General features: G+C 67.6%; 52 protein-coding genes, 1 tRNA gene, 2 pseudogenes and 1 riboswitch (1 of these 56 running past the window's edge). Of the genes and pseudogenes, 37 read left to right on the forward strand and 18 right to left on the reverse strand.

Annotated elements, in window-relative coordinates; genetic code table 11:
• Together BM394_RS16805 and BM394_RS16810 are read right to left on the reverse strand one after the other, a co-directional pair.
• A pseudogene (locus BM394_RS16805) lies at positions 1-206 on the reverse strand (hypothetical protein); the annotation flags it as partial.
• Positions 203-451 (reverse strand): hypothetical protein, encoded by a 249-nt coding sequence (locus BM394_RS16810; protein WP_092977188.1) that lies wholly within the window; start codon positions 449-451, stop codon positions 203-205. The pseudogene BM394_RS16805 and the gene BM394_RS16810, both read right to left, overlap by 4 nt.
• Positions 452-794: 343 nt before the next feature.
• Here BM394_RS16810 and BM394_RS16820 point away from each other — a divergent pair, with 343 nt between their 5' ends.
• The 6 genes from BM394_RS16820 (at position 795) to BM394_RS16845 (ending at position 6,101) form a co-directional block, all read left to right on the forward strand.
• A complete protein-coding gene (locus tag BM394_RS16820) occupies positions 795-1,649 on the forward strand; it encodes a helix-turn-helix domain-containing protein (protein WP_092979603.1) in 855 nt (284 codons plus the stop codon).
• Positions 1,646-1,843, forward strand: coding sequence for a DUF397 domain-containing protein (locus BM394_RS16825; RefSeq protein ID WP_092979604.1), 198 nt, complete (start codon positions 1,646-1,648; stop codon positions 1,841-1,843). The genes BM394_RS16820 and BM394_RS16825 overlap by 4 nt, the downstream gene beginning before the upstream one ends.
• 391 nt (positions 1,844-2,234) lie before the next feature.
• Positions 2,235-3,089 carry an ESX secretion-associated protein EspG gene (locus tag BM394_RS16830; RefSeq protein WP_092979605.1) on the forward strand — a complete coding sequence of 285 codons (855 nt, stop codon included), beginning with the start codon at positions 2,235-2,237 and terminating at the stop codon, positions 3,087-3,089.
• A gap of 87 nt (positions 3,090-3,176) precedes the next feature.
• Entirely contained in the window at positions 3,177-4,124 is a 948-nt protein-coding gene (locus tag BM394_RS16835; RefSeq protein WP_092979606.1) for a SurA N-terminal domain-containing protein, read from the forward strand.
• Between the two features lie 61 nt (positions 4,125-4,185).
• Entirely contained in the window at positions 4,186-5,220 is a 1,035-nt protein-coding gene (locus tag BM394_RS16840; protein WP_092979607.1) for a nucleoside triphosphate pyrophosphohydrolase, read from the forward strand.
• Positions 5,221-5,357: 137 nt separating this feature from the next.
• Positions 5,358-6,101, forward strand: a complete 744-nt coding sequence (locus tag BM394_RS16845; protein ID WP_139235254.1) for a lysozyme family protein — start codon at positions 5,358-5,360, stop codon at positions 6,099-6,101.
• Between the two features lie 69 nt (positions 6,102-6,170).
• Here the strand turns inward: BM394_RS16845 and BM394_RS16850 are convergent, their stop codons facing one another.
• Positions 6,171-7,061 (reverse strand): RIO1 family regulatory kinase/ATPase domain-containing protein, encoded by an 891-nt coding sequence (locus BM394_RS16850; protein WP_092979608.1) that lies wholly within the window; start codon positions 7,059-7,061, stop codon positions 6,171-6,173.
• Between the two features lie 240 nt (positions 7,062-7,301).
• Positions 7,302-7,595 (reverse strand): hypothetical protein, encoded by a 294-nt coding sequence (locus BM394_RS16855; RefSeq protein ID WP_139235250.1) that lies wholly within the window; start codon positions 7,593-7,595, stop codon positions 7,302-7,304.
• A 169-nt stretch (positions 7,596-7,764) separates the two neighbouring features.
• On the opposite strand from BM394_RS16855, the gene BM394_RS16860 reads away from it, so the two are divergent.
• Positions 7,765-8,604 carry a lytic transglycosylase domain-containing protein gene (locus tag BM394_RS16860; RefSeq protein ID WP_092979610.1) on the forward strand — a complete coding sequence of 280 codons (840 nt, stop codon included), beginning with the start codon at positions 7,765-7,767 and terminating at the stop codon, positions 8,602-8,604.
• 295 nt (positions 8,605-8,899) lie between these two features.
• On the opposite strand, the gene BM394_RS16865 is transcribed toward BM394_RS16860, so the two are convergent.
• Positions 8,900-9,283, reverse strand: coding sequence for a tetratricopeptide repeat protein (locus tag BM394_RS16865; RefSeq protein WP_092922616.1), 384 nt, complete (start codon positions 9,281-9,283; stop codon positions 8,900-8,902).
• Between the two features lie 267 nt (positions 9,284-9,550).
• Here BM394_RS16865 and eno point away from each other — a divergent pair, with 267 nt between their 5' ends.
• The 3 genes from eno to BM394_RS16880 are packed head-to-tail and all read left to right on the forward strand — an operon-like array spanning position 9,551 to position 11,904.
• Positions 9,551-10,837: a phosphopyruvate hydratase gene (eno, locus tag BM394_RS16870; RefSeq protein WP_092979611.1), complete on the forward strand. Its 1,287-nt coding sequence runs from the start codon at positions 9,551-9,553 to the stop codon at positions 10,835-10,837.
• A 3-nt stretch (positions 10,838-10,840) separates the two neighbouring features.
• On the forward strand, positions 10,841-11,380 hold the full coding sequence (locus BM394_RS16875) for an FtsB family cell division protein (protein WP_092979612.1): 540 nt from the start codon (positions 10,841-10,843) through the stop codon (positions 11,378-11,380).
• Complete coding sequence (locus BM394_RS16880; RefSeq protein ID WP_175530139.1) at positions 11,377-11,904, forward strand: DUF501 domain-containing protein; 528 nt, start codon at positions 11,377-11,379, stop codon at positions 11,902-11,904. The genes BM394_RS16875 and BM394_RS16880 overlap by 4 nt, the downstream gene beginning before the upstream one ends.
• Positions 11,905-12,243: 339 nt before the next feature.
• Here the strand turns inward: BM394_RS16880 and BM394_RS16885 are convergent, their stop codons facing one another.
• The gene (locus BM394_RS16885) at positions 12,244-13,905 is read right to left on the reverse strand and encodes an isovaleryl-CoA dehydrogenase (RefSeq protein WP_245780257.1); all 1,662 of its coding nucleotides are present in this window, start codon (positions 13,903-13,905) and stop codon (positions 12,244-12,246) included.
• Between the two features lie 537 nt (positions 13,906-14,442).
• On the opposite strand from BM394_RS16885, the gene BM394_RS16890 reads away from it, so the two are divergent.
• Complete coding sequence (locus BM394_RS16890) at positions 14,443-15,534, forward strand: lytic transglycosylase domain-containing protein (protein WP_092979615.1); 1,092 nt, start codon at positions 14,443-14,445, stop codon at positions 15,532-15,534.
• Between the two features lie 48 nt (positions 15,535-15,582).
• On the opposite strand, the gene BM394_RS16895 is transcribed toward BM394_RS16890, so the two are convergent.
• Positions 15,583-15,936, reverse strand: coding sequence for a DUF4199 family protein (locus BM394_RS16895; RefSeq protein ID WP_175530140.1), 354 nt, complete (start codon positions 15,934-15,936; stop codon positions 15,583-15,585).
• A gap of 664 nt (positions 15,937-16,600) precedes the next feature.
• On the opposite strand from BM394_RS16895, the gene BM394_RS16900 reads away from it, so the two are divergent.
• From BM394_RS16900 to BM394_RS16925, 6 genes are all read left to right on the forward strand, one after another.
• Positions 16,601-17,554 (forward strand): Ppx/GppA phosphatase family protein, encoded by a 954-nt coding sequence (locus tag BM394_RS16900; RefSeq protein ID WP_092979617.1) that lies wholly within the window; start codon positions 16,601-16,603, stop codon positions 17,552-17,554.
• Between the two features lie 207 nt (positions 17,555-17,761).
• The gene (locus BM394_RS16905; protein ID WP_175530141.1) at positions 17,762-19,420 is read left to right on the forward strand and encodes a peptide ABC transporter substrate-binding protein; all 1,659 of its coding nucleotides are present in this window, start codon (positions 17,762-17,764) and stop codon (positions 19,418-19,420) included.
• A gap of 83 nt (positions 19,421-19,503) precedes the next feature.
• The gene (locus BM394_RS16910; RefSeq protein ID WP_092979619.1) at positions 19,504-20,430 is read left to right on the forward strand and encodes an ABC transporter permease; all 927 of its coding nucleotides are present in this window, start codon (positions 19,504-19,506) and stop codon (positions 20,428-20,430) included.
• Entirely contained in the window at positions 20,423-21,382 is a 960-nt protein-coding gene (locus BM394_RS16915) for an ABC transporter permease (protein ID WP_092979620.1), read from the forward strand. The genes BM394_RS16910 and BM394_RS16915 overlap by 8 nt, the downstream gene beginning before the upstream one ends.
• Positions 21,383-21,396: 14 nt before the next feature.
• Positions 21,397-22,416 (forward strand): ABC transporter ATP-binding protein, encoded by a 1,020-nt coding sequence (locus BM394_RS16920; RefSeq protein WP_092625482.1) that lies wholly within the window; start codon positions 21,397-21,399, stop codon positions 22,414-22,416.
• Positions 22,409-23,443, forward strand: a complete 1,035-nt coding sequence (locus BM394_RS16925) for an ABC transporter ATP-binding protein (protein ID WP_092979621.1) — start codon at positions 22,409-22,411, stop codon at positions 23,441-23,443. Before BM394_RS16920 ends, BM394_RS16925 begins: the two co-directional genes overlap by 8 nt.
• 359 nt (positions 23,444-23,802) lie before the next feature.
• On the opposite strand, the gene BM394_RS16930 is transcribed toward BM394_RS16925, so the two are convergent.
• On the reverse strand, positions 23,803-25,281 hold the full coding sequence (locus BM394_RS16930; RefSeq protein ID WP_092979622.1) for a S10 family peptidase: 1,479 nt from the start codon (positions 25,279-25,281) through the stop codon (positions 23,803-23,805).
• A gap of 80 nt (positions 25,282-25,361) precedes the next feature.
• Between BM394_RS16930 and BM394_RS16935 the strand changes: the two genes are divergently transcribed.
• From BM394_RS16935 to BM394_RS16955, 6 genes and pseudogenes are all read left to right on the forward strand, one after another.
• The gene (locus BM394_RS16935) at positions 25,362-26,129 is read left to right on the forward strand and encodes a uracil-DNA glycosylase (protein WP_092979803.1); all 768 of its coding nucleotides are present in this window, start codon (positions 25,362-25,364) and stop codon (positions 26,127-26,129) included.
• Positions 26,130-26,183: 54 nt separating this feature from the next.
• Complete coding sequence (locus BM394_RS16940) at positions 26,184-26,465, forward strand: type II toxin-antitoxin system RelE/ParE family toxin (protein ID WP_092979623.1); 282 nt, start codon at positions 26,184-26,186, stop codon at positions 26,463-26,465.
• Between the two features lie 12 nt (positions 26,466-26,477).
• Complete coding sequence (locus tag BM394_RS16945) at positions 26,478-26,777, forward strand: HigA family addiction module antitoxin (protein ID WP_092979624.1); 300 nt, start codon at positions 26,478-26,480, stop codon at positions 26,775-26,777.
• 37 nt (positions 26,778-26,814) lie between these two features.
• A pseudogene (locus tag BM394_RS23760) lies at positions 26,815-26,910 on the forward strand (uracil-DNA glycosylase); the annotation flags it as partial.
• Positions 26,911-27,444: 534 nt separating this feature from the next.
• Positions 27,445-28,767, forward strand: coding sequence for an NAD(P)/FAD-dependent oxidoreductase (locus BM394_RS16950; RefSeq protein ID WP_092979625.1), 1,323 nt, complete (start codon positions 27,445-27,447; stop codon positions 28,765-28,767).
• Positions 28,768-29,096: 329 nt separating this feature from the next.
• A tRNA-Leu gene (locus BM394_RS16955) sits at positions 29,097-29,170 on the forward strand.
• Positions 29,171-29,372: 202 nt separating this feature from the next.
• Here the strand turns inward: BM394_RS16955 and BM394_RS16960 are convergent.
• Positions 29,373-30,047 carry an endonuclease V gene (locus BM394_RS16960; protein ID WP_245780258.1) on the reverse strand — a complete coding sequence of 225 codons (675 nt, stop codon included), beginning with the start codon at positions 30,045-30,047 and terminating at the stop codon, positions 29,373-29,375.
• A 257-nt stretch (positions 30,048-30,304) separates the two neighbouring features.
• Here BM394_RS16960 and BM394_RS16965 point away from each other — a divergent pair, with 257 nt between their 5' ends.
• From BM394_RS16965 to BM394_RS16980, 4 genes are all read left to right on the forward strand, one after another.
• A complete protein-coding gene (locus BM394_RS16965) occupies positions 30,305-31,066 on the forward strand; it encodes a DUF3800 domain-containing protein (protein WP_175530142.1) in 762 nt (253 codons plus the stop codon).
• A gap of 505 nt (positions 31,067-31,571) precedes the next feature.
• Positions 31,572-31,765: riboswitch (cobalamin riboswitch) on the forward strand.
• A gap of 62 nt (positions 31,766-31,827) precedes the next feature.
• Positions 31,828-32,856: an ABC transporter substrate-binding protein gene (locus BM394_RS16970; RefSeq protein ID WP_092979628.1), complete on the forward strand. Its 1,029-nt coding sequence runs from the start codon at positions 31,828-31,830 to the stop codon at positions 32,854-32,856.
• A complete protein-coding gene (locus tag BM394_RS16975) occupies positions 32,853-33,890 on the forward strand; it encodes a FecCD family ABC transporter permease (protein ID WP_092979629.1) in 1,038 nt (345 codons plus the stop codon). Before BM394_RS16970 ends, BM394_RS16975 begins: the two co-directional genes overlap by 4 nt.
• A gap of 321 nt (positions 33,891-34,211) precedes the next feature.
• Positions 34,212-34,976, forward strand: a complete 765-nt coding sequence (locus BM394_RS16980) for an ABC transporter ATP-binding protein (protein ID WP_092979630.1) — start codon at positions 34,212-34,214, stop codon at positions 34,974-34,976.
• Between the two features lie 78 nt (positions 34,977-35,054).
• Here BM394_RS16980 and BM394_RS16985 read toward each other — a convergent pair whose 3' ends face one another.
• The gene (locus tag BM394_RS16985; protein WP_092979805.1) at positions 35,055-35,654 is read right to left on the reverse strand and encodes an NADPH-dependent FMN reductase; all 600 of its coding nucleotides are present in this window, start codon (positions 35,652-35,654) and stop codon (positions 35,055-35,057) included.
• 497 nt (positions 35,655-36,151) lie between these two features.
• Here BM394_RS16985 and yidC point away from each other — a divergent pair, with 497 nt between their 5' ends.
• A complete protein-coding gene (yidC, locus tag BM394_RS16990; protein ID WP_245780259.1) occupies positions 36,152-37,426 on the forward strand; it encodes a membrane protein insertase YidC in 1,275 nt (424 codons plus the stop codon).
• Between the two features lie 141 nt (positions 37,427-37,567).
• Entirely contained in the window at positions 37,568-38,371 is an 804-nt protein-coding gene (locus tag BM394_RS16995; RefSeq protein ID WP_092979632.1) for a Bax inhibitor-1/YccA family protein, read from the forward strand.
• A 314-nt stretch (positions 38,372-38,685) separates the two neighbouring features.
• Here BM394_RS16995 and BM394_RS17000 read toward each other — a convergent pair whose 3' ends face one another.
• Positions 38,686-39,906, reverse strand: a complete 1,221-nt coding sequence (locus BM394_RS17000) for an acetyl-CoA C-acetyltransferase (protein WP_092979633.1) — start codon at positions 39,904-39,906, stop codon at positions 38,686-38,688.
• A gap of 507 nt (positions 39,907-40,413) precedes the next feature.
• Positions 40,414-41,328 carry an SGNH/GDSL hydrolase family protein gene (locus BM394_RS17005; protein ID WP_092979634.1) on the reverse strand — a complete coding sequence of 305 codons (915 nt, stop codon included), beginning with the start codon at positions 41,326-41,328 and terminating at the stop codon, positions 40,414-40,416.
• Positions 41,329-41,689: 361 nt separating this feature from the next.
• On the opposite strand from BM394_RS17005, the gene BM394_RS17010 reads away from it, so the two are divergent.
• The 3 genes from BM394_RS17010 (at position 41,690) to BM394_RS17020 (ending at position 46,071) form a co-directional block, all read left to right on the forward strand.
• Entirely contained in the window at positions 41,690-43,057 is a 1,368-nt protein-coding gene (locus BM394_RS17010; protein ID WP_092979635.1) for a cystathionine beta-synthase, read from the forward strand.
• Between the two features lie 213 nt (positions 43,058-43,270).
• Positions 43,271-44,734, forward strand: a complete 1,464-nt coding sequence (locus tag BM394_RS17015; protein ID WP_092979636.1) for an RDD family protein — start codon at positions 43,271-43,273, stop codon at positions 44,732-44,734.
• Between the two features lie 197 nt (positions 44,735-44,931).
• Positions 44,932-46,071 (forward strand): cystathionine gamma-synthase, encoded by a 1,140-nt coding sequence (locus BM394_RS17020; RefSeq protein ID WP_092979637.1) that lies wholly within the window; start codon positions 44,932-44,934, stop codon positions 46,069-46,071.
• Between the two features lie 122 nt (positions 46,072-46,193).
• Here the strand turns inward: BM394_RS17020 and BM394_RS17025 are convergent, their stop codons facing one another.
• Positions 46,194-46,451 (reverse strand): hypothetical protein, encoded by a 258-nt coding sequence (locus BM394_RS17025; protein ID WP_175530143.1) that lies wholly within the window; start codon positions 46,449-46,451, stop codon positions 46,194-46,196.
• Positions 46,452-47,056: 605 nt separating this feature from the next.
• On the reverse strand, positions 47,057-48,202 hold the full coding sequence (gene hppD, locus BM394_RS17030; RefSeq protein ID WP_207227682.1) for a 4-hydroxyphenylpyruvate dioxygenase: 1,146 nt from the start codon (positions 48,200-48,202) through the stop codon (positions 47,057-47,059).
• A gap of 228 nt (positions 48,203-48,430) precedes the next feature.
• Here hppD and BM394_RS17035 point away from each other — a divergent pair, with 228 nt between their 5' ends.
• A complete protein-coding gene (locus BM394_RS17035) occupies positions 48,431-48,922 on the forward strand; it encodes an Lrp/AsnC family transcriptional regulator (RefSeq protein ID WP_092979639.1) in 492 nt (163 codons plus the stop codon).
• A 259-nt stretch (positions 48,923-49,181) separates the two neighbouring features.
• Here BM394_RS17035 and greA read toward each other — a convergent pair whose 3' ends face one another.
• Positions 49,182-49,670, reverse strand: a complete 489-nt coding sequence (gene greA, locus BM394_RS17040; protein WP_175496626.1) for a transcription elongation factor GreA — start codon at positions 49,668-49,670, stop codon at positions 49,182-49,184.
• A gap of 177 nt (positions 49,671-49,847) precedes the next feature.
• Positions 49,848-50,315, reverse strand: coding sequence for a DUF4307 domain-containing protein (locus tag BM394_RS17045; protein ID WP_092979640.1), 468 nt, complete (start codon positions 50,313-50,315; stop codon positions 49,848-49,850).
• Between the two features lie 197 nt (positions 50,316-50,512).
• Between BM394_RS17045 and mca the strand changes: the two genes are divergently transcribed.
• Entirely contained in the window at positions 50,513-51,394 is an 882-nt protein-coding gene (gene mca / locus BM394_RS17050; protein WP_092979641.1) for a mycothiol conjugate amidase Mca, read from the forward strand.
• Positions 51,391-51,879, forward strand: coding sequence for a hypothetical protein (locus BM394_RS22875; protein WP_175530144.1), 489 nt, complete (start codon positions 51,391-51,393; stop codon positions 51,877-51,879). Before mca ends, BM394_RS22875 begins: the two co-directional genes overlap by 4 nt.
• Before the next feature lie 89 nt (positions 51,880-51,968).
• On the opposite strand, the gene BM394_RS17060 is transcribed toward BM394_RS22875, so the two are convergent.
• Positions 51,969-54,599: a polynucleotide kinase-phosphatase gene (locus tag BM394_RS17060; RefSeq protein WP_092979642.1), complete on the reverse strand. Its 2,631-nt coding sequence runs from the start codon at positions 54,597-54,599 to the stop codon at positions 51,969-51,971.
• Positions 54,596-55,993 (reverse strand): 3' terminal RNA ribose 2'-O-methyltransferase Hen1, encoded by a 1,398-nt coding sequence (locus BM394_RS17065; RefSeq protein WP_217643561.1) that lies wholly within the window; start codon positions 55,991-55,993, stop codon positions 54,596-54,598. Before BM394_RS17065 ends, BM394_RS17060 begins: the two co-directional genes overlap by 4 nt.
• 159 nt (positions 55,994-56,152) lie before the next feature.
• Here BM394_RS17065 and BM394_RS17070 point away from each other — a divergent pair, with 159 nt between their 5' ends.
• Positions 56,153-57,202: an endonuclease/exonuclease/phosphatase family protein gene (locus BM394_RS17070; RefSeq protein WP_092979643.1), complete on the forward strand. Its 1,050-nt coding sequence runs from the start codon at positions 56,153-56,155 to the stop codon at positions 57,200-57,202.
• Positions 57,203-57,401: 199 nt separating this feature from the next.
• Positions 57,402-57,671 carry the beginning of a thioredoxin domain-containing protein gene (locus tag BM394_RS17075; protein ID WP_092979644.1) on the forward strand. It continues 1,776 nt past the right edge of the window, so 270 of the gene's 2,046 nt are visible here — the first part of the coding sequence; the start codon lies at positions 57,402-57,404; the stop codon falls past the right edge of the window.

The raw sequence follows: 57,671 nt of genomic DNA on the forward strand, positions 1-57,671 counted from the left end.
AGCGGCCAGCCGATCAACTCCGTGGTGGGTTGTTCGTCGCGGAAGTAGGACTCCAGCCGCAGTGCGGCCAGCCTGCGGGCGGCCGGGCCGCTGCCGCCCGCGTGGCGGGGCCGGTAGCTGACCCGGTTGCCCCAGCCGCCCAGCACGATCGCCGTCCCGGCTAGCACGACGGCGGTGGTCAGCAGCATCGCCGGATGCGTGCTCACTCCGCCTCACCCCGCCTGCGGAACTCGTCCGGGTCGATCGAGCCGGACTCCGGGGGATTGCCGCCGCCGAAGGCCAGCGCGGCGGCGTAGTCACGCAGCTCGTCGGAGAGCCGCTGCAATATTCCGGCGAGTTCGGCGCACTGCCTCGGGGTGGCCTGCCGGGCCGGAATGTCGTAGGAAGCCTGCTCCAGTTCCCACTGCTCATGGGCCAGCCACATGCCCAACCTGCCCGCATAACTGGTCACCGCGACTCACCCCCAACCCGCACCGCCGTAGTGAGCACATCCCGAAGCTCGACGGCCTGATCCACCGTCCACACCGTCCGGTGAAACACCGTCGGCGTCTCGATCCGAATCAACCCCGGCGACCACCACGAGATCCACACCAGCAACGACGACGACCACCCCCACTCGTTGCCACACCACACCCGAACACCCGGATGACGCACGTTGTATTTGGTCGGCATGCCACAGATTCCCTTCTGTTGTTTGGTCCCGGTACCAAATAATCCATGTACCGGGACCACGAGATCAATCGCTCGTTCGAGTGATCTGTTTGCGCAGCCTGGATGCACTAGAGTTTGGTGACATGGCCGAGACCACGAACCCGGCGCCGCGTGCTTACTTGCTCGGTTCCGAGCTGCGCTACGCGCGCACGCAAGCGCGTATGACCATGCGTGATCTGGCCGAGCGACTGGATTTGTCCCACTCGGTGCTTGTCAGGTGGGAGAACGGGGCGCGGGTCCCCTCCTCGGATTCGGTCTCGGCGATCTGTGCTGTGCTCGGGCTCTCCAGTTCGGAGCGGGACCGGTTGGCAGAGATGGCACGTGAAGCAGCCGCCGAACCACCGAACTCGGTATCTGTGGGATCGACCGGTGAGCAAGATCAACTCGCCGCACTGTTGGAGTACGAACGCAATGCGGCCACGATCACCAACGTGTCGCCTGTGTTGATGCCCGGACTCACACAAACTTCCGCCTACGTGCGGTCCATCGTCGGGAGCGAGACAGAAAACGTGGACAAATGGGTCAGCATGCGACTGGGGCGCAAGGACATCATCACTCGTCGACGTTCACCTTCCAACTACGTCGCGTTCATCCTCGAATCCGTACTTCATCAACGGATCGGCGATCTCGAAACCCAGGTAGATCAGCTTTTTCATCTCGCTGAACTGGGCAAACTCGCGAACGTCGAGATCCGTTTGATTCCGGTTGAAGCAGGCTGGACTCCGGCGCACACCGGGCCGTTCGTGTTGTTGGAGTTCACCAAGGCCGATGCTGTGGTTCATCTGGAACACCACAGGTCAAGTGCCACACTGCGAGACAAGGAAGACGTAGCGGCGTTCCGCGACGCGAGAGATCATCTCGACCGGGTGGCAATGAGCCCGGCGGACTCAGTCGAACACATCACCACGGTGGCCAACCGATTGGAGAGTACAGCGTGACTTTACCGCAGATTCCGCACAGTTGGCGAAAGTCCAGCCGTTCCAGTAACCAAACTGATTGCGTCGAAGTCGGTTGTCTCGATGGTGGCGCGGCGGTGCGCGACACCAAGGACCGCTCGGCCGGGTACTTCGCCACCACCAGCCAGCAGTGGAGCACGTTCCTCAACGCGGTCAAGACCGACCGCTTCAGCTGAACCCCAGCGAAAAGCACAGCGTCCCCGGAGCGATCCGGGGACGCTTTTTGTGTCTCTCCCCGCGTGCGGGGCCTACGACCGGGAGAAGTTCGAGCACTGGGAACAGGTGGGTCCATCCCCGCGCGTGCGGGGCCTACACTCACTGCGCTGGGATGTTAGCAGTGCGAGCGCGTCGTGAGAACCACTTCGTCACACCTCGTCGGACAGACCGTGCTCCGGACCGCGCCGAACTCCTGAATCCCACCGTCAACCACCGTCCCGGGAAGTGCGGCGCGCGAATCTCGCGGGAAAACCACGGACAACTCACCTCGGAGTGTGATCCGAACCTCCCCCGGGCAACCGCCTCGGATGTAATACTCGTGCTGTGGGGGCGGCATCGAGAGGTCGAGAGGTGAGTGTGTCCAGTCCCCGCTTCGAGCGCGTCATCACCGAACCGGTCATGCTCAGCTACGCCGCCTACGACGTGCTGCACCACGACGAGTTCGGCGCGGGCACCGCCAAACCGGCCGGGCTGGAGGGCGTTTCCCCGGGCGCCACGCACCGCGAACGCGCGGCGATCGTCGAGGCGGCCAACGCCGAACTGCGCCAGGCGGGTTTGACCAGGAATAATACTCCGATCGGCGCGCTGCGGGACACGATCCGCCTGCTGCGCACACCGCAGCGCCGCATCTACGGCTGGTACTCCATCCGCACCGACGCCGGGGCCACACGCGGCGGCTTCCAAGTGGTCGAGGCCGACGACTTCGCCGTGCTCGCCGCCGTGGAGCAGGAACGCGTGCTGCTCGAACCGGTCGAGCCCGACGCCCTGCCGTCCACAGTGGCCGGACTGCTGCCGGACGCGCCACCGGTGGACGAAGCAGCGACCACCATGCCGCCCCCGCCCGCCCGACACACCGTGCCGGACCGCGACCGCCCTTCCCGGTCCGACCAGAACGAATCGAACGACCCGGACGCCCCGGACGACGAGCGGCCAACCCGGACGCGATCGACCTCGCCGGGACACCGGCTGCTGGAACGGCTGACCGCGCCGCCGCTGGACTTCGCGCTGCGCGCCGTGCGCTCGCAGTACGTCTCGCGCGGCACCGAGCGGGAGTGCGAGTATCCGCTGAACTACTACGCGGGCCCCGAGGGGGCGCTGCTCACGATCATCAAGCGCGACGAGGACGACGAGCCGGTGCTGCACCTCCACCCGGCGACCACCGACGTCTTCCTGCGGGAGCTGCGTGAGCTGGGCCGGTTCCGCTGAATCCCCGGTGATTGTACGGAGGGTGAGCGAGCATGATCACAGCGGGCTTACGGACAGCACCCGGGTGCTCGTGAGAAAGTGACCCTTGTGAGATCAGTCATCGCCCGCCCACGGTTGATTATCGCGCTGCTCGCGGCCTGCCTGCTGGCCGGTTGTGGTTCCCAGCCTTCCAAGATCGGCTCGGCAGCGCTCGTCGGTGACCAGGCCATCCCGGTGAGCACGGTGCAGCAGCGGTTCGAGGCGGTTGTCGGTGAGCGCCCGCAACTGCGCGAACAGCTCGACGAGCAGGGACGCAAGGACGAGCTGGCACGCCAGATAGCCGCGTTCACCGTGCGGCAGAAGCTCGCCGAAGTGGCCGCTCGCCGCCAGAACCTGCGGGTCTCCGAGCAGGAGATAACCCAGTGGGCGCAGCAGCGGGGCGGTGCGCGGGCCGCCACCGAGGGAACCATCTTCACGGCCGACGAGGTCCGCTCCGTGGCGCGTTCACTGGTGCTGATGCGCAAGCTCGGCAGCAAGCACCTGACGAGCACCTCGGTGGTCTTCGACTACACCAGCGCCACCAGCCGCGCCGAGGCCGAGCGCAAGGCGAACCGCATGGCTCGTGGCCCGGAACAGGCCGCCGAACTGATCCGGCAGGAGAGGTCCGAAGGGGTTCCCGCGGGCTCGGGGCGTGAGCTCAGCGCGTCACGAGCGCTCAGCTTCGCCGCCCAGACGCCGCTGTTCGCGGCCGACGAGGGCACGGTGCTCGCTTTCCCCGGACCCGGTAGGCAGAGTGCCGGTCAATGGCTCGTCGCGCGGATCACCGAACGAACCACCGGAAACGGTGACGGCCAGTCGAGCACACCCTCGCTGGGCAGTCAGGGCGAGCAGCTCACGCAGGCCTTCGGATCGCGGTTGCTGGGCCTGACCGCGCAACGCGTCGGGGTCGAGCTCAGCCCGCGCTACGGGGTCTGGGACTCGCTGGAACTCACAGTCGCACCGGACGAGGGCCAGACCAGCGGTTTCCGCATCCCCGAGCGGGAGAGCCGGGCCTGATTGAGCTTTCCGGTCGATCGAGGGCACACCATGATCGAGTAATGGCTGGAACAATCGGGGTATGAGTGCCGTCGGTGAATCCCGCCCCTCCGTCGTCGACGGCTGCGCGGTGGTGCTGGTGGACGACCGCCTCGGGGACGTGGTGCCCGCCGAGGCGGTTCCCTGGCTGCGTGGTGCGGGGGAGGTCTACGCCGATCCCGGACTGGCCGAATCCACCCGTGACTCGTTGGGAGCCGCCGCGCCGCCGGAGCACGCCGAGCTGCTGCGTCGGGCCGCCCGCGAGCCGGTTGTGCTGGTCGCACCCGACGATCACTCGGCAGCGGTGCGGGAACTGCTGGCGGCGGGAGCCCGCGAGGTGCGGGCGGCGCCCCCGCCGGGAGTCGAGCTGCTGGACGCGGTGACGGTCATGGACCGGCTGCGTTCCCCCGGGGGCTGCCCGTGGGACGCGCGGCAGACGCACGAGTCGCTGCGCACCTATCTGGTCGAGGAGACCTACGAACTGCTGGAGGCCCTGGAGGGTTCCGACCGCGGTGCCATGCGGGAGGAGCTCGGTGACGTGCTGCTGCAGGTGCTGTTCCACGCTCGCGTGGCGGCCGAGGACGCGGCCGATCCGTTCGACGTCGACACCGTGGCGGCCGAGCTGGTGAGCAAGCTCGTCTCGCGCCACCCGCACGTGTTCGCCACCGATGATTCGGTGCACGACGCGGAGTCGCAGCACGCGCGGTGGGAGGAGCTCAAGCAGCGCGAGAAGCAACGCGAGTCCGCTGTGGACGGTGTGGCGCACGGGCAACCGGCCGCGGCGCTGGCGGCCAAGCTCGTGCAGCGCGCCGAGCGGGCCGGGATACCGGCCGAGCTGATCGGCGACGACTCCCATCCGGGAGCCGAGCTGTTCGACGCCGTGGCACGCGCGAAACGTGACGGCGGTGACCCGGAGGACACGCTGCGCGCGGCCTCGCTGGCCTTCGACCGACGCATCCGGACCGCAGAGGCACGCGCGCGCACCTCGGGAGCCGATCCCGCGCGGCTGTCCGAATCCGATTGGCGCGAGTACTGGCCAAAAGCCGACGAAACCGGTGAAATCGACGAACCGGGCTGAGATCTTTCACCCGTGACCGGCGACTCCACCGGATCCGGTGGGTCGGGTAACAGTTCAGTGACCTAGGGAGGTCCGCCACCGTGCCGCGACGACGGAAAGCATCCGACTCGCCGCTCGTGCTGTTGAGCGGACTGGCGATGCTCGCAGTGCTCGTGCTGCTGGCCGGATTGCTGGACAACGGCGGGCAGCAGAATCGGTCCCGGCTGCCCAGCGCCACGGCACCACCGCGTGCCGGGGCGCAGCCACCCCAGGTGAGCCCGTTACCCGGCGGCGCCGATCCCGCCGCGACTTCCCGCCCGCAGCGGCAGCTCTCCGACTGGGCCGAGAACTTCTCCGACGAGCTCAACATCCCGATGGCCGCGCTGGAGGCATACGGCTACGCCGAACTGGCCCTGGAACGCACCAGACCGGACTGCGGGCTGAGCTGGTCGGTGCTCGCCGGGGTCGGCGCCGTCGAGTCCGGTCACGGCCGCTACGGCGGCTCGGATCTGGACAGCACCGCCCGCCCCGAGCCACCCATCAGGGGGATCCCGCTGGACGGCAGCGAGGGCGTGCGGCTCATCCGCGACACCGACGATGGGGAGCTGGACGGCGACACGGTCTACGACCGCGCCGTCGGCCCGCTGCAGTTCATCCCGAGCACCTGGCGTGATTGGGGACGCGACGGTGATGCCGACGGGGTGGCGGACCCCGACGATCTCGACGACGCGGCGCTCGCCGCGGGCTACTACCTCTGCGACTCGGGCAGCGACCTGCGCCGTGCCGAGCAGTTCCGCGACGCCGTGCTGCGGTACAACGCCAGCGGCGAGTACGTGCAGCAGGTGCTCGACCACGCCGACGACTACGGCAAGCGCAGCCGCGAACTCCTGCGGAAGCAGTAGGGCGTAAGTTCGGGATTCGTGACTGGTCACCCGCCGCCCGCCGGGTCTTGAGCGGTCCCGGTGAAACCGTTACCGGGGCAACAGTCGAGCCGCTTGTGACAGCGACCGCGAGACCTCCGGCAAGTCGATGCGGTCCTCGGGCAGTCCGCGTGATCGGAACCAGTCGGTGATGTTGCGAACGTCGCGTTCCAGATAACGCGTTCCCGACGGATTCGCGACCACGTCCACGGCCTGGGGCAGGTCGATGAGAACTATCTCCCCGTTATGGACCAGCACGTTGTAACAGGACAGATCACCGTGCGTCAGACCCTGCTCGGCCAGTCCGAACAACGCGGAGAGCGTCTGTATCCACAAGTCCTCGAGCACGTCCGGTGTGGGGCGTAGTTCGGCCAGCCGGGGTGCGGGAGAGCCGTCGGCATCGCCGACGAACTCCAGCAGTACCTCCGTGCCCACGCGTTGGACGGGATAAGGTACGGGTATTCCGGCCGAGCGCAGCTCGCCCAGGACGCGGAATTCCGCCACGGCCCACTGCTCGGCGAGTAGACCGCGCCCGAACGAACTGCTGACCGACATCGCACGGTTCTCCCGTGATTTGCGCATCCGGCGGCCCTCCAGATACTCGGCATCGCGGTGGAACCGCCGGTGATCCGGAGCACGGTAGCGCTTGGCCGCCAGCAGGCACTCGCGTGCCGTTCCGGGGACCGAGCGGCGTATCAGTTCGACGTCGGCTTCCTTGCCGGTCTTGAGCACGCCGAGCTCCTGATCCACGGCCGCGAGCTCGGTGACCAACCAAGAGGGGTGGGGTAGCGGGCCGCGTTCACCGGTGTCCCAGGTGGACCACCGGTCGGCATCCTCGGGAAGTCCGGAGGCGGGCGGTTCCTCGCGCAGTGCGGTGAGCAGGTCGCGCTCTTCCTCCGTCAGCCTGCCGCCACGAGCACCCTGTGTGGTCCGGGGTGTCAGCTACCGGTCAGAAGAGCTGCGGGCAGGAGGAAACGGATGGTTGCCTGCGTGACACGAATGAGAACGGTCATGGCACACCTCCTTCAGTCGTCGCCCCCGTCGGCCCTCGGACCGATGCGGTGAAGCGAATCCTGCCTCATCGGTCGACTAGGTACAACCGAATTCGTGCTCGACCGGCCGCAGGAATCCGGTTCCGCTCGTTTCTCCGGGGCGCGCTCGGACGATCGTTACTGTCGCCGGTCAGAGCGTCATCCGCTGCAGCAGGTCGGGGGCGGCGACGAGAACGAAACCGGCCACCAGCAACGGCAGCGTCAGCACACCGATTCGCCGCAGCCCGCCGTCCCGCGTGTCGGCGAGGTGGAGCGTGAGCAGGACGGCGCAGCCGCAGCAGAGCAGCAGCGGGAGATCGCTGTCCGCCAACCCGAATCCCGTTTCCTCGATCGTGGCGGCCAGCAGCAGTGCCGCGCCGCTCCACAGCGCACCGTTGACGCGGTTTCGCGCCGCCGCGTTCGCGACGGACAGGTCGTCCGACACTTCGACTCCTCGGGCGCGCGATCGAGCGGTTTTCGCGCTCCGCGTGCCGGACGCGGAGGACATTTCAGTCTCCCACAGCAAGATCGCGTTCCGGGCCGATGCGAACAAGGATCCGGACCGCCGCGAACGGAGGTCGGGTACGGCTGGACAAGTCGCCTAACCTGTTGCAGTGACCGAATCCGCTTCGTCGAAGCACCCGCGTTCCCGCTCGGTGTCGCGCGCGGTGCTGGCCGTCGCCGGACGCGGCGTCCTCGCGGTGGGCACGGTGGCGAGCACCGTGCTCGGTGTGGGTGCGGTGGCGGTGTTCGGGGAACCGTCCGCCGCGCCGCAGGCGCCCCCGCTGGCGCGGCAGAGCGTCGAACCCGCCCCGGTGGAACCGGGATCGAGCGCCCCCGGCCGGTCCGGGACCGCCTCCGAACCCGGCGACGAATCGGGCGAGGACCCGGTGCGCGACTGGGCCAACGAGGTGGCCGCCGTCGTCGATGTCCCGTCCCGGGCGTTGGTGTCCTATGTGAACGCCGATCTGGCCATGCGCAGCCGCTCCCCGGAGTGTGGCGTGGACTGGGCGACCCTGGCGGGTATCGGGCGGGTCGAGTCGGACCACGGCCGTTACAACGGACGCAGGCTCGGCGCCGACGCGGTTCCCTCCAGCCCCATCATCGGAGTGCCGCTGGACGGCGGCGAGGACGTGCGTGCCATCACCGACACCGACGACGGCGTACTCGACGGTGACACCGTCCACGACCGCGCCGTCGGGCCGATGCAGTTCATCCCCTCCACCTGGGCGAAGTGGAGCACCGACGGCAGCGGCGACGGGGTCGGCGACCCGCACAACCTCGACGACGCGGCGATGGCCGCCGCGCGCTACCTGTGCGCCGGCGGGCGCGACATGCGCAGCGGCGACGGCTGGTGGTCCGGCGTGATGTCCTACAACAACTCGGTTTCCTACGCCAGGAAGGTGTTCAGCCTGGCCGAGCGATACGCCCAAGCGGGTAGCCGCGACGAATGACGTCGTGTCGGGAGTGCGGCTCGGTCTGCTTGGCGGTGCGGTTGGCGGAACCTCACGGGCCGTCTCGCTGCGGGATCCTCGACATCGAGTAGTTACTACGCCACGTCGAGGCTGTCCTCGCGAGACGACCCGTGAGAACCCGCGGCGGTGTCGATTGCGTAAGTGGTTGGGGTTCGGCTCGGACGCGTCCGAGAGGGCCCCACGTTCGACGGGCACAGCGGGATTCCCGGAGCACTGCTCGATGCGGTGTGGAGCGCTACTCGACGCGGGACTGTCGTGTTGGCGGTGGGATACGTCACTCGGTCGCGTTGACCCGAGCGATGTGCGCTCGGATCTCTCCAAGTACTTCCTGGTACGCGGGATCGGGGTACATGGTCGTGGCCAACCGCACCTGGGTGTGCGCCTCGTTCAGTCTGCCCTGCCGTTGCAGGGTTCTTCCCAGTACTAGTCGGGCATAGTGGTCGGACGGGTCCAGTTCGATGACTCGCAGGAACGCCAGTTCGGCACGCTGGAACTGCGCCGAGAACAGATACGCGCGTCCTGCCAGCAGCTGCACGCTCGGCTTGTCCGGATCCTCTTCGAGCACCGGACCGAGCGCGCGTAACGCCTCCAGCGGGCGTCGCTGCGACACAAGGGTTTCCGCTTTGCGGAAAGCTTCTACGGTACCTTCAGCCCTCATTACCACACCAACGGTACGACTCGATCGACGGTTCCGCCATAGTGCTCGGTCGGATGTTGCCAACTCGGTTCCCGTGATCACCCGTCGGATCGGCGCGTTCGTCGCATATGCCGGGAGCCTGACCGCGAGCCTGCGGCGGACGATCAGAGCGCCCGGTTAGGCTCGGAGGCAGTCGTCGGGCGCCCGGCCCGCACCGGCGGGACCGCCGGTGGAAGCATCGCGGCGGGCCGTGGCGTCTCGGATTCACAAAGCTTGTTAGGAGCACACGTGGCGATCATCGAGCAGGTCGGCGCTCGCGAGATCCTGGACTCGCGGGGCAACCCCACCGTCGAGGTCGAGGTGGCCCTGGATGACGGCACGCTGACCCGCGCTGCCGTTCCCTCCGGAGCATCGACCGGCGAACACGAGGCCGTCGAGCTGCGCGACGGTGCCGCCGAGCGCTACGGCGGCAAGGGCGTGGAGAAGGCAGTGGCCGGCGTGCTGGACGAGGTGGGGCCGGAGCTGGTCGGCGTGGAGGCCATCGAACAGCGCGTGGTCGACCAGAAGCTCGTCGACCTGGACGGCACTCCGACCAAGTCCAGGCTGGGGGCCAACGCGATGCTCGGTGCCTCACTGGCGACCGCCAAGGCGGCAGCCGAGTCGACCGGGCTCGAACTCTTCCGGTACGTGGGTGGCCCCAACGCGCACGTGCTGCCGGTGCCGATGATGAACATCCTCAACGGCGGCGCACACGCCGACACCGGTGTGGACATGCAGGAGTTCATGATCGCGCCCATCGGGGCCGACTCGTTCTCGGAGGCACTGCGCTGGGGCGCCGAGACCTACCAGGCGCTGAAGTCGGTGCTCAAGAGCAAGGGCATGGCCACCGGACTCGGTGACGAAGGCGGCTTCGCACCCGACCTGCCCAACAACCGCGAGGCGCTCGACCTGATCGCCACCGCCGTGGACAAGGCGGGCTACAAGCTGGGCAGGGACGTCGCGCTGGCGCTCGACGTCGCCGCGACCGAGTTCTACTCGGACGGCGTCTACCAGTTCGAGGGGGCCAAGCGCAGTGCCGAGCAGATGATCGGCTACTACACCGAGCTGCTCAACTCCTACCCGCTGGTCTCGATCGAGGACCCGCTCTCGGAGGACGACTGGGACGGCTGGACCCGGATGACCTCCGAGATCGGTGAGAAGGTCCAGATCGTCGGTGACGACCTGTTCGTGACCAACCCGGAGCGGCTGGAGGAGGGCATCAACCGGCGCGCGGCCAACGCGCTGCTGGTCAAGGTCAACCAGATCGGCACGCTGTCCGAGACCCTCGACGCGGTGAACCTGGCGAACTCCTGCGGCTACCGCAGCATGATGAGTCACCGCTCCGGCGAGACCGAGGACACCACCATCGCCGATCTCGCGGTGGCCACCGGCTGCGGCCAGATCAAGACCGGTGCTCCCGCCCGCAGCGAGCGGGTGGCCAAGTACAACCAGTTGCTGCGCATCGAGGAGAACCTCGGCGACGCCGCCCGTTACGCGGGTGAATTGGCCTTCCCCAGGTTCAGCGCGGAGGTGTGATCCATGCCGACCGGGCGACCGGCACAACGCGATCGACGGAACGAGGCGGACGGCACGAGCCGTACCCGGCAGTCGACGCGTGCGCGGCGCCCGCGCGGTGACTCGGACGGCAGGACCGCGCCGCGTCGGAGGTCCGGGCCCCGAGGGGCCCGGACCCCGGCGGGCACCGGTGGTGCGTTCAAGCTCTCCTCCACCAGACGGGCCGCCGTGCTGGCCACCCTCGTGTGCGCCATGGCGCTGAGCGTCTCGGTCCCGCTGCGCACGTATCTCGGGCAGCTCGACGAGCTGTCCGACATGGAGCAGCGGGAGCAGCAGCTGAGCGAGGAGGTGCAGCGGCTGTCGGAGCGGAAGGCGGAACTGTCGGACCCGAGTCGGTTGGAGGCCGAGGCGCGGGAGCGCCTCGGCTACGTCCGGCCGGGCGAAACGCCCTACATCGTCGAGTTGCCCTCCGAGGAGAAGCAGCAGTCCGAGGAGAAGGCCGCTCCGGAGTCGAAACCGTGGTACCAGCGGATGTGGAACACCTTCACGGGAGAGGGGAAGTGACAGTGTCGGGCGTGGACCCGAGCGGTGAGCCCACCGCGACCGAGGACGACCGGCTGATCGTGCGGCGCCAACTGGGTCGTCCGCCGAGGGGAATGCGTGACGTGGTCACCCGCGACTCCTCGGGCGAACCCACCGTGGTGCGCACCAGCCCCCGGCTGCCGGACGGGACTCCGTTCCCCACGCTGTACTATCTCACCGCGCCCCGGCTGGTGACCCTGGTGTCCACGCTGGAGTCCGAGGGGCTGATGCGCGAGATGACCGAGCGGTTGGCCACCGACACCGAGCTGGCCGAGCGGTATCGCCGTGCGCACCGGGAGTACCTCGCCGAGCGCGACGCGCTCGAACCGCTCGGCACCGAGGTCAGCGCGGGCGGGATGCCCGGCAGAGTGAAGTGCCTGCACGTGCACGTGGCCCACTCGTTGGCCAAGGGGCGCGGGGTTAACCCGTTCGGGGACGAGGCGCTCGACGTGATCGCCCAACGGTGGCCCACTGAAGCACCGGAGCTCTTTCCTTCCTTCGGGTGAGGGGTGCGGCTCGGTTGTCATGCGTGGTCGCTTGGCGGAACCTCTCGCACGGCTCTCGCTGCGGGTCCGGCGACCTCGGGTAGCGGCCTACACAACGTATCCGGCGTCCTCGCGAGAGCCGCAGGGGAGAACCCGCGGCGGTGCCGACTTCGGGCGTGGCCGGAGTTCGACCTGCGGGAGTGGTGGGGGTTCGGCTCCGCGTCGTAGCGGCGCGGCGATTTCGTGGGAAATTGACGCCGCCCCGAAGTCGGGTGGCGGGGCCTACCGCGCGGCTCTCGTCGTGGTCGGCTCCGGTATCGAGGCGGCGACGACCGCGTGAGTGGTGGTAGTTCGGCGGCTTCAGTCCTTGCGGGGAGTGACCCGGTCCAGCAGGACATCGGATCGGGTGCCGGTGGCGCCGAGGGTGTGGCCGTCACCGTCCAGCCGGGTCGCCAGGAAGGTTTCGGCGACCTCCGTAGGGGCGGTGCGCAGCAGCAGGCTCGCCTGCAACGTCAGCACGAGCCGTTCCGCCAGGGCACGAGCCCGTTCCTCGCGCGGTTCGCCCAGTTCCTCCCGCAGCTTTCGCAACGAGCGGTCGTAGCGCTCGTCCCGTCCGGCCGCGCGGTCCAGCTCGGCCAGCAGCGTCTCGGCCGTGTCGGGCTGCTTGTGCAGCGCTCGTAGGGTATCCAGCGCGGTCACGTTGCCCGAGCCCTCCCAGATGGACAGCAGCGGCGCCTCCCGGTAGAGCCTGGGCATGCCGGACTCCTCGACGTAGCCGTTGCCTCCCAGGCATTCCAGCGCCTCGCCGATCACCGTGGGGGCGCGCTTGCAGACGTAGTACTTCGTGGCGGGCAGCGCCAACCGCAGCAGGTCCAGTTCTGCCCGGTCACCGCGCTGCCCCCGGTCGATCGCGCTCGCCAGTCGCATCGCCAGGCCGACGGCCGCCTCCGACTCCACCGCCAGATCCGAGAGGACCGCGCGCATCAGCGGGGTTCGGTTCAGCGTGCTGCCGAAGGCGTCGCGGTGCGCGGCGTGGTGCGCCGCCTCCGAGAGCGCGACGCGCATGTTGGCCGCGGAACCGAGCACGCAGTCCATCCTGGTCATCGACACCATGTCGATGATGCTGCGCACTCCGCGTCCCGCTTCGCCGATCAGCCAGCCGATCGCGCCCTCGTACTCCAGTTCGGCCGAGGCGTTGGACTTGTTGCCCAGCTTGTCCTTGAGCCGTCGCAGCCGTACCGCGTTGCGCGTGCCGTCCGGCAGCACCCGGGGAACCAGCAGGCAGCTCAGCCCGGCAGGGGTCTGCGCCAGCGTGAGGAACAGGTCGTTCATCGGTGCGGAGGTGAACCACTTGTGCCCGACGATCCGGTAGCTGCCGTCGGCCAGCGGCTCGGCCGTGGTGGTGTTGGCGCGGACGTCCGAGCCGCCCTGCTTCTCGGTCATCGACATCCCGGCCAGCAGACCGCGCTTGTTCGCGGCGGGACGGAGACCGAAGTCGTAGTTCGTGGCGCGCAGTCCCGGTTCGTAGATCTCGGCGAGTTCGGGACTGTGCCGCAGGGCGGGGACCGAGGCGAAGGTCATCGAGATCGGACAGCCGTGGCCCGCCTCGGCCTGCGACCAGAGGTAGAACCCGGCGGCGCGGTGCAGGTGCGCCCCTTCCGGCGCGTCCGGTGCCCACGGTGCCGCGTGCAGCCCCTCGGATACCGCGCGTTCCATCAGCCAGTGCCAGGAGGGGTGGAACTCCACCTCGTCGATGCGGTGGCCGTAGCGGTCGTGGCTGTGCAACACCGGCGGGTGCTCGTTGGCGAGCCTGCCGTGCTCACGTGCCGTGGCGGAGCCCGCCTGCCGCGCCAGCGGACGCAGTTCCTCGATCCGTTCCGACTGGCCGTGCTCGGCCAGCGCCTCCCGCAGCGCCGGGTCGCAGTCCAGCGGATCGAAGTCGTCCAGCGGGGGCGGCTGGTTGCTGACCTGGTGGATCGCCGGGATGGCGAAGTCGGCTGCGGACTCTCCGGGCTGCGTCATGCCCGCAGCGTAGGACATATCGGTTACCGAACAGTAGTAGTCGCCACTCCCGATCCGATCCTTTTCGATTCGGGTTCTTCGTATTTTGACGCGGTATCGGTCCAGCCTCGTACTTTTCCGCCTCGGTTACGGAGCCGAATATCTCGACCAAGCCGGTCCTCGCAATCGGCACCGCCGCGGGTTCTCGCGTGCGGCTCTCGCGAGGACGGTCCCGACGTGGCGTAGGTGGCTACTCGATGTCGGGGCACCCGCAGCGAGAGCCGTGCGGGAGGTTCCGCCACAGCACCACCCGCTCCAACCGAGCCGCCGATCCCACATCCGTCATCGGGCGATCTTCACGCCGATGGTGTGCAATCCGGGAGGAGTCGGCGATGCCGCGAGGACCAACTGGGGAGGGCGATCGTGCCGCGTCGGAGCAGAACGTCGCCGTGGCGGCGACGTGACCAACCTTCGTGGTGGCCCCGGCATTCCGAATCCGAAACACTTCCGAAACCGACCGCCCGTCGCGGTCCGCGCAGACCACCGGTCGGTTCGCTGTTGGCGCTGTTGGCGTTGCTGTTGCCGTTCGTGCTGGTCGGTGGGGCCAACGCGCTCACGACCGCGATGTTCGGCGATCCGGGTGTCGGTGACCGCCCCGGAACGCCGCCGAGACAACTGGGGGTCACCGGAGAGCTGCCCGAACAGCGGGAACCCGGCGTGCGACTGATCCGGGACAGTCGTTCGATGCGGGGGCCTTCCGAACCGGACACCGGAGCGGGTTCCGCCATCCGGGTGCCGGACGGGCCCGCCGGGATTCCGGAGCCGATGCTGCGGGCCTACCGCGACGCCGCGGATCGGATCTCGGAGACCGAGCCGTCCTGCGGGCTGCACTGGTCGGTGCTCGCGGCGATCGGACGTGTCGAGTCCGACCACGGCGACTCCGGTCGGGTGGACGATTCCGGAACGACCGTGACCGCGATCCTCGGGCCACGGCTCAACGGTGGTGCGGGATTCGCCGCCGTGCCGGACACGGATGCCGGTGAGCTGGACGGGGACCCGGTCTGGGACCGCGCGGTGGGCGCGATGCAGTTCCTGCCCGCCACCTGGGACCGCTACGGCGTGGACGGCAACGACGACGGTGTCGCCAGCCCGCACAACGCGCACGACGCGGCGCTGGCTGCCGGGAAGTACCTGTGCGCGGCGGGCGGGGATCTGAACCGCGACGGGGAGCTGGCCCGCGCGGTGTTCGAGTACAACCACTCGGAACGCTACGTGCGTGACGTGCTCGGCTGGGCCACCGCCTACCGCACCGGCGGGCACCCCACGCCCGCGCCGGACATTCCCGAGCTCGGACCGGCCACACCCGAACGAAGTGGCGAGGTGGTCCACCCACCGGCCCCGAGCAACGGGCCGGAACCGAGTGGTCAGCGACCTCCTGGCGAGTTCCCGCCGTTGTCCCCGGCCTCGCCCCCGGAAACCTCGCCTTCGGGGACCGGTCCCTCGGAGACCGCGCCCTCCTTCGAACCGATCGTGCCCGAAACGGCGCAGCGCCCGACCGGGCAATCCGCCCCCACCGGAAGTGAATCGGGGAGTGACGCCTCGTCGAGCACCGAGCCCGACGCCGAGCCGTCGGGCGGTTCAGGCGACTGACCGGCGCGTTCCGCACGCGTCGCGGAACGCGCCCCCGCGAGGAGGCCGTCAGTTCGGCTGCTGCATCTCCTGGCTCATCTGCTCCTGGAACTCGTTCTGGAACTCGGGCGACTGGAAGACCGAGATCGTGAGGATGGCCCAGATGATGCAGATGACCAGGCCGACACCGGACAGGATCGTCCCCGTGATCGCGGCCTTCTTGTTGGTGGCCCTGCCCTGGGAGACCTTCCGGATGCCGATGATGCCGAGGATGATGCCGACGATGACGACCGGCCAGGCGATGATCCCGATCCCGGGGATCAGCGACAGCACCACCCCGATGATGCCGAGCACGAGCGCGGCGGTTCCGAGGCCGTTGCTCGGCTGCTGTTCGGGGTACTGTTGGTAGTCCTGATAGGACACTTTCGATCCTTCCGTGACGTCGTTGGCCGGTGCGCTTTCCGGTTCCCGCGAAACTTCGGTTTCCGCGTGCTGCGAACCCGGCACCGAACGGGAAACCCTATAACGCGATTGTCCGGTTGCGGCTCCAGTTGCCCGATCTGGTCCAGCTGTTCACCGTTTCGTTGTACGAGTCGTGATTTCCCCTACACCGACACGCCGAAACCCACCGATAGCTCCCTTGCCCGATCCCGCGCGATGCCGCTCGCGCCGCTCACCGAGCCGCTATGCGGGCGAGCATCGACGACACTTCCGCGTACTGCTGACCGAATCGGTTCGGGTCGCCCGTGCCGCCCACTCTGCGCTGCAATAGCCTGGACCCGACAAGGTGCTCGGGACGAACGACGAATCGACAGGGTTCACCGACTTTCGTTCCGTCATTCCTCCGAGACTTTCCGGCCGGGTTGCTGCTAACCGTGGGATGTCCTTCGGCACGCCAGTGCCGAAACACCCACCTATGCGGTCGGCACCGCCGCGGGTTCTCCCGTGCGGCTCTCGCGAGGAAGGCCCGACGTTGTGTAGGTCGCTACCCGATGTCGGGCCTCCCGCAGCGAGAGCCGTGCGAGAGGTTCCGCCAAGTGAGTGCTAAGGCACGGGTGACACCGATTTTCAACATCCAGGAGGAAGCATGGTGCGCGTGGCTGCGATCGACTGCGGGACGAACTCGATCCGGCTGTTGATCGCCGAGGTGACCGTGCACGACGACGGCACGCGCGAACTGCGCGACCTGCACCGCGAGATGCGGATCGTGCGGCTGGGGCAGGGGGTCGACGCCACCGGCAGGTTGGCCGAGGATGCGCTCGACCGCACCAGGCAGGCGCTGCACGACTACGACGAGCGCATCCGGGAGGAGGCCGTCGAGCGCACCAGGATGGTGGCCACCTCGGCGACCAGGGACGCGGCCAACCGCGAGGACTTCTTCGGGATGGTCCGCGAGACACTGGGAGTGGATGCCGAGATCATCACCGGCGAGGAGGAGGCCAGGCTCTCCTTCGTCGGCGCGGTGGGCGATCTGGATCCCGCGGACGGCCCATTCCTGGTGGCCGATGTGGGGGGCGGTTCGACCGAGTTGGTGCTCGGCCACTGGGACGGCAAGGAGGCCGAGATCGTCGGATCCCACTCAGCGGACATCGGATGCGTGCGTCTCACGGAGCGTTGCTTGCACACCGATCCGGCTACCCCCGATGAGGTGAAGATCGCGGGTGAGCTCACGCGGGAGGTGCTGGACGAGGCGTTCGCCGCCGTGGACGTCTCCGCCGCGCGTCGCTGGGTGGGGGTGGCGGGCACCGTCACCACGCTCTCGGCGCTCGCGCACGGTCTGTCCGAGTACGATCCCGCGGCGATCCATCTCTCCCGCGTGTCCCGGGGCAGTGTCGACGAGACCGCGCGCGAGCTGCTGGCGATGGATCACGACCAGCGCGCCGCGCTGGGGCCGATGCATCCGGGGCGGGTGGACGTAATCGGGGGAGGTGCGTTGGTCGTCAGCGTCCTCGCGGCCGAGCTGGCGGAGCGCGCCGGGATCACGGATATCACTGTCAGTGAGCACGACATCCTCGACGGTATCGCCCTTTCGATCGGTTGAATCCCACAATGTGAGACACTTCATTCCGGCAATTGGGTGATTATCTTGCTGAATCGAGAAAGAAAGTGACGGCTTTGTGACAGCTCATTGCCGTGAACTGTGTCTCGCTTATGTTTACGCTCGCACTCATCCGACGACCCGAGGTCGTCGGCGTGGCGACCCTCGCCCTGATCGGCGAGGAGTCACGTAGACAGCGGGAGGAATTTGATGCGCAAGCGACGCATGGTCGCGCCGGTCGCGGCATCGCTGTCGGCGGCCCTGCTGGCAGCCGGCTGCGGCGGTGGTGGCGGCAGCGCCGTCACCGAGGAAACCGGGACCCTGGAGGACCCGATCACGGTGGACTGGGGTGAGCCGGAGAATCCGCTCGTTCCCGGCAACACCACCGAAGTCAACGGTGGAAACGTCCTCGACGCCATGTTCACCGGGCTCGTCGAGTACGACCCGAAGACCTTCGAGCCGTACAACGCCATGGCGAAGTCGATCAAGGCTTCCGACGACAAGAAGACCTACACGGTCAAGCTCAAGCAGGGCTGGAAGTTCCACGACGGTGAGGAAGTCACCGCGGACAACTTCGTCCGGGCCTGGAACTACACTTCTTACGCGCCCAACGGGCAGAAGACCGCCAGCTTCTTCGACAAGATCAAGGGCTTCGACGACGTCAACCCGCCGGATCCGGACGGGGAAACCGGCCCGAAGGAAGCTCCGGAGCCGAGCGCGAAGAAGATGTCCGGGCTGAAGGTCGTGGACGACCACACCTTCGAGATCACCCTCAAGCAGCCGTTCACCATCTTCCCGACCACCCTGGGCTACACGGCGTTCTCGCCGTTGCCGGAGAAGTTCTTCGAGGACAAGGAAGCCTTCGAGAACGAACCGGTCGGCAACGGTCCGTACAAGTACGAGGGGCGCGAACCCAACCGCAGTCTCACGCTGACGCGTTACGACGACTACAAGGGCGAGCGCAAGGGCGAGGTCGAGGCCTTCAAGTTCAAGGTCTACCAGAAGCAGGCGACTGCCTACCGCGACCTGAAGTCCGGCAACCTCGACTTCCAGCGGCAGGTGCCCACCTCCGCACTGGTCGACAACCGCTGGAAGGAAGAGCTCGGCGACAACGCGCTCACCCGCGAGGGTGCGCTCGTCACGCCGCTGAGCTTCCCGCTCTACGACGAGAAGTTCCAGGACCCGAACCTGCGCAAGGCCATCTCGATGGCTATCGACCGCGAGAGCATCGTCAAGAACGTCTTCTCCGGCACGCGTCAGGCACTCCGAGGGTGGTCCGCACCCGGTACTCCCGGCCGTGACGGCGAGGCCTGCGGGCAGTGGTGCCAGTACGATCCCGCCAAGGCCAAGGAGCTCCTGAAGAAGGCGGGTGGTTTCGACGGTACGTTGACCATCTCCAGCAACGCTGACGGCGGTCACGAGGAGTGGATCAAGGCCGTTGCTGGCAGCATCCGCGACACCCTGGGGATCGAGGTCTCCTACAACCCGGTTCCCACGTTCAGCGAGTTCCGTTCCTCGATCGCCGCGAACCAGATGACCGGAATGTTCCGCAGCGGATGGATCGCCGACTACCCGAGCATCCAGAGTTACCTGGCCCCCATCTACACCAAGGGCGGTTCCTCGAACGACAGTGGCTACCACAATCCCGAGTTCGAGGATCTGATGAGCCGGGCGAACCAGGCTCCTACGGTCGAGAAGGCCAACGAACTCTACGCCGAGGCGGAGAAACTGCTGGCCAAGGACATGCCGACCGTGCCGGTCTATTCGCAGAACGTGCAGTCGGCCAAGTCGGATCGTATCGCCGAGGGACAGGTGACCAAGCGCCGTTCGTTGTCGCTGACATCGGTGAAGATCGCCCAGCCGGAGTGAGTGTGAGTCAGTAGGGCAGTCGCCCGGCTCGTCACCGCCAAAAGCGGTGGCGAGCCGGGCCTGTCCGTGTCGAAGGAGGTTCGGTGGGCCGATACATACTGCGGCGACTGCTGCAGTTGATTCCGGTTTTCATCGGAACGACGTTCATCATCTATTCCCTCGTGTGGGCCCTGCCGGGAGATCCCTTCGCGGGCAAGTGCGGATCCCGTGCTTGTCCGGAGGCCTACGTCCAGATGATGACCGAGAAGTACAATCTCGACGAGCCCCTGCCGATGCAGTACATCCTGTATCTGGGGCAGCTGTTCCAGGGGAACTTCGGGGAGACCTTCTCGGGGATCGAGGTCAGTACGCTGATCCAGGACGCGTATCCGGTCACCATCAAGCTCGCGGCGATCGCACTGGTCTTCGAGGCCGTGATCGGCATCGTCGCCGGGATCCTGACCGCACTGCGCGGCAAGGGCTTCGTGGACAATCTGGTGCTCGCGGCCACGCTCTTCCTGATCGCCGTGCCGGTCTTCGTCAGCGGTTTCGTGGTACAGATCGTTTTCGGTGTCCAGCTGGGCTGGATGGACCCCTCGGTCAGTACCGATCCGACCATCGGCGAGTTGATGGTTCCGGGCTTGATTCTCGGCAGCCTGTCCATGGCCTACATCGCCAGGCTCACCCGCACGGCGATGTTCGAGAACAAGCGCGCGGACTACATCCGTACCGCCAACGCCAAGGGGCTCAAGCCGCGCCGGGTCGTCTCGGTGCACATGCTGCGCAACTCGTTGATCCCGGTGATCACCTTCATCGGCACCGACTTCGGTGCGCTGATGGGTGGTGCCATCGTCACCGAGGGCATCTTCAACATCCCCGGAATCGGCAACCTCGTCTTCCAAGCGATCGGCGGGCAGGAAGGAACAACCGTTACGGGCGTCGTCACCCTGCTAGTGATCGTCTACCTGCTGATGAACCTGCTGGTTGACATTCTCTACGCGGCTTTGGACCCGAGGATCCGATATGACTGAATCAATCCGAGAGCAGACGGATTCGACGGACACCGGCGACCGGGATGTCTCGCGTTCCGGCGAGCAGAAGCCCAAGCTCGAAAAGCAAGTGGGACTCTGGGGCGACGCCTGGCGTGACCTGCGCAAGCGCCCGCTGTTCATCGCGGCGAGTGCCATCATTCTGCTGCTGCTGGTGATGTCGGCCTTCCCATGGCTGTTCACCTCCGTCGATCCCAACGAACAATTGCTCAGTAAAGCGCGCCAAGGCCCTTCGGCCGAAGCGTGGTTCGGCTACGATCACCTCGGTAGGGATGTCTACTCCAGGGTGATCTACGGGACCAGGTCCTCGATCCTCGTCGGGGTGCTCGCGACTTCCCTGACCGTGGTGCTCGGCTCCATCTTCGGGTTGATCTCCGGTTACTTCGGGCGGAAGACGGACGTTTTGGTCTCCCGGTTCGCCGAGATCTTCCTGGGGCTGCCGTTCGTGCTCGGCGCGATCGTCATCCTGTCGGTGTTCAACGCTGGGATCGTCAGTCCAGGGGAAATCCGCGTCATGAGCCAGGTGATCCTGACCATCGGCGTGCTGGCCTGGCCGATCTCGATGCGCATCATGCGTTCGGCCGCGATCGCGGCCAAGCAGCAGGACTACGTCAACGCCGCCAAGGCGCTGGGTGCCAGCCACAGCAGGATCATCTTCAAGCACGTGCTGCCGAACTGCATCGCTCCGGTGATGGTCTATGCGACCATCGCGTTGGGGCAGATGATCGGACTCGAGGCGACGCTGTCCTACCTGGGGCTCGGACTCAAGGCGCCGGTCGTCTCCTGGGGAATGATGATCTCGGTGTCCCAGCAGTACATCATCAGCACGCCGCACATGCTGCTGTTCCCGGCAGGATTCCTGGTGATCACGGTTCTGGCGTTCGTGATGCTGGGTGACGCGGTGCGCGACGCGCTGGATCCGAAACAACGGTAGTAAGGAGGGCCGCTTTGTCGGCTACCGACGACAGCACGGGCGGCTCCTCGGAGTCGCGCCTGCTCGAAGTGGAAGACCTGCACGTCGAGTTCCGCACCCGCGAGGCGACGGCGAACGTGCTCAACGGGGTGGGGTATCACGTCGACGCGGGGGAGACCCTCGCCGTGCTCGGCGAGTCGGGCTCCGGCAAGAGCGTCACGGCGCAGACCGTGATGGGCATTCTGGACACTCCGCCGGGCTTCGTGACCAAGGGAGCCATCCGTTATCGCGGGGAGGAGCTCCTCTCCGCGACGGAGGACCGTCGCCGTGGCCTGCGGGGCGAGAACATGGCGATGATTTTCCAGGACGCCCTCTCCGCGCTCAACCCGGTTTACACCGTGGGATTCCAGATCGCCGAGCAGTTCCGCTTCCGGCGCGGGATGTCGCGCAAGGACGCGATGGCCAAGGCCGCCGAGATGCTGGACCTGGTCAAGATCCCCAACGCCAAGCAGCGCGTGAAGGAGTTCCCGCACCAGTTCTCCGGCGGCATGCGGCAGCGCGCCATGATCGCGATGTCGCTGGCGCTGGACCCGGACCTGCTCATCGCCGACGAGCCGACCACGGCGCTGGACGTGACGGTGCAGGCCCAGATCATGGATCTGCTGGACGAGCTGCGCCGCGAACGCGGGATGGGACTGATCCTGATCACCCACGACCTCGGCGTGGTCGCCGAGGTCGCCGACCGCATCGCGGTGATGTACGCCGGTCGGGTGGTGGAGGAGTCCGACGCGGAGTCGCTGTACAAGCGCCCCGCGCACCCCTACACCGAGGGGCTGATGGAGTCCATTCCCCGGCTGGACCAGAAGGGCGAACAGCTGGCCAGCATCAAGGGGCTCCCGCCCAACCTCGCGAACATCCCCGAGGGCTGCCCGTTCCACCCGCGTTGCCACCGCGCCACGGACGAGTGCCGCCGGAAGGTTCCGGAGTTGCTCGAACTCCGCCCCGGGCGCTACAGCGCCTGCCACTTCGCCGAGGAGTTGATCAGCAGTGAGTGAGCCGATTCTGCAAGTTCGCGACCTGGTCAAGCACTTCCCGGTGCAGCAGGGGATCGTGTTCAAGAAGACCATCGGTCACGTGCGGGCGGTGGACGGCGTCTCCTTCGACCTCAACCGGGGCGAGACGCTGGGCATCGTGGGCGAGTCCGGCTGCGGCAAGTCCACGCTGGCCCAGGTGCTGATGCGGCTGGAACAGCCCACCAGCGGCAGCGCGCTGTTCGAGGGCGTGGACATGTTCGGCAAGAAGAGCGCGTCCCAGCTTCGGCAGCTGCGCAGGGACATGCAGATCGTGCTGCAGGACCCCTACACCTCGCTGAACCCGCGCAAGACGGTGGGCGACATCGTCGGCGAGCCGTTCGAGATCCACCCCGAGGTGGCGCCGAAGGGCGACCGACAGCGGCGGGTGCAGGAGCTGCTCGACACCGTCGGGCTCAACCCGGAGCACGTGCGGCGCTATCCGCACCAGTTCTCCGGTGGACAGCGGCAGCGGATCGGCATCGCCCGTGCGCTGGCGCTCAAGCCCAAGGTGATCGTCTGCGACGAGCCGGTGTCCGCACTGGACGTCTCCATCCAGGCACAGGTGATGAACCTGCTGAGTGATCTGCAGTCCGAGTTCGGCCTGTCCTACATCTTCATCGCCCACGACCTCGGCGTGGTGCGGCACCTCTCCGACCGGGTGGGCGTGATGTACCTGGGCAAGATGGTCGAGAACGGCACCGAGGACCAGATCTACGAGCACCCGCAGCACCCCTACACCCAGGCGCTGCTGTCCTCGGTGCCCGTGCCCGATCCCTCGGTGCGCGACCGCAGGGAGGCCATCCGGCTCACCGGCGACGTGCCCAGCCCGGCGAACCCGCCGTCCGGTTGCCGGTTCCGCACCAGGTGCTGGAAGGCGCAGGACATCTGTGCCGAGCAGGAGCCCGAGTTGGCCGTGCGGCACGACGGCGGCCGCATCGACCTCGAACTGGCCGACGGTCACCCCAGTGCCTGTCACTTCGCCGAACGGAACGACCACGTCGTTTCGTGAGGGGAACGCTGCCTTTCGAAGGGGAACGCTGCCTCTCCGAGGGGCACCTCTTCGCGGTGGTGGGGGCGTCGATTTCGCGAGAAATCGACGCCCCGGTGCGGCGGTGCGGTCCCGGTCGGCGTCAATTTCTCGCGAAATCGCGGCGCCGCTACGATGCAGGGCTGAGCTTCCACCACTCCCGCAGGCCGAACTCCGACCACCCTCGCAATCGGCACCGCCGCGGGTTCTCTCGTGCGACTCTCGCGAGGAAGGCCCGACGTTGGGTAGGTCGCTACCCGATGTCGGGCCTCCCCGGAGCGAGAGTCGTGCGCGAGGTTCCGCCACTGGACCGACCGAGCAAACCGAGCGGACGAACCGCTTCACCGGGAGACGAACTCGGCGAGATCTGCGGACTGCTTGATCCGCGAGGGCTCGTGCACGTACATCATGTGCCCGGCGGGGTAGTAGCGGACCTCGATGTTGTCGCGCAGTTCCCGCGGGATCTCCAGCTGCGCCAGGGTGTGCTCGGCCGCGAAGTACGGCGTCGCCCCGTCGGTGTGCCCGCAGCCCACGTGCACCCGCAGGTGCGGGTTGCTGCGCATCGCCTTGGCCAGTTTGTCCGTCGCGGTCACCGCCATCCCCTCGAAGTCCTCGTAGGACCACGGATGGACCCGTGGGGACAGCACCTCGTAGGGCAGGTCGTTGGAGTACTCCAGCTCCTGCCGCAGGTAGTGGTTGACCCCGGCCGAGTAGGCTCCGATGATCCCCGAGACGCTCGGGTCGTCCGAGAGGTGCTCGCCGCCCGCGTCGGGCTCCCAACCGGTGAAGCGTCCGTCCATACGACCGACGGTCAGCCGCTTCTCGCGCAACAGCTCGGTGAAGAACCGCAGGTGCTCGATCCGCAGATTCACCCGGTCCACGTAGTCCGGACTCAGCCCGGTCAACTCGGCGGTGCGCCGCACCACCTCGGCGCGGTCCTCGTCCGACAGCCGGGCACCCTGCCGCAGCGCCCACGGATGATCCCGCGCCGCGAACTCCTCGGCCTCGTCCAGCACCTCGCGCAGCGGCCGGTCCCCGTGCTTGCCGTGGTGGTGCGCGATGGCCGCGTAGGTCGGCAGGAAGAGACTGTAGGGCAGGTCGTTGCCCTCGGTGAAGCGGATGGTGCCCATGTCCAGCACCGTCGAGATCAGCAGCAACCCGTTCGGGTAGAGCCCGTGCTTGCTCTGCAGGTGTTCGGCCAGTGACGCGGCCCGCAGCGTGCCGTAGGACTCGCCCGCCAGGTACTTGGGCGACAGCCAGCGGCCGTTGCGCGTGGTCCATAGCCGGATCAGCTCCGCCACCGACTCGATGTCGCGCCGGTAACCGTGGAAGTCGCCCGCCTTGCCACCGCGAACCGCCCGGGAGAAACCGGTGGATACCGGGTCGATGAACACCAGGTCGCTGTGTGCCAGCAGCGTTTCCGGATTGTCGGTGAGCCCGTACGGCGGGGCCGCGAGCTGGCCCGCGTCGCCGGAGACCACCTTGCGCGGCCCCAGCAGCCCCATGTGCAGGAACGCGCTGGCCGCTCCGGGGCCGCCGTTGAAGGCGAACGTGACCGGACGGTCGGACGACTCCGGCGAATCGGCCACGTACGAGGTCACGAACACCTCGGCGCCGGCGACGTGCCCGTCGAACTTGCCGTCGGTGTAGCTCTCCTCCCGCAGCACGTACCGGCCCGCCGTGGCCGTGTAGGAGAGTTGCTTGCCGTTGGCCGTGATCGTGTGATGTGTGCTGACCAGGTCGTCGGTCGGTTCGGCCGAAGGCGTGCTCGACTGCCGGTTCGACTCGCCGGTGTTGTCGGTTTCCTCACTGGCTGTCATGTGCCGTAGCCTAATCGCCTCGATCGGAGGATTCGGTGGCCCGCGCAGGGGTGTTCGAGCGATGTGCCACTGTGACCGTGGTGAACGAGACACACTCCCGAACACCCGTCCCGGGGCCGGTCGAGCCGACCACCTCGACGGGCGAGGCGAGCACGCTGGCCGAGCTGGACGAGGCGGTCACCGGTTGTCGCGCCTGCCCCAGACTGGTGAGCTGGCGGGAACGGGTGGCCGAGGAGAAACGCGCCGCCTTTCGTACGCAGGAGTACTGGGGCAGACCCGTACCGGGGTTCGGGCCCTCCGACGCCTCGCTGGCACTGGTGGGACTGGCACCCGCCGCGCACGGGGCGAATCGGACGGGACGCATGTTCACCGGGGACCGCTCCGGCGAGGTGCTCTACCGGGCGCTGTTCGACGTGGGCCTGGCCTCGGCGCCGCGCTCCGAGTCGGCCGACGACGGGCTGCGGCTGTACGGCACGCGGATCACAGCGCCGGTGCGGTGCGCCCCTCCCGCGAACAAGCCGACCCCCGCGGAGCGCGACACCTGCTCGCCCTGGCTCGCACGCGAGTTCGAGCTGCTCCGACCCACCCTGCGAGTCGTCGTGGTGCTGGGTGGTTACGGCTGGCAGGCCCTGTTGCCGGTGCTGGCGGCCGGTGATTGGGAAGTGCCCCGGCCGAAGCCGAGGTTCGGGCACGGAGCGCGCGCGACGCTGCGCGACCCGTGGGGGGCCGAACTGCTGCTACTGGGCTGCTACCACGTCAGCCAGCAGAACACCTTCACCGGAAGGCTCACCCCGGAGATGCTGCGCGACGTGCTGGGACGCGCCAAGGAAGCGGCGGGGTTGGCGTGAGGCCGCACACCTGGCGCATAACGCTTGCCGTTATTAACGTGCTACGTTAAGATTATGCTGCGATCGTTCGCCGAGAAGGAGACCGAGCGTGTATGGCAACGACGCCGTTCGCGGATGCTCGATCCGAAGGTTCAGCGGGCGGCTCTGCGGAAACTTGCCATCCTGGACGCGGCTGAGACGCTGGAAGACTTGCGCGTCCCTCCCGGTAATCGGCTGGAGAAGCTACATGGAGATCGAGCCGGGCAGTACAGCATTCGGATCAACCAGCAGTGGCGGATCTGCTTTGAGTGGACATCAGCCGGGCCCGAGAACGTCGAGATCGTGGACTACCACTGAAGGGAGCTGAGGATGTCCGACGAGTGCGTCATGCCTCCGGTTCATCCCGGGGAAGTCCTGGCCGAGGAGTACTTGGAGCCGCTCGGCGTTACCCAACACCGAGTGGCCGTCGCGATCGGTGTTCCGCCGCGTCGTATCAACGAGATCGTACACGGCGCGCGCGGGATCTCCGCTGACACCGCACTACGGCTGGCGCGGTTTTTCGGGACGTCCGAGCGGTTCTGGCTGAACCTGCAGTCTCGCTACGACCTCGAACGAGAGAAGGACAACCTGGCCGATTCGTTGGATCGGATCCACCCGTTGGGAGCCTGACGCCACGCCGAGTCCTGATGGCTGCCCGATGCCCGAACTCAGCCGGCAGAACACCTTCACCGGCAGGCTGACGCCGGAGATGCTGCGTGCGGTGCTCACCGAGGCCAAGGACTCCGCAGGCCTGGGGGAGTGAGGTTTTCCGGCCGGGGCGGTGCCTGCGAGGCGGCGATCTCGGAGCGGCGTCGATTTCTCACGAAATCGCCGCGTCCGTGGCGGGGCGGCGGATCCGAGGCGTCGGTCGCGCTTTGCCGATCGCGCCGTGATCGGTGCGCCCGTGATCGGTGCGCTGCGCTCGCTGCCCCGTGACTGGTGCGATGGGGAGTGTGTGACGGGAACCTCGATTCCGTGGTTCCGCACTCGTGGATCCGAATCTCCGGTATGGTGGGCGGGGATGATTCGAGATCGTTTTCACTCGGTGCTCGCGGTGTCGTAGGCGAGCGTCGAACACGCCGCTCGTGCTCGTTCCCTCCCGGTGATCCCGGTTTTCTCCAGAGGGCGCGCATCGTGCGCGAGCGGAGCACACAACGATTGCGTACCGTGATTTCGGTGGACGCAACGTTCACACCCGCACACGGGCTGTTTTTGTGATCATAAACACCCGCGAGCGGTGTCACATTTGAGGGGGCCGCCGGGGCGGCCCATCGCGTATTGGTGTGACCATAGAGCCATGGCTGGTAAATCCGATCCCACCCGGATTCTCATCCTCGGCGGCGGCTACGTCGGTATGTACACCGCGTTGCGCCTGCAGTCCAAGCTCGGCCGCCGTGAGGCTTCGGTGACGGTCGTCGACCCTCAGCCGCATATGACCTACCAGCCCTTCCTCCCGGAAGCGGCGGCGGGCAACGTTGAGCCCCGTCACGTGGTAGCGCCGTTGCGACGAGTGTTGAAGCGGTGTCACGTTCTCACCGCGCGTGTCACGGAGGTCAACCACGAGAAGCGATCGGTCACGGTGGAAGATGCCGAGGGCATCGCCAGTGACCTGGGCTACGACGTGCTCGTTGTCGCACTCGGGTCCGTCTCGCGCCTGCTGCCGATCCCGGGGCTGCCCGAACAAGGTATTGGTCTCAAGACCGTGGGCGAAGCGATCTATCTGCGCAACCACGTGCTCGCGAAGATGGACGCCGCCGCCAACACCACCGACCCGGAGCTGCGCAAGCGCCTGCTGAACTTCACCTTCGTCGGTGGGGGTTACGCGGGTACCGAGGCGCTGGCCGAGTTGGAGGACATGGCCAGGTACGCCACCCGCTACTACGAGTCCATCTCACGCGACGACATGAGCTGGTCGCTGATCGAGGCCGCCGGGCGGATCATGCCCGAGGTCAGCGAGAAGATGGGCGTCTACACCGTCAAGGCCCTCGAGGAACGCGACATCAAGGTCTACCTGAACACCTTCCTCAAGTCGGTGGAGAACGGCCACGCCGTGCTCTCGGACGGTACCGAGTTCGACACCGACACCCTGGTATGGAACGCCGGGGTGAAGGCCAACCCGGTGCTGAAGAACACCGACCTCCCGCTGGACGAGCGCGGCAGGATCAAGGCCACCTCGCATTTGCGCGTCGAGGGACATCCCGACGTCTGGGTCGCGGGCGACTGCTCGGCCGTGCCGGACCTGTCCAAGGCGGAGGAGGACCCCAACGCCACCTGCGCCCCCTCGGCGCAGCACGCCGTTCGGCAGGCCAACCAGCTGGCGAAGAACCTCATCTCCTCGCTGCGTGGCCGCAAGACCGCGGCGTACTTCCACCGCAACGCGGGGTCCGTCGCGGGGTTGGGGCTCTACAAGGGTGTGGCCGACGTCTACGGCTTCAAGGCCAAGGGCTTCGTGGCCTGGTTCATGCACCGCACCTACCACGTGAGCAAGATGCCGACCTTCAACCGCAAGGCGCGGATCGTCATCGACTGGACGCTGGCGTTCCTGTTCCGTCGCGAGGTCGTCTCGATGGGCCAGATCCAGAACCCCCGTTCCGATTTCAAGCGTGCGGCTTCCAGCTGAGCCCGTGTCGGGCTCCTCGGTCGGTGATCACACGATCGGCAACGGGCCGTGCGTCGGGAAACCGGCGCACGGCCCGTTGTGTGTGATCCCCCGCTCTCTTGACTTTCTGTGACCTGTTAACAAGCATTACCCGAAAAGTGTCACCTGTATGGGTGGCTATGATGGTGCGCGTGGCGCGTCAGTGTTGATGTTTTTTACACGCTGTGATCGGGTTTGCTCCAGATGGCGGTTTCGTTTCTTCTGGAACCAACGGCAGCATTGGCACGTCTTAACAAGGGGCCCACTGTGGGTCGGTTACCGAAGGCGTGTCGGTGACGAGCCGAGGACGCGCCCCCGTAGCCCAATCGGCAGAGGCGGACGACTTAAAATCGTCGTAGTGTCGGTTCGAGTCCGACCGGGGGCACCGAAAACCGCTGGTCAAGGGATGTGTGGTTCACTGCGGTCAGGGGGATGCGACGGGGTTCCCATGTTTTGGACTCGATGCACCCCGCCCGATTTTTCCGCGCACCTCTCCGGAGTGGATGGTCGAGGATCCGACGTTCCTCCTCGTCGGAGGTGGTTGTCGTGTTGCCACGAGTTCCGATCCGATCAGCGCGAGTGAGTACCTACTCCTCATTCGGCATCGAACGCCCCAGCCGATCCGCGCTTCGAGTCGTCTCGGGCAGGCGGTAGCGCGGCGCCAGCCGCAGCACCAGCTCGCACGCCGCGTCGAGGGTGAAGCGGTGGCCGAGCGAGACGAACACCGGCTTCACGCCCCGTTGCGTCCGCAGTGCCCGACCGACGATCTCCTCATCGTATCGGATCGGTGACCAGTCGCCGCGCTGCTCGTTCGGCGGCTCGTAACGGCCCATCGCGGTCTTGGCGACGCCGATGCTGGGCAGCTCAGTCAGCACGCCGAGGTGGCAGGCCAGTCCGAAGCGGCGGGGATGGGCCAGCCCCTGGCCGTCGCAGACGAGCACATCCGGCTCGACCGACAGCCGTGTCAGCGCCTCCAGCAGCGGCGGCGCCTCGCGGAAGGCGAACAACCCGGACACGTAGGGAAACTCCGGCTCGCCGCGCACCACCACGTTGTCGATCACGGACAGCGAGGCCACGTCGAGAACCGTCACCGCAGCCACGAGCTCGTCGACTTCCTCGCGGTAGGCCACGTCCAACCCCGCCGCCGTCCGGATGACCTCGGGTTCACCGTCGAAGCGAACCAGGGGCCGCAGCCGCTGCTGCACGGCGACGGCTTCCTGCTCAGTCGTGGGCCACGGGTGCGGGTCACGGACGTGAATCACCGCCCCATTGTCCGACGCCCCAGGAACATTGCGAGAGGCCGCATCGTCCAAGGCGACCGCATCAGCGGCCGCTACGACCGATCTTGCACAAAACTCGCTGTCCGTATCCTCTCGTGCTCGAAGCGATATCATCGTGCGCCGTGTCAGTGATGATCACGCTTCGGTGATCCGCGGATCGCCGGAAGTTGGAGCGGAGGTCGATGTTGTCTCCTGGTTCGAGAGCACCTATGCCTCGTACGCCCAGCTGGGCGGGCAAGTTGCCCAAGGTCGAGGTGTATGTCGACGAAACCGGGGACCGTGGATTCGGTAAAAATTCTTCCTCGTTCTTCGCGATGACCGCTCTGATGATTCCGGCGGAGAGCGTCTCCTACGCGAGGGCAGTAGCTGCCGGACTGCGATATGAGATCGGAACTTCACGCCCTCTGCACTGGGTCGAGCACTTTAAGCCCAAGCGGGCGGACCGTCGCCGGCTTGCTACGCGTATGCTCGCCAGCATCCCAAATGTGAAAACTATTCACGTCATTACTCACAAGGCTACGGTCCAGTTCAATGAAGCTCTGCGGAGCGACAATGAGAAGTTCTACAACTACACGACACGCTTGTTGCTGGAACGTATCGCGCTAGCAGCTCATGGGTGGCACGGCGGAGCGCGACTGGCGATCCTGCGGTTGGGGTCGGTCAGGCATATGGATCACGACGGAACGGTTAGTTATCTGAATCTGGTTCAAAACATTCCCTCTCCGGTGCATACGCCCTGGGAACACATTCGATGGCCACCGAGCTGGCACGGAACGAGTGAGTATGACGGCCTCCAGCTGGCCGATTTGCACGCGGGCATCCTCTCAGTGGCACTTCGTGGAGCTCCCGACGATGTCCGATCCGCCCAGCTGCTGATCGAGTGCGGTCACCAGTTGCACCGAGCAAACGGCAAGCTGCTCAATTGCGGAGTGAAAATCATCGGCGAGAACGACTTCGTCACCAATCGGTCCTGGTGGCCGAGCCTGCTCGCGAGCATATGACGCGTCAGGGACGAAACGGAGCCCCTCAGTGGGCTCGAGGGGCCACAACCGCCCGTGGCGGAGGGATCCGGTTTCCCGGTTCCGGCTCATCCTCGCAGCCCCTGAAGGGCTCCGGTTCATTGTCTCACTCGCCAACAACGTTGGCTCATCCATTATGTCTCACTGTGCGTCAGAGTCAACACTCTTCGCTTTCGGTGGGTGAACTACACCTGGCAGGGGGAGATCCGGTTGGCTCCGCTCGAAGCGAGCGTCGTTCATCCGCAGCGGCACACTGCGTCTGATTCGGATAATCCGGTTGTGCCCGGGCGGCCGGGAACATCGGTAGCAGAGCGCGCCGGGCATACGATCCTCGACGCCCGCCGACACGCGCCCGGCTGTCACCAGTAGAGCCCCGCCTCGGATCTCCGGGCGTCGAACCGGCTGTGAGCAGCGTCTCCGATTGCCGCTGTGTTCGTCCGACGACGCTGCGCCGCCCACACCGAGCGGAGTCGCGCTCACCGGAATTGTTAGGTTCTTCCTCGCCAGTCAACCCGTCCGGGCAGTGTCGCCGGGCGGCGCAGGGAATCCGGTGTGAATCCGGAGCTGACGCGCAGCGGTGAGAGGGACGCGCGGAGTATCGGCCACTGAGGCGAGCTCTCGGGAAGGCGCTCCGGGCGGAGGATCTCGAGCCCGAAAACCTGCTGGCTGTGGCGTCGCCCCCGCGACGCACGGAAACCGCCCGCAGGGCTTCGCGTACCAAAGCCCCCGACGGAGAAGGACTCATGAAGAGATCGTCCCGTGTCTTATCCCTGACCTGCCTGCTTCCGCTCGGCCTCGGCGTGCTGACCGCCTGCGGCGGCAGCGGTTCGGAAACATCCGGCCAGGACAGCGCCGCCGGCTACCCCAGGACAATCGAGAACTGCGGCAGGGAGATCACCGTCGAGGCCCCGCCGGAACGCACGGTCTCGCTGAACCAGGGTTCGACCGAGATCCTGCTCTCGCTCGGTCTCGCCGATCGCATGGTCGGCACCGCCACCTGGACCGACCCGGTGCTGGAGGACCTGCGGGAAGCCAACTCGAAGGTTCCCAGGCTCGCCGACAACGCCCCCTCCTACGAACGGGTGCTGGCCGAGGAACCGGACTTCGTCTCCGCGTCCTTCGAGAGCACCTTCCAGGAGATCTCCTCCCGGGACGACTTCGCGAAGATGGGCGTGCCCACCTATCTCTCCCCGGCCGATTGCGTCAAGAACAACGAGGGCGACGGCGACGGCGCGCGCAGCGAGCCGCTGGAGATGAGCACCATCTACCGGGAGATCGAGGAGCTCGCGCGGGTCTTCGACGTCGAAAAGCGCGGTGACGAGCTCGTCGAGGAGCTGCGCGGCAGGCTGGACGAGGCCTCCTCCGACATCGACGCCTCCGGTGTGAGCATGCTCTACTGGTTCGCCAACAAGGAGTCGCCCTACATGGCGGGCTGCTGCGGCGCCCCCGGCATCATCACCGAGGAGATCGGCGCGAAGAACGTCTTCGACGACACGAAGAAGGAATGGCCGCAGATCAACTGGGAGACCGTGGCCCAGCGCGATCCCGACGTGCTGGTCATCGGTGACCTGACCCGCGAGAGCCAGACCGCCGAGGAAGCCGCGCAGAAGATCGAGTTCCTGGAGAACAACCCGGTCACCAAGCACATGGACGCCGTGCGCAACGGCCGCTACATCCGGCTCAGCGGAGCCGCCATGAACCCCTCGATCCGGACCGTCAACGGCGTGGAACGGGTCGCGGCCAAGCTGCGTGAGTTCGGGCTCGTCGAGTGAGCGCCCTACTGGCCCGGTCCCGCGGGGGTGCCGCCGCCGCTCTCTGGCTGGCCGGTCTGCTGCTGCTCGCGCTCTCCATCGCCGTCACCATCACGTTCGGTCCGGCCGACATCGCGGTGACCAACGTGTGGGCGGTGGTGGGCGAGCACCTCGGTCTCGGCGACGCCGGACTCTCGCTGATCCGCGAGGGGATCATCTGGGATCTCCGGCTGCCCCGCACCATGCTGGCGGCGGTCTGCGGCGCCGGGCTCGGACTGTGCGGTGTGGTCATGCAGTCCCTGCTGCGCAACCCGCTGGCCGACCCCTATGTGCTGGGGATCTCCTCCGGGGCCTCCACCGGGGCCGTGCTGGTCGTGGTGCTGGGAATCGGCAGCGGGGTGCTCTCGCTATCGCTCGGCGCGTTCCTCGGATCACTGGTCTCGTTCACGCTGGTGATGGTGCTGAGTCACATCGTCGGCGGCACCGCCGACCGCGTGATCCTCTCCGGCGTCGCGGCCATGCAGCTGTTCTCGGCGCTGACCTCGTTCATCGTGATGTCGGTCGCCGACTCCCGGCAGACGCGCAGCGTGCTGTTCTGGCTGCTCGGCTCGTTGAGCGGTACCGGCTGGTTCGAGGTCTGGTTGTGCCTGGGCGCGCTGCTCGCGGTGCTGGTGGTGTGCACCGCCAAGTCGAGTTCGCTGGACGCGTTCACCTTCGGGCAGGACGCGGCCGCCTCGCTCGGTGTTCCGGTGGCGCGCACCCGGTTGCTGCTGCTCGTCGTGACCGCGTTGCTCACGGCCACGCTGGTCAGCGCCTCCGGAGCCATCGGCTTCGTGGGGCTGGTGCTGCCGCACGCGGCGCGGGCCATCGTCGGCCCCGGCCACCGCAGGCTGTTGCCGACCACCGCGTTGGCCGGGGCGATCTTCCTGGTGTGGATCGACACGATCGCGCGCACGCTGCTCGACCCGCAGGAGATCCCGGTCGGCGTGATGACCTCGCTGGTCGGGGTGCCCGCGTTCGTGGTCATCCTCTACCGCAGCCGCAAGGTGCACTAGCAGGAATTCGTCGGCTCTGCTTCCGGGCCGGTCGCTCGGCGGAACCTCTCGCACGGCTCTCGCTGCGGGTGCCCCGACATCGGGTAGTTACTACACAACGTCGGGGCCGTCCTCGCGAGAGCCGCACGGGAGAACCCGCGGCGGTGCCGGTTGGCGGGCGTGGTGTTCGGTGCTGTCACCTCGGGGGTACCGGTGAGACGGACAAAACTCGATGAATGGCAAAACGTGGCTGGGAAACCGACCGCGAACGCGGCACCCGACCGGACAAGGCACCCCACCTGACAAGGCAAGTTCCGTTACGAATCGCAGGGAGCGACGTTCATGAGTCTGCTGGCCGAGGAGGTTTCCTGGCGTGCCGGAGGGAAGCTGATAGTCGACGGCGTCAGCATCGCTCCGGAGGAGGGAGCCACCGTCGGGCTGCTCGGACCCAACGGTTCGGGCAAGTCGACGCTGCTCCGGCTGCTGTCCGGGGTTCGCCCGGCGTCGGAGGGTGTGATCCGACTCGACGGCTCCCCGATCGAACGGGTCGGGCGCAAGAACGTCGCCCGCAGGCTGGCCGTGGTCGAACAGCACGCGGGCACCGAGGTCGACATGAGCGTGCTCGACGTCGTCCGCCTCGGCCGCATTCCGCACCGGCGTGCCTGGGCGGGGGCCACGGCCGACGACGAGGCAGCGGTGCGCTCGGCCGTGGAGTACACCCGGCTGGAGGACAAGGTCGAGCGGTCCTGGCACACCCTCTCGGGCGGGGAGCGCCAGCGGGTCCAGATCGCGCGGGCACTCGCACAGCAGCCGAAGGAGCTGCTGCTCGACGAGCCCACCAACCACCTGGACATCCAGCACCAGCTGGAGCTGTTGGCGCTGGTGGTCCGGATCCCGGTGACCAGCGTCATCGCCCTGCACGACCTCAACCTGGCGGCCATGTTCTGCGATCACCTGCTGGTGCTGGCGGAGGGGCGTGCCGTGGCGGCGGGCTCCCCGGAGCGGGTGTTGACCGAGGAGCTGATCGCCGAGGTGTACAACGTTCGTGCCCGGGTGGACGCCGAGGGCCCGGGCGGGCGCCCCGCCATCCGCTTCTTCCCGGACTGATCGGAGTTTCCCCGCCACCCCGCTGGGGTTTCCCTACGCGTGGTGCCGGGGGAGAGCTCCCCAGCGACGCCCACCCGGTCAACGCCGGTAGGGGCGCTTCTCCTTCGCGTCCCGGAGCGCGGTGGCCCACCAGGACAGGTCGTCGAGCATCATCTTGGCCGCGGCGGTGCTGCCCGCCCTGTCCTTCGGAAAGCCCTCCTCGTCGAAGGCCTGCCCGGCCCACTGGAAGCTCACCGTGTCCCGAACGGTCATGGCGCGGACCTCGGCGAACACCTGCCTGAGGTTCTCCAGGGCGTGCAGTCCGCCGGCGATCCCGCCGTAGGAGACCAGCCCGACTGGCTTCGCGTACCACTCGGACTTGTGGTGGTCGATCGCGTTCTTCAACGATGCCGGGAAACTGCGGTTGTACTCGGCCGAGACCACCACGAAGGCGTCGGCCGCGTCGAGCCGTTCGTGCAGTGACGTCTTCGAGCTCCCCGCGTCGGAGGCTGAGCTCACGCTCATGTCGATCGGCAGTTCCACCTCGGCCAGATCCACCAGGTCGACCTCGAAGTCACCGTGGCGTTCGGCCTCGGCGGCTATCCAGTCGCCCACCGTCGGCCCGAAGCGGCCCTCCCGGACGCTGCCGATGATCACTGCCACGCGCAGGTTGTCGCCGGTCGTGGTGTCGTTGGTCATCTCGTTTCCTTCCCGTGCTCCGGAAGCGGCGGTCGTGCCGTTCCGGGTGTCGTTGTCGAGATCGAAACTAGGAGTTCGATCAAACTCGAAGTCAAGTTCCCGATCGGACACTTTCGAATTCGGTTGCGGGGGAACCGGAATCGGGGGACTGGCGGCCGTCCGTTTCGCGTACAATCCGGAACCGGAACGTGACACGGTTCGTGCCGTGTTCGAACGTGTTCGCCGAGTGGGTGTGTGGCGCGAGTGATCGAGTAACCGAGCGGTGGCCGGTTAGGGATCCCGGATTCGCATCGCCCTCGAAGCTCGGCATCCGTGCCGGTCGGCCGGTTACGGGCCGTCCCGCCCACCTTGATCGAATGCGCTCGTGGCACCCTGGCGGGGTTGAACCCTCCGGTTCGTGTCGGAGTGCGGCTGTGCAGGTAGAGCCCGGATGAGCGCGCCGGGCGACGACCAGGAGTGAACGAGTGGAGCAATTCTTCGGCTTTATCCTCTACCCGGTGTCGTGGCTCCTCTGGGTCTGGCATCAGCTCTTCGGCGCCGTGTTCGGCCCGGATCAGGGCATCAGTTGGATACTCTCCGTCTTCTTCCTGGTGTTCACCCTGCGTGTGCTGCTGCTCAAGCCCGCGCTGAGCCAGATCCGCGCGGGGCGCAAGATGCAGAAGTTCGCCCCGCAGATGCAGAAGATCCGGGAGAAGTACAAGAACGACCGCCAGAAGATGGCGCAGGAGATGCAGAAGATGCAGTCCGAGCAGGGGGTCAACCCGCTCGGTGGTTGCCTTCCGGCGCTCGTGCAGATTCCGGTCTTTCTGAGCCTGTTCCACGTGCTGCGCGGGTTCGACCCCACTGAGGACAGCAACTTCGCCTTCGGCAGGGAGGGCGTCCAGTCCTTCGTCAACGCCGACATCTTCGGTGCCAAGCTCTCCAACTGGATCACCCAGTCCGAGCAGCAGTTGGAGCAGTTCGACACCACCCGCCCCGATATGATCATCGTGGGCATCCCGTTGATGATCGTCGCTTCGGTGGCCACCTACTTCACGATGCGAATGTCGATGAAGCGCCAGTCCGACGCGGCGATGGCCAATCCGCAGAGCGCGATGATGGGCAAGGTCATGATGTACCTCGCCCCGATCGGCGCCCTGGTCTCCGGCTGGTTCCTGCCGCTGGCGGTGCTGTTCTACTGGCTCGCCAACAACGTCTGGACCCTGGGGCAGCAGCACTTCCTCACCAACAAGGTGGACCGGGAGGAAGCGCGCCAGAAGGAGCAGGAGATCGCGGCCAAGAAGGAGGCCCCGCGCCCCAAGCCGGGACAGAAGCCGGATCGCGGCGGCAAGAAGGCTGTCGCGGAGCTCGACGAGGACGAGTCGGAGGAGGAGTCGGAGGAGGAGTCGCCCGACACCACGTCCGAGAACGGCACCAAGTCCGGTGATGGCTCCAAGACCGGCAGCGGCTCCAAATCCGGCGGTGGCTCCGCTGCCAAGAAGACGTCACAACGGACCAATGGTTCCAAGGCGGGGTCCAGTGCCAAGACCGGCTCCGGCTCCAAGACGGGCTCTGGTTCCAAATCCGGCTCCAAGTCCGGCTCCGGGAACGCGAAGTCGGCCGCGGGCGCCAAATCCGGTGGTGGTTCGGGCGGTGGCTCGGAGAACGGCGGCAAGTCCTCCGGCGGTTCCGGTGGTGGTTCGGGCAACAAGAAGGGCCAGCAGTCCAAGAGTCGTTCGGGTGGCTCTGGTAAGCAGTCGCCGGCGCAGCGGAGCCAGAAGAAGCGTCGCTGAAACCGTGACGTTCCCGAAACAGGTGAGGCACTGGGATCGGTGCCGCGATTGCGGGTAAAGTGCGTTTTACGTGGCCGGGAACCGATCACGGTTTCCGGCCGTTAATACGGGTGACGGCGCACGCACGCCCGGGAGGATGACTTGCGCACAAGCAGCAACCCTGCGTTCAAGAACCTGCCCAAGGGTGGGGGGTACGCGAACTTCAACTACGGCCAGCCCGCCGGTGCCTTCGGGACCGAGGGGCAGGCCCCCACCGCTCCGCAGCAGACCGGACGGCCGCTGTCGATCGACGACATCGTGACCAAGACGGCCACCACGCTGGCGATCACGATCGGTACCGGTGCGGCCACCTACATCATCGGTGGTGCCGCTTCCTGGGGACTGGCGCTCCCGGCGGCGATCGTCGGGTTCGTACTGGCGTTGGTCAACATCTTCAAGAAGAAGGTGAGCCCGGCGCTGGTCATCGCCTACGCCGCCGTCGAGGGTGTGTTCCTCGGCGCGGTGAGCCATCTGTTCGCCACGATGGTGAACAACCCGGCCATCATCATGCAGGCCATCGCGGGCACCATGGGTGTGTTCGGGGCCATGCTGGTGGTCTACAAGACCGGTGCGATCCGGGTTACCCCGAAGCTGACCAAGTGGGTCATCGGCGCGGCGGCGGGTGCCTTCACGCTGATGCTGGTCAACCTGGTCGCCGGTTTCTTCGTCGAGGGCGGCCTCGGCATCCGCAGCAGCGACGGCGGTCTGCTCGCCATCGGCTTCAGCCTGCTGTGCATCGGCATCGCCGCGTTCGTGTTCCTGCTGGACTTCGACGAGGCGGACCGCGCCATCAAGAGCGGTGTGGACGCCAGGTTCTCCTGGTACATCGCGTTCAGCCTGATGGTCACGCTGGTGTGGCTGTACCTGGAGATTCTGCGGTTGCTGTCCTACCTGCAGAACGACTAGCGGGACTTCGCCGGTCCGGTCCTCGTGGGTGCCCGTTCGATGCGATCGGCACGGTGCCCGCGAGTCCCGCCCGGCAGGAGTTCCGGCGACCACGCGGGAGCTCAGCAGAACTGGAGCGGCGCCCGTCCCTTCCGCATCGGCGGAGGACGGGCGCCGCTTTTCGTGACCGCGAACGGCACCGGTCGTGACCGCGAACGGCACCGGTCGTGACCGCGAACGGCACCGGTCGTGACCGCGAACGGCACCGGTAGCCGTTTCCGCGGCACGGCCCGGCGGCCGCGGCTCGCCCCGTGACGAGCCGCGCCCGTCAGTTGTCAGCTGAGCCGTTCCAGCACCATGGCCATTCCCTGACCACCGCCGACGCACATCGTCTCCAGCCCGAACTGCTTGTCGTGGTACCGCAGCGAGTTCAGCAGCGTGGTCGTGATCCGCGCGCCGGTCATGCCGAACGGGTGACCCACGGCGATGGCACCACCGTTGACGTTGAGCTTGTCCAACGGGATTCCCAGCTCCTGGTAGGACGGAATCACCTGGGCCGCGAACGCCTCGTTGATCTCGACGAGATCCATGTCACCGATGCCCATGCCCGCCCGGCCGAGCGCCTGCCGGGAGGCCTCCACCGGGCCCAGCCCCATGATCTCCGGGGAGAGCGCCGTCACGCCGGTGGAAACGATCCGGGCCAGCGGGGTCAGGCCGAGCTGTTCCGCCTTGCGGTCACTCATGATCACCAGCGCGGCCGCGCCGTCGTTGAGCGGGCAGGCGTTGCCCGCCGTGATCCGCCCGTCGGGACGGAACACCGGCTTGAGACCCGACACCGCGTCCTTGGTCACCCCGGCACGCGGGCTGTCGTCGGTGTCCACGACCGCTCCGGAGGGTGTGGTGACCGGAGTGATCTCCCGGGACCAGAACCCGTTCGCGGTGGCCTTCTCCGCGAGGTTCTGCGAACGCACCCCGAACTCGTCCATCTCGTCCCTGCCGATGCCCTTGGCGAGCGCCAGGTTCTCCGCCGTCTGACCCATCGGGATGTAGACGTCGGGGAGTTCGCCGAACTCCCGCGGGTCCACCCATTCGGCGGCGCCGTTCTCGGCGGTCTGCTGGGTGCGCTGCTGCGCCCGGTCGAACACCGGGTTGGCGGTGTCCGGCAGTGAATCCGAGTTCCCCTTCGCGAAGCGGGAAACCGCCTCCACACCCCCGCTGATGAACACGTCGCCCTCGCCCGCCTTGATGGCGTGCATGGCCATTCGGGTCGTCTGCAGGCTGGACGAGCAGTAGCGGGTGACCGTCGTTCCGGGCAGGTGGTCGTGGCCGAGCAGCGTGGCGACCACGCGTCCCATGTTGTAGCCCTGCTCGCCGCCGGGCAGTCCGCAGCCGAGCATCAGGTCGTCGATCTCGCCTGGATCGAGTTCGGGGACCTTGTCCAGCGCGGCCCGCACGATCTGTGCCGAGAGATCGTCCGGACGCATGTCCAGTAGTGATCCCTTGCCCGCGCGTCCGATGGGGGAGCGGGCGGTCGCGACGATGACTGCTTCGGTCATGGTGGGAACTCCTTCGCGGTCGCTGTGTTTGTTTCGGAACGATTCCCGTGACGTGTTCGAGCCACGCACGGTGGAATGTGCTCACCCTAGGGGCCTACCCGCTGTTCTCGCGGTGATAGCGCTCACAACAACGCCATACCGACTGGATGGTACGCCTGCACATCACCCGAAAACAGCTGACGAGGTCATGTCGGCGCGGTTTGCCGGGGTGGTGCTGTGGCGGAACCTCACGGGCCGTCTCGCTGCGGGATCCTCGACATCGAGTAGTTACTACGCCACGTCGAGGCTGTCCTCGCGAGACGACCCGTGAGAACCCGCTGCGGTGCCGACTGCGTGGGTGGTCGGGGTTCGGCCCGCGGGAGTGGTGGGAGTTCGGTTCGGGGCTCAGCGGCGCGGCGATTTCGTGGGAAATTTACGCCGCCCGAACGGGAACCGACCACGTTCCTGGACACCCCGCGTGCGCCGCTCCGGGGACCGGGGCGGTTCATGAGCGGGTGAGTTCCCGGCTCAGTTCTCGGCGCGGTGGCCCCATCGCAGGTTCAACCGGGCCACGAACCGGCGGGTCGGTCTGCGGGCCTCGACCGCCGCCGAACGGGCCGGAGCCTTGGGCACCGGCACACCGGCCCAGGCGCCGATCGCGTCGCACAGTGTCGGCAGCAGCAGTTCGGCGGCCATCTCGTACCCGGCGGCGGAGGGGTGGAACCGGTCCGGTCCGAACAGCTCCACCGGCCGGGTCAGGAACTCGGGGGAGAGCAGGTCGGCCAGCGGTACGGCATGACCTCCGGAACGTTCCACCGCCCGCCGCTGTTCGGTCGCCAGGGTGAGGCTCCTCCTGCGGACGACCGAACGCAGCGGCTGCGGGATGGGGCGGACCACTCCGAGGTCCGGACAGGTTCCCACGACCACCGCCACCCCCTCCTCGGTCAACCGGGCCACCCCCTGCTCCAGCAGTCCCGTGCTCGCGCTCACCGGTATGCGGGTAGTCACGTCGTTGGCGCCGATCAGCACCAGCGCCAACCGGGGCGGTCGCCGGAGCACCTCGTCGATCTGCGCCTCCAGCCCCCTCGTGGTCGAGCCCACGACCGCGTGCGTGCGCAACAGCACCGGGCGTTCCAGTTCCTCGGACAGCCCGCTCGCCAGCCGTACCCCGGGCAGCTCCGTCGCCACCTCGACGCCGAGCCCGGCGGCCGAGGAATCACCCAGCACGGCGAACTCCAGCGGCGGTATCGCGGCCCCCGCTCCGCCACCGAAATGTTCGGGACAGTACGTCCCGTCCGCGTTCAGGGGGCCGTTGCCGGGCGGGCCGATGACCCGCCTGGCGTATCTCGACTGTTCGTTGAGCAGGCCGTATGCCGCGCCGGACAGTCCGCCCACGGAAGCGGTGCCGACGGCGGCCAACCGCAGCAGTCGCGCAGCGATCATCGTTGCCTCCCCGACTCTCGCGGACGCCTCGGACACCGCTCTGCCGAATGGTCACTCCGTTCGGGCGAAGTCGCATGTCCGGGGAGCCCGGTTCCCGTCCGGTTGGGCTTGCCGAACCCGGAGAAGGTTCCGTAACCCGAATATCGTTCGTCACGAGCGAATGGTTAATGAGCGTCGAGCGGGCGAACGGGTGAAAATCGCCTGAACAACGGGTCCGCGCGGCTCGCGAATCACCTACCCCGCCGAGAGCGCGGTGCGGCCGATGGGGAGACTGCGGGTGGGCAGTTTTGGCCCCGGGAGAATTCGTGCGGATCCGCGGCGCGGCCGCACGGCACACGGTTGATACGAGGAAGGAACCGCCGTGGACTACGTGGAGCACGTGGCCGATCTTGTTGGTGACACACCGTTGGTGCGGCTGAACTCACTGACAAAGCCCGGGAACGCCCGGGTGCTGGTCAAAGTCGAATACTTCAATCCCGGCGGCAGCGTCAAGGACCGGATCGCCGAGCGCATGATCGAGGCCGCCGAGGAGTCGGGGGAACTCCCGCCGGGAGGCACCATCGTGGAGCCCACCTCGGGCAACACCGGTGTCGGGCTGGCTATGATCGCACAGCGCAAGGGCTACCGCTGCGTGTTCGTCTGCCCGGACAAGGTCAGCGAGGACAAGCGCAACGTCCTGGAGGCCTACGGTGCCGAGGTCGTCGTGTGCCCGACCGCGGTGCCACCCGAGCACGAGGACTCCTACTACAGCGTCTCCGACCGGCTGGCGGCGCAGGACGGCTACTGGAAACCCAACCAGTACGACAATCCCGCCAATCCCGAGTCGCACTACCACTCGACCGGTCCGGAGATCTGGAACCAGACCGAGGGGGGCGTGACGCACTTCGTCGCGGGGATCGGTACCGGTGGCACGATCTCCGGTATCGGGCGCTACCTCAAGGAGGTCTCGGAGGGGCGGGTCCGCATCGTCGGCGCCGATCCCGAGGGCTCGGTCTACTCCGGCGGACACGGGCGTCCCTACCTGGTCGAGGGCGTCGGCGAGGACTTCTGGCCGAACACCTACGACCGCGAGATCTGCGACGAGATCATCTCCGTCTCCGACGGGGACTCCTTCCGGATGACCAGGGAACTGGCTCGGCAGGAGGCGCTGCTGGTCGGGGGGTCCTGCGGCATGGCCGTGGTGGCGGCGCTGCGACTGGCGGAACGCGTCGATCCCGAGGACGTGATCGTGGTGATGCTGCCCGACAGCGGGCGCGGTTACCTCACCAAGGTCTTCAACGACTCCTGGATGGCCTCCTACGGATTCCTCCCCCCGGGGCACAGTGGCGGTTCGATCGGGGACGTCCTCCGGCGCAAGGACGGCACCATACCCGAACTGGTGCACGTACATCCGAACGAGACGGTCGCCGAGGCTGTGGCGATCCTTCGCGAGTTCAGCGTGTCCCAGATGCCGGTGGTAAAGGCCGAGCCCCCGGTCATGGCGGCCGAGGTCGCGGGCGCGATCAACGAGCGCGACCTGCTGGACGAGCTGTTCGCGGGCAGGGCCAACCTGGCCGACCGGGTCGAGACCCACATGTCGCCGCGGCTGCCCACGATCGGAGCCGGTGAGGACATCAACTCGGCCATGCGGGCGCTCAAGAACGCCGACGGTGCGATGGTGCTGGTCGACGGCAAACCGGCCGGAGTCGTCACCAGGCAGGACGTGCTCGCCTTCATCGCGGGGCGCTGACCGGAGTGCTTCCCGGCGGGTTGTTCGGATCGGGAACGACCGGTCACACGGCTCGGAGCGCCTCGTTCTCCCGGGCAACCCGCTTTCGGTGGATACGTGCTGTGCTGGGAATATCGAAGTGCTGTTACACGGTGACCCCTGCGTCCGAGTGTTGTCGGATACCGTAGGTCCCGTACACGCCCAGGTTCACGCCCAAGGGGGTAGGAAAACCCGATGAGCTCTCCGCAATCACCCGAAGGTGGTAACCAGGAGGAGCGGCAGCCGGATTCGTCCTTCGAACAGCAGTCCGGCAACGCCGAGGCCGACGCGTCCACCCCGGACTCGACACAGAAGATCTCCTCGCGGATGAATCCGCAGGAGACGGAGCAGCCGGAGAGCGGGCAACAGGGCGATCGGAGTTCCGGCGCGGATTCGACGCAGGTCGTCAATCCCGCGCAGGCCATGCAGCAGATGGAACAGTCCCCGCAGCCACAGCCACAGCAGGAGGGCGGGACCACCCAGGTCGTTCCGCCGTCCATGCAGCAGCCGCAGCCGATGTACGAACAACCCGGCCTGGGGGGACAGCCGTCCGGTGGTTTCGCGACGCAGCCGCCGAGTGCGCAACCACCCCAGATGCCGGGACAACCCGGTATGCCCGGGCAACCTCCCGGACAGCAGGCCATGCCGGGGCAGGTCCCCGGTCAGCCGCCGCAGATGCCCGGGCAGCAACCCGGTGGTCACCCGGGGATGCCCGGCACACCCAGCGGTGGGTTCCCGGCACAGCAGCCACCGCCGCCGGGACAGCCCGGGCCGTTCGGCGCGCCGCCGCAGCAGCCGGGGCAGCCGTCCGGTGGCACCCAGTCCGGGGCGGTCGTCCCGGTAGGACCTCCGGTGGAGTGGGGCGACCGCGCGAAGAGCTACCTCGTCGACGGCATCGCCCCCGGCGTGGTTTACGGCATCATCTACGCGATCGCCATGGCCATGGTGCTCGGTGGCACTGCCAGCAGCGTTTCCAGTGGCGGGACGAGCGGCGGTGGTGCCGCCGCGTTCGGCGGAATACTGATGTTCCTCGCCTCGCTCGGGCTGCTCGGCTTCATGATCTGGAACTCCGGTTACAAGCAGGGCACCACCGGGCAGTCCCTCGGCCGCGGCTACGCCAAGACCATGCTGATCAGCGAGGCCACCGGCAGGCCGGTCGGCTTCGGCTACGCCTTCCTGCGCCAGCTCTGCCACATCGTCGACGGCCTTCCGCTCGGCATCGGTTTCCTGGCGCCGCTGTGGGAACCCAAGAACCAGACCTGGGCCGACAAGATCATGAGCACGGTCGTCGTCCCCGCCGCTCCGGCCGGACCCGGTGGTCCCGGCGGCCAACCCGGTATGCCCGGCCAACCCGGCATGGCTCCCGGACAGCAGTACGCCCAGCCCTACGGCCAGCCCTATCCGGGGCAGCCCGGTCAGCCCATGCCAGGTCAGCCGATGCCCGGTCAACCCGCCCCGGGCCAGCAGCCCATGCCCGGTCAGCCGATGCCGGGGCAACCCATGCCCGGACAACAACCCGCACCGGGGCAGCCGCCGCAGCAGGGACCGCCCCAGCAAGGGCCCCCGCAGCAGGGTCAGCAGCCCATGCCCGGCCAGCCCTACGGTCCGCCACCCGGTGGGTACCCGCCCCAGCCGCCCGGACAGCCACCGCAGTGGTGAGTGGACCGTCGGCACCGATCCCAGTCGGCCCACTCCCGTAGTTCGCATGAGATTCGCGGGCGTGTCACTCCGTGCGCGGAGTGAGGGCGCCCGCGAATCTCGTTCCGCCACGGTCTCGGACCGGCGCGGTGTGTGGGCTCGTTCACCTCCCGTGAGCGCGTGCCGCATTCCGAAGGGCTACGAGTAGGGTTCCGGGCATGACCGACGGTTTCGCCACTCGCGCCATCCACGCGGGGCAGCACCCCGACAGTTCGACCGGCTCCGTGATTCCGCCGATTCACGCGACCTCGACCTACGCCCAGGACGGCGTCGGAAACCAGCGAGCGGGCTACGAGTACTCCCGCACCGGCAACCCCACCCGCACCACGCTGGAGGAGTGCCTGGCCGCGCTGGAATCGGGGCGCTACGCACGGGCCTTCTCCTCCGGGATGGCCGCCACCGACGCGGTGCTGCGCGGTGTGCTGCGTCCCGGTGATCACCTGGTCATCCCAGATGACGCCTACGGCGGGACGTTCCGCCTGATCGACAAGGTGTTGACCGGGTGGGGAGTCGACTACACCCCCGTCCGCGTGTCCGATGTGGACGAGGTTCGTGCGGCGATCCGGCACAACACCAAGGTCCTGTGGGTGGAGTCGCCCACCAACCCGCTGCTCAACATCGCCGATCTGGCCGCCCTGGCCGAGCTCGCGGCCGAGACCTCCACGCGACTCGTCGTGGACAACACGTTCGCCTCGCCCTACCTGCAGCAGCCGCTGTCGTTGGGGGCCGACGTGGTGGTGCACTCCACCACGAAGTACCTCGGCGGTCACTCCGATGTGGTCGGTGGTGCCGTGGTCACCTCCGACGAGGAGATCGCTTCCGGAATCGCGTTCCTGCAGAACACCGTGGGCGCGGTTCCCGGGCCGTTCGACGCGTGGCTCACACTGCGCGGCATCAAGACCCTGGCGGCGCGGATGGAGCAGCACAGCGCCAACGCGGCCAGGATCGCCGCGGCGTTGCGGGAACACCCCAAGGTCACCAGGGTGTTCTACCCTGGGCTTCCGGAACACCCCGGCCACGAGGTCGCGGCGCGGCAGATGCGGCTGTTCGGTGGGATGGTGTCGTTCACCCACGCCGACGGGGAACAGGCCGCCGTGGACGTCTGCGCCCGCACCCGGTTGTTCACCCTGGCCGAGTCACTGGGCGGGGTGGAGTCGTTGATCGAACACCCAGGCAGGATGACCCACGCGAGCACGGCGGGATCGCTGTTGCAGGTGCCCGCCGAGCTGGTCCGGGTCTCCGCGGGGATCGAGGACGTCGACGACCTGCTGCGGGACCTGCTCGCCGCCCTGGAGTGACGCCGCACCGCTGGGGCGGTGCGGCGCGGGCCGGGCGGTGTCAATTTCTCGCGAAATCGCCGCCTCGGTGGGTGGCACGGCACGGGGTTTCCGCCACGGCACGGGGTTTCCGCTACGGCCGTTCAGCTCTTGGCGCCTTCGACACTCCAGGACGGCGCCGGTGCGGCGGGCGTGGTTACCTCCTCCGGATTCACCGGCAGGTCCTCGCGGCCCACGCAGCCGCCCACCAGCCGAACGGCCTCACCGTTCGTCTCGTAGCTGCCGGGGTCGTCGCAACCGGAACTGACCACGGTGAACACGGCGACGGCGCACAGTACCGTCGCCGTTGTCAGTCCCGCGACCAGGGGTAGCGTGCCGGAAGAGGTACTCAGCCGTGGCATGGTGCCTCCAGGGGGCGGTATCGGTCGGTACGCTGACGACCCGGTCTTGGCGGTGTGGCGTCACCAAGCTTACCGAATCCGTTTTTCGAGTGGCGCGTTTCGAGTGAACGTCGCGATGCACTCGGTTACCGGTTTCCGGCGCGGGATTCGCGTGTGAACGGGTTCGCGGCGATTCGACCGTCCGCTTCGTACCGGCGGTTTCGTACCGGCGGTTTCGTGCCGGCGGTTTTATGCTGGCTGCTTCATGTCGGTCGGTTCGTGTCGCCGGTTCGCACTGACCGCTTCGGCTCGCATTGACGGTTTCGGCCGAAACACCGACGCCCGCCCCCGACCGAATCGTCGAGGACGGGCTCAATCGGTCATCACCCGACCTGAGACCGATGCTACTCACGTGACCGCCCTCTTCCGTGAGCAGCGATGCCGAAGCACTCGGTAGAGTGGCAACTTCAGCACTTCCGAGTGAAGTCGTTCGACCGTCGAGTGCTCGGTCACGAATCTCGCGAAACGTCATTCGTGTCGCCCGGCGTGTCGCACCGTTCGATTCGTGCCGCCCGCCACCGGCAACCGGTGGCGGGCGGCACGCGACGAGTGCGGGGCGAGCTCGATCAGAGGTTGCCGCGCAGTTCCTGCTCCCGCTCTATCGCCTGGAACAGCGCCTTGAAATTGCCGATACCGAACCCGAGCGAGCCGTGGCGTTCGATGAGTTCGAAGAACATCGTCGGGCGGTCCCCGATCGGTTTGGTGAAGATCTGCAGCAGATAGCCGTCCTCGTCCCGGTCCACCAGAATCCCGTGCTCCTTGAGCGTTTCGATGGGCAGCCGCACCTCACCGATCCGGGCGCGCAGCTGTGGATCGTCGTAGTAGGAGTCGGGAACCCCGAGGAACTCGACTCCCGCGGCGCGCATCGCGGTCACGCTGGCGATGATGTCGTTGGTGGCCAGCGCGATGTGCTGACACCCCGAATCGCCGTAGAACTCCAGGAACTCGTCTATCTGCGATTTCTTCCTGCCGACCGCGGGTTCGTTGAGCGGGAACTTGACCCGGTGGTTGCCGTTGGCCACGACCTTGCTCATCAGCGCCGAGTACTCGGTGGCGATGTCGTCACCGATGAACTCGGTCATGTTCACGAAGCCCATGACGCGGTTGTAGAACGACACCCACCGGTCCATCTCGCCCATCGGCACGTTGCCGACGCAGTGGTCGATCGCCTGGAACACCCGTTTCGGTGCTCCCTCCGGTTTGCGGTACCCGCTGTCCTTGGCGACGTAGCCGGGGAAGTACGGACCGGAGTACCCCGACCGGTCGATGAGGCTGTGCCTGGTCTGCCCGTAGGTGGCTATCGAGGCGTGGCGCACCGTGCCGTGCTCGTCGGAGACGTCCGTCGGCTCCTCCAGCACGGTGGCTCCCTGCTCCCGGGCGTGTGCCACGCACTTGTCGACATCGGTGACCTCCAGGGACAGGTCGCACACCCCGTCACCGTGCTCGCGGTGGTGGTCGGCCAGCGAGCTGTCGGGGTCGACCGCGCCCTTGAGCACGAACCGCGCCGAACCGGACTTGAGCACGTAGGCCCGGTGGTCGCGGTGGCCGGTTTCCGGTCCCCGGTAGGCGATCAGCTTCATGCCCAGTGCGCTCTGGTAGAACACCGCGCTCTGCGTCGCGTTTCCCGAGATGAACACGACCGCGTCCATGGCTCTGACCGGGAACGGGTCCCGGTCCGGGTCGTGCGGGACCAGGCCGACCAGTTGCTTCATCTGCTCGAACGTCACGTCGTCACGTTCGGCGGTCCCGGTGCTTTGGTTGGCGGTCTCGGTCACGGTGTCCTCCCGCTGACTGCGAACTCGATGCGTACGCAAGCCTGCGAGTGCCGCGCACCCTGCGCAACAGGAGGCTTCACGGCTGTACAACCTGCTCGACTCGTGGTCGGTTGGTAGGGGGGCGACTGCTCACCCTGTATCACCGAAAGATGTTTGGAGCGTGCTGTGACCACCACTTCGGGTGACGAGTCGCTGGACGAGTTGGACGCGCGCCTGCTGCTGTTGCTCTCGGACGAGCCCCGCCTGCCGGTGCTGGAGTGCTCCCGCCGGCTGGGCGTGGCGCGTGGCACGGTGCAGGCCCGCATGGACCGGATGATCCGCCACGGGATACTGCGCGGTTTTCCACCGGAACTGGATCTCGCCGCCGTGGGATACGGGCTGACCGCGTTCGCGGTGCTGGAGATCGCTCAGGGGCAGCGCGGTTCGGTGGCCGAGCAGCTGTCCGCGATAGACGAGGTCTGCGAAGTACACGCCACCACCGGACAGGGTGATCTGTTCGTGCGCATGGTCGCGCGGTCCAACGACGACCTGCAGCGCGTCATCGACCGGGTGGTGGCGGTAACCGGTGTGTTGCGCACTTCCACTTCCATCGCACTGTCCACACCGGTGCCTCCCCGCGTGCGCCCGTTGCTGGAGCGCCTGGCCGATTCCGAGTGACCGATCCGGGGCCGCTGCTCGAGGTGTCCCGCGACGCGGCGGGGCAACCCGCTCACGTGCCGATGTCCGTGCGGCGAGCGAGCCGCTCCGCGATGTGTTCCGGGAGGGGTTCGCGACGGGGAGGACCCGCCGAACCGAAGTTAACCGCCCCTGCGCCGGGGCGGTTGATGGTCGTTACCCGATGTCGCGGCCCCGGAACGAGAGCCGATGGGAGGTTCCGCCGAGCGAGCAACCCGTCGATCAGACCGGAAAACCTCGATCAGCCCTGGAACGGCTCCGCCTTGATCAGTGTCACCTGCATCTTGCCGCCGTTGGGCAGGTCGTACTCGCAGACGTCGCCCTCGGCGGCGTCCAGCAGAGCCTTGCCGAGCGGCGAGCTGGGGGAATAGACCTCCAGATCACCGTGGGCGCCTTCCTCGCGGTTGGCGAGCAGGAATTTCTCCTCCTCGTTCTCGCCCTCGAACCGCACGGTCAGCACCGAGCCGGGACGTGCCACACCGGACTCGGTCGGAACGTCGCCGACCTTGGCGTTGCGCAGCAACTCCTGCAGCTGGCGGATACGTCCTTCCAGCTGGCCCTGCTCCTCGCGCGCGGCGTGGTATCCGCCGTTCTCCTTGAGGTCGCCCTCTTCGCGAGCTTCGTTGATCTTCGCAGCGATCGCCGGGCGCTCGGCCACGAGCTCGTCCAGCTCACCCTTGAGCCGGTCGTAAGCATCTTGGGTCAGCCAGGTCGCCTGGGTATCGCTCACGGTCACCACTCCTCGTCGACTGCGGTTCCGCGTTCCGCGGACCGATAGCTTTCGCACTCCGAAGAGTTCGGAATGGAAAAACACGGCCCGTGCGGGGCCGTGCTGGTAGCGACAATAACACGAGTAAAGGGGTGTTGTGGGGTATTCAGCCGGTACCACCGGAGTGACGTGGCGAGTTCACCCGGATGGCCGTGCACCCTCCCGGAGATAATTCGGCACATCGTAGGAACAGCCGAAAACCTCACCGGTAACCGGCTGCTCCGAGGTCCGCAGTACCGTCTCGACGTGGGTGGTCGTCTCCCCGGGTGGAAGATAGACCTCCTTGCGTCCCGCCTCCTTGCCCGAGATCCCACGGGAACGCACCACGCATTCCGCCGGCTCGGAGGGGTCGTCGCGACGCACCTCCAGCGTGATGTGCACGGTGTTGTCGTCGCGGAGGTCGAACTGGGAGGCCTTGCCGTCGATGGGGGCGCTTCCGAAGTTCCGGTAGCCCGCGACCGCGAGCACGATCCCGAGTGCCAGTACCAGCGCGCTCCCCAGCCACAACGGCCATCGCCGGTCGCGTCCGGAACCGCGCCTGCCGTACCTGCCCTCGGGAACCCCGTTGCCCGTTCCGGGCGAACCTGGCTCGGATGAACTCGTCACGGTCTCAGCCTCTCGACCTCTCCGGTGGTTCTTCCCCGCCGCGGTCCGTTCTCCTCCGCAGGGGGCTGCCGCCGGTCGACATCGACGTTCGGGAACAATGGAAAGCGACCTGCGGTTGAGTATCCCTGGGGCGTACCGCCCGGAGTTCGCGGGGGCGGTACAGGTGTCGACAGCCAGACGGGAAGGGAATACCGGACATGGCGGAGAAACTTCGCCTGATGACTGTGCACGCTCACCCGGACGACGAGTCCAGCAAGGGGGCGGCCAGCACGGCTCGTTATGCGGCGGAAGGCCACGACGTGATGGTTGTCACCTGCACCGGAGGTGAAGCGGGCAGCATCCTGAACCCGGCGATGGACAAGCCGGGAGTGGTCGAGAACATGCCGGAGATCCGGCGTCGCGAGATGGCCGAGGCGGCGGAGATCCTCGGTGTGCACCACCGGTGGATGGGGTTCGTCGACTCCGGGCTTCCCGAGGGCGATCCGCCGCCGCCGTTGCCGGACGGGTGTTTCGCCAACCAGCCGTTGGAGTTGCCGACCGAGGAGCTGGTCCGGATCGTGCGCGAGTTCCGGCCGCACGTGGTGGTGACCTACGACGAGAACGGCGGCTATCCGCACCCGGACCACGTGAAGTGCCACGAGGTCTCGATGGCGGCCTTCGACGCGGCCGGTGATCCCGACCGGTTCCCGGGCGCGGGTGAGCCCTGGCAGCCGCTCAAGTTGTACTATGGGCACGGCTTCTCCAGGCGCCGAATGCAGCTGTTCCACGATTCGTTGCTGGAGCGCGGGCTGGAATCGCCCTACGGGGAGTGGCTGCGGAAGTGGGATGCCTCACGCCAGGATCCCTACGAGCGGGTGACCACGCAGGTCGAGTGCGCGGACTACTTCGAGGTCCGTGACGACGCGCTGCGTGCCCACGCCACGCAGATCGATCCGAACAGCAGGTGGTTCGCGGTCCCGCTGGACATCCAGCGTTCGGTCTGGCCCACCGAGGAGTACGAACTGGTGCGATCGTTGGTGGACACGACGTTGCCGGAAGACGATCTGTTCACCGGGGTGCAGGAGCGAGTGCACGCATGACGGTGCTCGGTTACGCGGCGGTGCTCGCGACGGAGCGGCAACCGCTGGTCATGGTGGTGGCGCAGGACTCGGGTCCGGGAGTGCAGGAAGAGGGGGTCGGCAAGTCCACCCCGCTCGCGCTGTTCCTGATCCTGGTGCTGCTGATCGCGGTCGTCTTCCTGGCCCGATCCATGACCAGGCGGCTCGGCAAGGTTTCCACCCGGTTCGACGAGCAGCGCGCCGCCGCGGCGGCGCCGAAACGCGTCAAACGTGCCGAGGCCGCTCGCCTGGCCCGACAGCAGGAAGCCGGGGTCGCCGACGGGGCCGCCGAGCGAACCGAGGACTCCGACTCGTCCGCCGTTTCCGAGGAGCCGGGACGACATCCCGGCCCCGAGGCTTCCGGCCCCGAGGCTCCCGGCGGCGGGCTTCCCGACGACAACGCCCCGACGGACGACTCGGCGGGGGACGACGCCGCGGAGCGTCGTGAGCGGGGGCGTGCGGACTGAGCGGATCTTTCCCGTCGAGTGGTCGCGGGAAATCACGTTCGTATCCGCGTGGAACGGACCGCACGAGTGGTCCGTTCCACGCGGCGTGGTCACAACCGGGGGTCCACCGGATCCGATTCGAGCGCCAGCACGGCGGAGACGCACTCGTGCAGCCGCCACAGTGGTTCACCGTCGGCGAGGCGATCGAGCGCTTCGAGCCCCAGGCCGTGCTCCCGCAACGCGAGCGATCGCTTCCTGCCCAGTGAGCGCTTCCGCAGCCGCTCCAGGTTGTGCGGCTCGGTGTACTCCGGCCCGTAGACCAGCCGCAGGTACTCCCGGCCCCGCACCTTCACCCCGGGCTGGACCAGCCCGTTCCGGCCGCGCGGTGCCGCCGTGCGCGGTTTGACGACCATGCCCTCCCCGCCCTCGGCGGTCAGCTCCTCCCACCAGGCGGTGGCCGCGGCCACCGAGCCGGCGTCGTCGATGTCGACCGCGCGTCGTCGAGTCGTGCGGAACAGCCCCGGATCCGCCTCGGCGAGCCGGTCGGCGGTTGTCAGGTGCCACTCCTGCTCGGTTTCGCGATACGCCCGTCCCTCGCTCGCCAGGACCCGGAACGGTGCGAGCCGTATCCCCTCGGTTCCGTCCACGGGGTGGCAGTACGAGCGGTAGGCCGTGCGGAAGCGCTCGACATCGGTTTGCCTGGCCTCGAACCTGGTTCGCAACGCGGCCACGTCGAGCCCGCGCCGCTCCGCCTCGCGCAGACCTCGCAGCGTGCTCCGCAACGTGCTGTCGCCTGCCGTGGCCGTGCCCGCGTACCGCTCGTCGATCAGACCCGCCGCCTTGGCGTTCCAGGGCAGCAGCTCCGTGTCCAGCAGTAACCAGTCGGTGTCGAGTTCCTGCCACAGGCCGGTCCGGCCCACGGCGGCGTGGACTCGCGCGAGCAGCGTGGCCGAGGTCGTCTCGTCGAAGAACGCCCGCCCGGTGCGGGTGTGGATCGTTCCCGGCGTGTCCGGCGGACGGGGTTCGATTCCGAACCTTTCCCGCGCGGTCCGGTCGTCGCGGCACAGCAGCACCACGGCGCGCGAGCCCATGTGCTTCTCCTGGCACACCAGCTCCCGCACCCCCTGGTGCCGGTAGTCGGCGAAGGCCCGTTCCGGGTGCTCCAGCAGCTCGCCCTCGGTCACCGTGGAGCAGGGCGGCATCGTCGGCGGCAGGTACAGCAGCAGCCGGGGATCGATCGCGAGTCTGCTCAGCACCTCCAGGGCGGCGGCGGACTGCTCGGCACCGATCGTCACCCGGCCGTGATGACCGGTGTGCACCACGCGGCGCCCGGAGACGTCCCCCAGATCGAGCGTTCCCGGTTCGCGTCGCGGGGTCCGCTCGGCGGGATCTTGCCGCTCGTTCCCGTCCCGGTCGGTCGACTCGTCGTTCCGCGGCGGACGTGCCGGTTCGCTGTACACCCGCTCCGCCGATACCGACACCGTCTCCCGCTCCGGGTAGCGCAGCGCGGTGAGCTCCCCACCGAACACGCATCCCGTGTCCAGGCACATCGTGTTGTTGATCCACTCGGCCGCGGTCACCGGGGTGTGGCCGTACAGCACCGTCGCGCTGCCCCGGTACTCCTTGGCCCAGGGATAACGCACCGGCAGCCCCCACTCGTCGGTCTCGCCGGTGGTGTCGCCGTACATCGCGAACGCGCGCACCCGTCCGGAGGTCCTGCCGTGGTAGCGCTCCGGCAGCCCAGCGTGTGCCACGACCAGGTTCCCGCCGTCCAGCACGTAGTGGGCGATCAGTCCGTCGCAGAAGTCGCGGGCACGTCGTCGGAAGTCCGCGCCCAACTCGTCGAGCTGATCCAGCGTCTCCCGCAGCGAATCCGGGATCCGCACCTTGCGGCCGTCGAGCGCCTTGACCAGTTTGTGCTCGTGGTTGCCGATGATCACCAGCGCGTTGCCCGACTCGACCATGCCCATGACCAGCCGGAGCGTGCCCGCGCTGTCCGGCCCCCTGTCCACCAGGTCACCCAGCAGTATCGCGCGCCTGCCCCTCGGGTGTTCGGCGTCGACCGCGTTCCCGTCGGCATCGTGCCGCAGCCGGTATCCGAGCTCGGTCAGCAGTGCTTCCAGCTCGACACGACAGCCGTGCACGTCGCCGATCACGTCGAACGGGCCGGTGTCGGCGCGGCGGTTGTTGAACAGCTTGGTCCACCGCGGTTCCGCGGAGTCCACTTCGGATTCGGAACGGAGCACGTGCACCCGCCGGAACCCTTCCCGCCGCAGTCCCTTCAGCGAGTGGCGCAGGTCCTTGCGCTGCCGCCGCACCACACCCGGATCCGGGGCCTCCGGGCGCTCGGCGTTGCGCCGCAGGCATAGGCTCTCGGGCATGTCGAGCACCACGGCGACCGGCAGCACGTCGTGCTCCCGGGCGAGCCGGATCAGCGACTGCCTGGCGTGGTTGTGCACGTTCGTGGCGTCCACGACGGTCACCCGGCCCGCCGCCAGCCGCTTGCCCGCGATGTGGTGCAGCACGTCGAAGGCGTCGGCCGTCGCGTCCTGGTCGGTGGGGTCATCGGCCACCATCGCCCGGCAGTGATCGCTCGACAGCACCTGGGTGTGCGGGAAGTGCCTGGCGGCGAAGGTGGACTTGCCGGAGCCGGAAGCACCCACGAGCACGATCAGCGCGAGCTCGGGAAGATCCAGCTCCGTCACCGTCGAATTCGCGCTCGCGTCCTCGGTCTCGGTCATGATGTCGCGTCCCTCTCGGAGAGGTCGTTTCGGGTGAACACGGCCAGCTGGGTGGGCTGTCCGAGCCGCCGGTCCGCTTCGCCGATACCGCTCGACGTGGCGGTGTAGCCGTGGGTGCGCGCCACCCGCCGCGTCCACTCCGCGAACTCGGCACGGTCGAACTCGAAACGGTGATCGGGATGGCGCATCCCACCGGCCAGATCCGGATAGTGCGAGTTGTACTCCGAGTTCGGGGTGGTCAGCACCACCCGGGCCGGGCGCGCGTGCCCGAACACCGCGTGTTCCAGCGCGGCCAGCCGTTCCGGGTCGACGTGTTCGATCACTTCCATGAGCACGGCCGCGTCGTAGCCCACCAACCCCGAGTCGGTGTAGGTCAGCGCGGACTGCCGAAGTCGGATCCGGTGGTTCTCGCGTTCCGAACGCCGCTCCAACCGCAGGGTGCGCTCGGCGGCCCGCAACGCGCGGGTGGAGACGTCCACCCCCAGGATCTCGCCGAACTCCGTGTCGTCGAGCAGGTCCCGCAGCAGTTTGCCGTCGCCGCAGCCCAGATCGACCACCGAGCGGGCCCCGGTCGTGCGCAGCACTTCCAGCACGGCGGCCCGGCGCTGCGCCGCCAGCGGGCGCGTCTCGGTGGTGCCGTCGTCGTGGTCGGTGCCCTCGTCAGCGGTGAGCCGCCGCAGCGCCTCGTCCACCAGCGGCCGCGCGTGCACCAGGTAGCGCCCGCTGATCAGCTCCCGCTCGGGGTGGCCCGCCAGCCAGGCCCCGCCCGCGCGCAGCAGTTTGTCGATCTCGTCCTGGCCGACCCAGTAGTGCTTGGCGTCGTCGAGTACCGGCAGCAGCACGTAGAGCTGGTTCAACGCTTCGGAGACGGTGTGCTCGCCGCGCAGCGTCAGTCGCCCGTACCGGGTCTCACCCCGGTCCGGGTCGTGCAGCACCTCGTGCTCGACCTCCCAGCCCAGCGGTTCGAACAGGCGGCGCGGCAGTTCCCGGTCCCGGCCGTGCGGCACGGCGGGCAGTTCGATCCGCAGCGGTACCGCTCGGGTGACCAGTTCGGGCCGTGCCTCGCAGCGGGCCGCCAGCGCGGTCCGGAACACCCTGCCCAGCGCCACCGCCAGCAGCGAGGAGGCCACGTAGGGGCGGTCGTTGACGTAGGGGCCCAGCGCCCACGAACCGCCCTGGCGGGCCTGCCGTGCCAGCTCCACCGGATCGGTCTCCAGCAGCAGCGCGGCGGTGCAGTCGTGCTCGTCGGCGCGCGGGTAGTACACGTGCGCCCTGCCCGCCGTCACGTCGAAGGACTGCGCCCGCTCGGGGTGCTTGTGCAGCAGGAACCCCAGGTCGCTCGCCGGTCGCTCCCCCATGGTGGTGCTCAACGTCAACAACACGGGCACCAGCATGCCTCGCGGCGCGTGCCGCACGCAGCCGATTTCCGGTGCCGACCGGCCTGGGCCCCGTCCCCCGGGTGGTTCGCCGGACTCCGGAACGAATCCGAGCGGGGGAGCTCGATCACGAGCTCTCGGTGTTCGCGCCGAGGACCGAGCTTTACGATAAGGCCGTTGAAGATCGAAAATCTTTCCGATTCCGCTTCCGGTAACCGAGCCGGAACGTGGAAACGGCGACTGCGAACGGCGCTCTACCTGTGCGGGTTCGCCGGGGTGGCCTCGGTGCTGTGGGCGGGCAGCCTCGGGATCGATCTGCTTAGCCCGTGGGCACAGCTGTCGGCGTTGCGACCCCAGTTGAACGTGCTGGTCCTGCTGCTCGCCGTGGTGCCGCTGTGGCGGCGACGCTTCGTGATCTCGGCGTTGACACTGGTCACCGCGCTGGTTTCCACGATCGGGATGCTGCCTCCGACCTGGGGGACGAGCGGTTCGGTCTCCTCCGGTTCCGGCTCGATCGGGATAGCCGTCTTCAACGTTTTCGCCGACGGTGCCGACCTGGCCGAGATCGCCCGGGAGATCCGAAGCGCCGATCCGGAAGTGGTCTCGTTGCCCGAGGCATCCAGCGGCTATGCCGGAAAGCTGGTCGACAGGCTCGCCCGCACCGGGGACGAGTACGTGTACGAGACGGATGCCCCACTGGTCGGTGATGTCGAGCCCCCGACCCGCAGACGGACCGGTCCGTACCCCACCTCGCTGCTGGTGAAACCGGAGCTTCGACCGGAGTTCGGTACCGAAAAGGTCGCGGGCTCGCTGGGCACGCTCGACGCGAAGATCAACGGTTCGGCGGTGACCTGGCACGTGGCCGCCGTGCATCCTCCGCCGCCATTTCCGGGAGGGACGTCGGGATGGCGGGCCAGCCACAGCCTGCTCGAGGAGTACTGCGATTCGGAGAAGCCGTTCGTGCTCGCCGGGGACTTCAACTCCACGCTGAACCAGGGGCCGATGCGGCGACTGACCTCCAACGGATGCACGGACGTCGGTCGCACCGCCGGCACCGGGTTGAGCACGACCTGGCCGTCCTCGCTGTCGGAGTTCCTCGGGATCACGATCGACCACGTGCTCGTCGGCGGCAGCGAGGTGGGCGCCGCCGACTACCGGACGGTCGACATCAGCGGCACCGACCACAGGGGATTGATCACCGAAGTGACCCTGCCGCGACTGAACTGATCCGGTTCCGGCCACCCGCACGGCCGTTCCCGGGCGGCATCCTGCCCTCGCCGCTCAGGAGCCGTCCCGATCCGGCGAGACACCGAACGCGTGGGCGGGAACCCGCGACCCGCGCGAGCTCCGGCAGGGCTTCTGGCGGCGGGGACTCTCGCGGTGGGGCTTCTCGGCACCGGGACCGTCGGCGTGGGACGCTGCGGGTATGGCACAGCGGCTAGCCCGGGCGACGAGTCCGTACCTGCTCCAGCACGCCGACAACCCGGTCGACTGGTGGCCCTGGTGCACCGAGGCGTTCGAGGAGGCACGGCGGCGGGACGTGCCGGTGCTGCTCTCGATCGGCTACGCGGCCTGCCACTGGTGTCATGTGATGGCGCACGAGTCGTTCGAGGACCCCGACACGGCCGGGGTCATGAACGAGGAGTTCGTCAACATCAAGGTCGACCGGGAGGAACGCCCGGACATCGACGCCGTC

The organism is Actinopolyspora lacussalsi subsp. righensis, from assembly GCF_900116555.1.
GTDB classification, from domain to species: Bacteria; Actinomycetota; Actinomycetes; order Mycobacteriales; family Pseudonocardiaceae; genus Actinopolyspora; species Actinopolyspora lacussalsi.

What these genes read in the sequence shown, in the direction of transcription:
- BM394_RS16885 (WP_245780257.1), bottom strand. Translation starts at nt 13,905, where the DNA reads ATGACGCAGCCCGGAGAGTCCGCAGCCGACTTCGCCATCCCGGCGATC.
- BM394_RS17020 (WP_092979637.1), top strand. Translation starts at nt 44,932, where the DNA reads ATGACCGACGGTTTCGCCACTCGCGCCATCCACGCGGGGCAGCACCCC.
- BM394_RS16970 (WP_092979628.1), top strand. Translation starts at nt 31,828, where the DNA reads ATGAAGAGATCGTCCCGTGTCTTATCCCTGACCTGCCTGCTTCCGCTC.
- BM394_RS16875 (WP_092979612.1), top strand. Translation starts at nt 10,841, where the DNA reads ATGCCGACCGGGCGACCGGCACAACGCGATCGACGGAACGAGGCGGAC.
- BM394_RS16985 (WP_092979805.1), bottom strand. Translation starts at nt 35,654, where the DNA reads ATGACCAACGACACCACGACCGGCGACAACCTGCGCGTGGCAGTGATC.
- hppD (WP_207227682.1), bottom strand. Translation starts at nt 48,202, where the DNA reads ATGAAGCAACTGGTCGGCCTGGTCCCGCACGACCCGGACCGGGACCCG.
- BM394_RS16840 (WP_092979607.1), top strand. Translation starts at nt 4,186, where the DNA reads ATGAGTGCCGTCGGTGAATCCCGCCCCTCCGTCGTCGACGGCTGCGCG.
- BM394_RS16915 (WP_092979620.1), top strand. Translation starts at nt 20,423, where the DNA reads ATGACTGAATCAATCCGAGAGCAGACGGATTCGACGGACACCGGCGAC.
- BM394_RS17065 (WP_217643561.1), bottom strand. Translation starts at nt 55,993, where the DNA reads ATGCTGGTGCCCGTGTTGTTGACGTTGAGCACCACCATGGGGGAGCGA.
- BM394_RS22875 (WP_175530144.1), top strand. Translation starts at nt 51,391, where the DNA reads ATGACGGTGCTCGGTTACGCGGCGGTGCTCGCGACGGAGCGGCAACCG.
- BM394_RS16930 (WP_092979622.1), bottom strand. Translation starts at nt 25,281, where the DNA reads ATGACAGCCAGTGAGGAAACCGACAACACCGGCGAGTCGAACCGGCAG.
- BM394_RS16940 (WP_092979623.1), top strand. Translation starts at nt 26,184, where the DNA reads ATGCTGCGATCGTTCGCCGAGAAGGAGACCGAGCGTGTATGGCAACGA.
- mca (WP_092979641.1), top strand. Translation starts at nt 50,513, where the DNA reads ATGGCGGAGAAACTTCGCCTGATGACTGTGCACGCTCACCCGGACGAC.
- BM394_RS16900 (WP_092979617.1), top strand. Translation starts at nt 16,601, where the DNA reads ATGGTGCGCGTGGCTGCGATCGACTGCGGGACGAACTCGATCCGGCTG.
- BM394_RS16845 (WP_139235254.1), top strand. Translation starts at nt 5,358, where the DNA reads ATGCTCGCAGTGCTCGTGCTGCTGGCCGGATTGCTGGACAACGGCGGG.
- BM394_RS17000 (WP_092979633.1), bottom strand. Translation starts at nt 39,906, where the DNA reads ATGACCGAAGCAGTCATCGTCGCGACCGCCCGCTCCCCCATCGGACGC.
- BM394_RS16905 (WP_175530141.1), top strand. Translation starts at nt 17,762, where the DNA reads ATGCGCAAGCGACGCATGGTCGCGCCGGTCGCGGCATCGCTGTCGGCG.
- BM394_RS16945 (WP_092979624.1), top strand. Translation starts at nt 26,478, where the DNA reads ATGTCCGACGAGTGCGTCATGCCTCCGGTTCATCCCGGGGAAGTCCTG.
- BM394_RS16865 (WP_092922616.1), bottom strand. Translation starts at nt 9,283, where the DNA reads ATGAGGGCTGAAGGTACCGTAGAAGCTTTCCGCAAAGCGGAAACCCTT.
- BM394_RS16980 (WP_092979630.1), top strand. Translation starts at nt 34,212, where the DNA reads ATGAGTCTGCTGGCCGAGGAGGTTTCCTGGCGTGCCGGAGGGAAGCTG.
- BM394_RS17025 (WP_175530143.1), bottom strand. Translation starts at nt 46,451, where the DNA reads ATGCCACGGCTGAGTACCTCTTCCGGCACGCTACCCCTGGTCGCGGGA.
- BM394_RS16820 (WP_092979603.1), top strand. Translation starts at nt 795, where the DNA reads ATGGCCGAGACCACGAACCCGGCGCCGCGTGCTTACTTGCTCGGTTCC.
- BM394_RS16950 (WP_092979625.1), top strand. Translation starts at nt 27,445, where the DNA reads ATGGCTGGTAAATCCGATCCCACCCGGATTCTCATCCTCGGCGGCGGC.
- BM394_RS17015 (WP_092979636.1), top strand. Translation starts at nt 43,271, where the DNA reads ATGAGCTCTCCGCAATCACCCGAAGGTGGTAACCAGGAGGAGCGGCAG.
- BM394_RS17060 (WP_092979642.1), bottom strand. Translation starts at nt 54,599, where the DNA reads ATGACCGAGACCGAGGACGCGAGCGCGAATTCGACGGTGACGGAGCTG.
- BM394_RS17005 (WP_092979634.1), bottom strand. Translation starts at nt 41,328, where the DNA reads ATGATCGCTGCGCGACTGCTGCGGTTGGCCGCCGTCGGCACCGCTTCC.